43 protein-coding genes (1 of these 43 running past the window's edge) are annotated in these 57671 nt (G+C 71.3%); 28 read left to right on the top strand and 15 right to left on the bottom strand.

Annotation, left to right across the window (positions count from 1 at the left end; genetic code table 11):
• The 3 genes from hemC to ligA all read left to right on the top strand — a co-directional run.
• On the top strand, nt 1-807 hold the 3' portion of the coding sequence (gene hemC / locus ACFWV8_RS08720) for a hydroxymethylbilane synthase (protein ID WP_384199022.1). Its footprint begins 129 nt before the window's first position; the window shows 807 of its 936 coding nt (coding positions 130-936); the start codon falls outside the window, past its left edge; it ends in the stop codon at nt 805-807.
• 110 nt (nt 808-917) lie between these two features.
• The gene (locus ACFWV8_RS08715) at nt 918-1841 is read left to right on the top strand and encodes an LLM class F420-dependent oxidoreductase (RefSeq protein ID WP_384199021.1); all 924 of its coding nucleotides are present in this window, start codon (nt 918-920) and stop codon (nt 1839-1841) included.
• Nucleotides 1842-1931: 90 nt separating this feature from the next.
• Nucleotides 1932-4091: an NAD-dependent DNA ligase LigA gene (gene ligA, locus ACFWV8_RS08710; RefSeq protein ID WP_384199020.1), complete on the top strand. Its 2160-nt coding sequence runs from the start codon at nt 1932-1934 to the stop codon at nt 4089-4091.
• Between the two features lie 11 nt (nt 4092-4102).
• On the opposite strand, the gene ACFWV8_RS08705 is transcribed toward ligA, so the two are convergent.
• Nucleotides 4103-5104 carry a GlxA family transcriptional regulator gene (locus ACFWV8_RS08705; protein ID WP_384199019.1) on the bottom strand — a complete coding sequence of 334 codons (1002 nt, stop codon included), beginning with the start codon at nt 5102-5104 and terminating at the stop codon, nt 4103-4105.
• A 52-nt stretch (nt 5105-5156) separates the two neighbouring features.
• Between ACFWV8_RS08705 and ACFWV8_RS08700 the strand changes: the two genes are divergently transcribed.
• Nucleotides 5157-5561, top strand: coding sequence for a cupin domain-containing protein (locus ACFWV8_RS08700; RefSeq protein WP_384199018.1), 405 nt, complete (start codon nt 5157-5159; stop codon nt 5559-5561).
• A gap of 69 nt (nt 5562-5630) precedes the next feature.
• On the opposite strand, the gene ACFWV8_RS08695 is transcribed toward ACFWV8_RS08700, so the two are convergent.
• A complete protein-coding gene (locus tag ACFWV8_RS08695) occupies nt 5631-6125 on the bottom strand; it encodes a hypothetical protein (protein ID WP_329377781.1) in 495 nt (164 codons plus the stop codon).
• Nucleotides 6126-6337: 212 nt separating this feature from the next.
• The gene (locus ACFWV8_RS08690) at nt 6338-6652 is read right to left on the bottom strand and encodes a nuclear transport factor 2 family protein (protein WP_384199017.1); all 315 of its coding nucleotides are present in this window, start codon (nt 6650-6652) and stop codon (nt 6338-6340) included.
• Between the two features lie 228 nt (nt 6653-6880).
• On the opposite strand from ACFWV8_RS08690, the gene ACFWV8_RS08685 reads away from it, so the two are divergent.
• The gene (locus ACFWV8_RS08685) at nt 6881-9238 is read left to right on the top strand and encodes an AbfB domain-containing protein (protein WP_384199016.1); all 2358 of its coding nucleotides are present in this window, start codon (nt 6881-6883) and stop codon (nt 9236-9238) included.
• A gap of 180 nt (nt 9239-9418) precedes the next feature.
• On the opposite strand, the gene ACFWV8_RS08680 is transcribed toward ACFWV8_RS08685, so the two are convergent.
• Nucleotides 9419-10462, bottom strand: a complete 1044-nt coding sequence (locus ACFWV8_RS08680; RefSeq protein ID WP_384199015.1) for a serine hydrolase domain-containing protein — start codon at nt 10460-10462, stop codon at nt 9419-9421.
• 526 nt (nt 10463-10988) lie between these two features.
• Between ACFWV8_RS08680 and ACFWV8_RS08675 the strand changes: the two genes are divergently transcribed.
• Entirely contained in the window at nt 10989-13868 is a 2880-nt protein-coding gene (locus ACFWV8_RS08675; RefSeq protein WP_384199014.1) for a carbohydrate-binding protein, read from the top strand.
• A 20-nt stretch (nt 13869-13888) separates the two neighbouring features.
• Nucleotides 13889-15616 (top strand): ThuA domain-containing protein, encoded by a 1728-nt coding sequence (locus ACFWV8_RS08670; protein ID WP_384199013.1) that lies wholly within the window; start codon nt 13889-13891, stop codon nt 15614-15616.
• A 92-nt stretch (nt 15617-15708) separates the two neighbouring features.
• Here the strand turns inward: ACFWV8_RS08670 and ACFWV8_RS08665 are convergent, their stop codons facing one another.
• Nucleotides 15709-17415, bottom strand: coding sequence for an alpha-glucosidase (locus tag ACFWV8_RS08665; RefSeq protein WP_384199012.1), 1707 nt, complete (start codon nt 17413-17415; stop codon nt 15709-15711).
• A gap of 38 nt (nt 17416-17453) precedes the next feature.
• Nucleotides 17454-19622, bottom strand: coding sequence for an alpha-galactosidase (locus ACFWV8_RS08660; protein WP_384199011.1), 2169 nt, complete (start codon nt 19620-19622; stop codon nt 17454-17456).
• 245 nt (nt 19623-19867) lie between these two features.
• On the opposite strand from ACFWV8_RS08660, the gene ACFWV8_RS08655 reads away from it, so the two are divergent.
• The gene (locus ACFWV8_RS08655; protein WP_384199010.1) at nt 19868-21031 is read left to right on the top strand and encodes an ROK family protein; all 1164 of its coding nucleotides are present in this window, start codon (nt 19868-19870) and stop codon (nt 21029-21031) included.
• Between the two features lie 106 nt (nt 21032-21137).
• On the opposite strand, the gene cynS is transcribed toward ACFWV8_RS08655, so the two are convergent.
• Together cynS and ACFWV8_RS08645 are read right to left on the bottom strand one after the other, a co-directional pair.
• Complete coding sequence (gene cynS, locus ACFWV8_RS08650; protein WP_384199009.1) at nt 21138-21581, bottom strand: cyanase; 444 nt, start codon at nt 21579-21581, stop codon at nt 21138-21140.
• A gap of 109 nt (nt 21582-21690) precedes the next feature.
• Nucleotides 21691-22524, bottom strand: a complete 834-nt coding sequence (locus ACFWV8_RS08645) for an alpha/beta fold hydrolase (protein ID WP_384199008.1) — start codon at nt 22522-22524, stop codon at nt 21691-21693.
• Nucleotides 22525-22687: 163 nt separating this feature from the next.
• Between ACFWV8_RS08645 and ACFWV8_RS08640 the strand changes: the two genes are divergently transcribed.
• Nucleotides 22688-24016, top strand: a complete 1329-nt coding sequence (locus tag ACFWV8_RS08640; protein ID WP_384199007.1) for a PLP-dependent aminotransferase family protein — start codon at nt 22688-22690, stop codon at nt 24014-24016.
• A 51-nt stretch (nt 24017-24067) separates the two neighbouring features.
• Here ACFWV8_RS08640 and ACFWV8_RS08635 read toward each other — a convergent pair whose 3' ends face one another.
• On the bottom strand, nt 24068-25039 hold the full coding sequence (locus ACFWV8_RS08635; protein WP_384199006.1) for an acetylxylan esterase: 972 nt from the start codon (nt 25037-25039) through the stop codon (nt 24068-24070).
• 217 nt (nt 25040-25256) lie between these two features.
• Between ACFWV8_RS08635 and ACFWV8_RS08630 the strand changes: the two genes are divergently transcribed.
• The 19 genes from ACFWV8_RS08630 (at nt 25257) to ACFWV8_RS08540 (ending at nt 46947) form a co-directional block, all read left to right on the top strand.
• On the top strand, nt 25257-26357 hold the full coding sequence (locus ACFWV8_RS08630) for a LacI family DNA-binding transcriptional regulator (RefSeq protein WP_384199005.1): 1101 nt from the start codon (nt 25257-25259) through the stop codon (nt 26355-26357).
• A gap of 75 nt (nt 26358-26432) precedes the next feature.
• Nucleotides 26433-28046, top strand: coding sequence for an FAD-dependent oxidoreductase (locus tag ACFWV8_RS08625; protein WP_384199004.1), 1614 nt, complete (start codon nt 26433-26435; stop codon nt 28044-28046).
• A 135-nt stretch (nt 28047-28181) separates the two neighbouring features.
• A complete protein-coding gene (locus ACFWV8_RS08620; RefSeq protein WP_384199003.1) occupies nt 28182-30311 on the top strand; it encodes a hydantoinase/oxoprolinase family protein in 2130 nt (709 codons plus the stop codon).
• Entirely contained in the window at nt 30308-30928 is a 621-nt protein-coding gene (locus tag ACFWV8_RS08615; RefSeq protein ID WP_384199002.1) for a hypothetical protein, read from the top strand. The genes ACFWV8_RS08620 and ACFWV8_RS08615 overlap by 4 nt, the downstream gene beginning before the upstream one ends.
• A 4-nt stretch (nt 30929-30932) precedes the next feature.
• Complete coding sequence (locus ACFWV8_RS08610; RefSeq protein ID WP_384199001.1) at nt 30933-32213, top strand: TRAP transporter large permease subunit; 1281 nt, start codon at nt 30933-30935, stop codon at nt 32211-32213.
• Between the two features lie 28 nt (nt 32214-32241).
• On the top strand, nt 32242-33324 hold the full coding sequence (locus ACFWV8_RS08605; protein WP_384199000.1) for a hypothetical protein: 1083 nt from the start codon (nt 32242-32244) through the stop codon (nt 33322-33324).
• 117 nt (nt 33325-33441) lie between these two features.
• Nucleotides 33442-34740: an alpha/beta fold hydrolase gene (locus tag ACFWV8_RS08600; RefSeq protein ID WP_384198999.1), complete on the top strand. Its 1299-nt coding sequence runs from the start codon at nt 33442-33444 to the stop codon at nt 34738-34740.
• Between the two features lie 151 nt (nt 34741-34891).
• Nucleotides 34892-36013 carry a PP2C family protein-serine/threonine phosphatase gene (locus ACFWV8_RS08595; protein WP_384198998.1) on the top strand — a complete coding sequence of 374 codons (1122 nt, stop codon included), beginning with the start codon at nt 34892-34894 and terminating at the stop codon, nt 36011-36013.
• A gap of 103 nt (nt 36014-36116) precedes the next feature.
• Nucleotides 36117-37097, top strand: coding sequence for an NADPH:quinone oxidoreductase family protein (locus ACFWV8_RS08590; protein WP_384198997.1), 981 nt, complete (start codon nt 36117-36119; stop codon nt 37095-37097).
• Entirely contained in the window at nt 37094-38305 is a 1212-nt protein-coding gene (locus ACFWV8_RS08585) for an acyl-CoA dehydrogenase family protein (RefSeq protein ID WP_384198996.1), read from the top strand. Before ACFWV8_RS08590 ends, ACFWV8_RS08585 begins: the two co-directional genes overlap by 4 nt.
• Nucleotides 38302-39435: an acyl-CoA dehydrogenase family protein gene (locus ACFWV8_RS08580; protein ID WP_384198995.1), complete on the top strand. Its 1134-nt coding sequence runs from the start codon at nt 38302-38304 to the stop codon at nt 39433-39435. Before ACFWV8_RS08585 ends, ACFWV8_RS08580 begins: the two co-directional genes overlap by 4 nt.
• A 111-nt stretch (nt 39436-39546) precedes the next feature.
• Nucleotides 39547-41142: an ABC transporter substrate-binding protein gene (locus ACFWV8_RS08575; protein WP_384198994.1), complete on the top strand. Its 1596-nt coding sequence runs from the start codon at nt 39547-39549 to the stop codon at nt 41140-41142.
• A 23-nt stretch (nt 41143-41165) separates the two neighbouring features.
• Nucleotides 41166-42131 (top strand): ABC transporter permease, encoded by a 966-nt coding sequence (locus ACFWV8_RS08570; protein ID WP_384198993.1) that lies wholly within the window; start codon nt 41166-41168, stop codon nt 42129-42131.
• Nucleotides 42124-43026, top strand: coding sequence for an ABC transporter permease (locus ACFWV8_RS08565; RefSeq protein WP_384198992.1), 903 nt, complete (start codon nt 42124-42126; stop codon nt 43024-43026). The genes ACFWV8_RS08570 and ACFWV8_RS08565 overlap by 8 nt, the downstream gene beginning before the upstream one ends.
• 68 nt (nt 43027-43094) lie before the next feature.
• Entirely contained in the window at nt 43095-44024 is a 930-nt protein-coding gene (locus ACFWV8_RS08560) for an ABC transporter ATP-binding protein (RefSeq protein WP_384199112.1), read from the top strand.
• Nucleotides 44017-44679, top strand: coding sequence for an ABC transporter ATP-binding protein (locus tag ACFWV8_RS08555; protein WP_384198991.1), 663 nt, complete (start codon nt 44017-44019; stop codon nt 44677-44679). The genes ACFWV8_RS08560 and ACFWV8_RS08555 overlap by 8 nt, the downstream gene beginning before the upstream one ends.
• Before the next feature lie 158 nt (nt 44680-44837).
• A complete protein-coding gene (locus ACFWV8_RS08550) occupies nt 44838-45695 on the top strand; it encodes a phosphatidylinositol-specific phospholipase C/glycerophosphodiester phosphodiesterase family protein (protein WP_384198990.1) in 858 nt (285 codons plus the stop codon).
• A gap of 144 nt (nt 45696-45839) precedes the next feature.
• Nucleotides 45840-46034, top strand: coding sequence for a hypothetical protein (locus ACFWV8_RS08545; RefSeq protein ID WP_329377723.1), 195 nt, complete (start codon nt 45840-45842; stop codon nt 46032-46034).
• A 76-nt stretch (nt 46035-46110) separates the two neighbouring features.
• A complete protein-coding gene (locus tag ACFWV8_RS08540) occupies nt 46111-46947 on the top strand; it encodes an SGNH/GDSL hydrolase family protein (RefSeq protein ID WP_384198989.1) in 837 nt (278 codons plus the stop codon).
• A 72-nt stretch (nt 46948-47019) separates the two neighbouring features.
• Here ACFWV8_RS08540 and ACFWV8_RS08535 read toward each other — a convergent pair whose 3' ends face one another.
• From ACFWV8_RS08535 to ACFWV8_RS08510, 6 genes are all read right to left on the bottom strand, one after another.
• The gene (locus tag ACFWV8_RS08535; protein ID WP_384198988.1) at nt 47020-48924 is read right to left on the bottom strand and encodes an ABC transporter ATP-binding protein; all 1905 of its coding nucleotides are present in this window, start codon (nt 48922-48924) and stop codon (nt 47020-47022) included.
• A gap of 31 nt (nt 48925-48955) precedes the next feature.
• Nucleotides 48956-50155, bottom strand: a complete 1200-nt coding sequence (locus ACFWV8_RS08530) for a glycosyltransferase (protein ID WP_384198987.1) — start codon at nt 50153-50155, stop codon at nt 48956-48958.
• Nucleotides 50152-50964 (bottom strand): alpha/beta fold hydrolase, encoded by an 813-nt coding sequence (locus ACFWV8_RS08525; protein ID WP_384198986.1) that lies wholly within the window; start codon nt 50962-50964, stop codon nt 50152-50154. The genes ACFWV8_RS08530 and ACFWV8_RS08525 overlap by 4 nt, the downstream gene beginning before the upstream one ends.
• Nucleotides 50965-50968: 4 nt before the next feature.
• The gene (locus ACFWV8_RS08520; RefSeq protein WP_329377713.1) at nt 50969-51280 is read right to left on the bottom strand and encodes a phosphopantetheine-binding protein; all 312 of its coding nucleotides are present in this window, start codon (nt 51278-51280) and stop codon (nt 50969-50971) included.
• A complete protein-coding gene (locus tag ACFWV8_RS08515; RefSeq protein ID WP_384198985.1) occupies nt 51277-55884 on the bottom strand; it encodes a beta-ketoacyl synthase N-terminal-like domain-containing protein in 4608 nt (1535 codons plus the stop codon). Before ACFWV8_RS08515 ends, ACFWV8_RS08520 begins: the two co-directional genes overlap by 4 nt.
• The coding region (locus ACFWV8_RS08510; RefSeq protein WP_384198984.1) for an SDR family NAD(P)-dependent oxidoreductase at nt 55881-57671 on the bottom strand (1791 nt) is incomplete at its 5' end. The genes ACFWV8_RS08510 and ACFWV8_RS08515, both read right to left, overlap by 4 nt.

Below are 57671 nucleotides of genomic sequence, written 5' to 3'. Positions count from 1 at the left end.
ACCACCGGCGACAAGTGGATGGGCGACCTCTCGCTGGTGGAAGGGAAGGGCGCCTTCACCAAGGAGGTCGACGCCGCCCTCCTCGCCGGACAGGCCGACCTCGCGGTGCACTGCGTCAAGGACGTCCCCGCCGACCGGCCGCTGCCCGCCTGGACCGTCTTCGCCGCCTTCCTGAAGAGGGACGACATCCGCGACGCCCTCGTCCACCCCGGCGGACACACCCTCGACGAGCTGCCCGCGGGCACCAGGATCGGTACGTCGTCCGTCCGGCGCGTCGCCCAGCTCGCCGCCTCCCACCCGCACCTCATCTGCGTACCGATGCGCGGCAACGCCAACCGCCGGCTGGAGAAGCTCGCGGCCGGTGAGGCCGACGCCCTGCTGCTGGCCGTCGCCGGCCTGGAGCGGATCGGGCGCACCGACGTCATCACCGAAGCCCTGCCGGTGGACCTCATGTGCCCGCCCATCGGCGCCGGGATCCTCGCCCTCCAGTGCCGCGAGGACGACACCGACACCATCGACGCCGTCTCCGGGCTCGGCGACCCGGACACGTACAGGGAAGCCTCCGCCGAGCGGATGTTCCTCCATGTCCTCCAGGGACACTGCAACAGCCCGATCGCCGGATTCGCGCACGCGGAGCGCAGCGGCGGTCTCTCCCTGCGCGCCCGGGTCTTCACCCCGGACGGCAAGACGGTCCTCAACGCGCACGAGTGGGCGGGCCCGCTCGACCCGGCGACCCTCGGCACGTCGGTGGCCGTGGCCCTGCTCCGGCAGGGGGCGCGCGAGCTGATCGACTCCATCGCGCACTGAGGGTCCTTCTCACGCATCGGCGGCCAAGACCGGTTCGCCCACGGCGAGATGACACACAGCCGTCACACAACAGCGGAATGTGAGACCGGCGGGCGCGGGTTCTCGCAGACATGACTGTGGGAGTAGCACTCAACACGACGGATCCCGACAACCAGATCGACGCCACCGTACGGCTCGCCGAGGAGGCCGCGGCGGCGGGACTGCGCTCCGCCTGGTTCGGCCAGACCTTCGGCGCCGACTCGCCGCAACTCGCGGCGATCGTGGGACGTGAGGTACCGGCCCTCCAGGTGGGTACGTCCGCGATACCCGTATTCGGACGGCACCCGCTGACCGTCTCCAGCCAGGCACTCACCGCGCAGGCGGCCACGCACGGCCGCTACCATCTCGGCCTCGCTCTTGGCACCAAGCTCCTCACCGAGGGCGGCTTCGGCATCCCGTTCGAACGCCCCGTCGCGCGGCTGCGTGAATTCCTCACCATCCTCAGGCAGTTGACCGAGACCGGAAACGCCGACTTCGACGGCGAACTGCTCAACGCACACGCCCTCGTCCCGGCGCGGGTACCGGGAGCCGACTCCGGGGTACCGATCCTGGTCGCCGCGATGGGCCCGCAGGCTCTTCGTGCCAGCGGTGAACTGGCGGACGGGATCCTGCCGTACCTCGCCGGGCCGCGCGCGCTGGCCGAGCACATCGTGCCGGCCGTCACCGCGGCGGCGGAGGCCGCCGGCCGTCCCGCGCCCCGGATCGTGGCCCTCGTGCACGGTGTGGTCACCGACGACGTCGACGCCGTACGCGAGAGGGCCACCGAAGCGCTCGCGTTCTACGAGCAGATCCCGTCCTACGCGCGCGTCATCGAACTCTCCGGCGCCAAGCGTGCCGTCGACGTCGCGGTGATCGGTGACGAGCGGACGGTGGCCGCGGAGGTGCGCCGCTACCGGGACGCCGGTGCGACGGAGGTGGTGTTCTCGGGCACGGAGATCGCGGGGGACGCCGACCGGCGCCGTACCTGGGACCTCCTCGGCGAACTGGCCGGCTGACCGGGCACTCAGCGCGCGTCACTGACAAAGCCCCTGGTCAGGCCCCTGTCAGCGGCTCAGGCGGGGGCATTGTCAGTGGTGGGCGGCAAGATGAGGGACATGACGACACCCGCAGCCGTACTTGTCGACGCAGCCGCCTACGCCGTCGCGGTCGAGACCGCGACGAAGGCCGCCGCCGCTTACTACGCGACGGGCGAGAGCGCCCTCGACGACGACGCCTACGACCGTCTGGCGCGGGGCATAGCCGCCTACGAGGAGGCTCACCCGGGCGAGATCTCCGCCGACTCGCCCAGCGGGAAGGTGGCGGGCGGCGCCGTCGTCGGGGACGTACCGCACACGGTGCCGATGCTGTCGCTGGACAATGTTTTCGGCGGTGCCGAATTCACCGTATGGGCCGCGTCGGTGGAGCGGCGGATCGGGCGCCCGGTCGAGCGCTGGAGTGTCGAGCCGAAGCTGGACGGCCTGGCCGTCGCCGCCAGGTACGAGGAGGGCCGGCTGGCCCGGCTCATCACGCGCGGGGACGGGCTTGCGGGCGAGGACGTCTCGCACGCGATCGGGATGATCACGGGCCTGCCCGACCGGCTCGGGAGGCCGGTCACGCTCGAAGTGCGGGGCGAGGTCCTGATGACCACCGACCAGTTCGAGCGGGCCAACACCCTGCGCACGAGCCACGGCGGGACGCCGTTCGCCAACCCGCGCAGCGCAGCGGCCGGGAGCGTCCGGGCCAAGGACCGTCCGTACCAGGTGGAGATGACGTTCTTCGCGTACGCGGCCCTGCCCCTCGCCGGGACCGGTGACGACCTGGCCGCCTCGTTCGTGGAGCTGCCGCACAGCGAGGTGCTCACGTACGTGGGGGGATTGGGTGTGCATACGACGGGCGGCACCACCGTCCCGCCCAGGACGGTGACCGACGCCGAGGCCGTGCGCCTGCGGGTGGAGGAGATCGCGGCGCTCCGGCCCGAGCTGCCTTTCGGAATCGACGGCATCGTCATCAAGGCCGACCGCGCCGCGGACCAGCTGGCCGCCGGATCGGGCTCCCGCGCGCCCCGCTGGGCCATCGCCTGGAAGCTGCCGGCGGTCGAGAAGGTGACCCGGCTGCTGGACGTGGAGTGGAACGTCGGCCGGACCGGCACCATCGCACCCCGCGCCGTCCTGGAACCGGTCGAGATAGACGGATCGACCGTCACCTACGCCACCCTCCACAACCCGAACGACATCACCCGGCGGGACCTGCGGATCGGCGACCACGTGATGGTCTACAAGGCGGGCGACATCATCCCCCGGGTCGAGGCGCCCGTGGCGCACCTGCGTACCGGCGACGAGAAGGCCATCGGCTTCCCCGAGGTGTGCCCCCAGTGCGGCTCGGAGATCGACACCTCGGAGCAGCGGTGGCGCTGTGCCCGGGGCCGTAACTGCCATGTCGTCGCCTCCATCTCGTACGCCGCCGGACGCGACCAGTTCGACATCGAGGGCCTGGGCGCGACCCGCGTCGTCCAACTCGTCGACTCCGGTCTCATCGCCGACATCGGCGACCTGTTCACCCTCACCCGTGAGCAGATCCTCGGGCTCGACCGGATGGGCGAGACCAGCACGGACAATCTCCTCGCCGCGATCGAGCGGGCCAAGGGGCAGCCGCTGTCCCGCGTCCTGGCCGCCCTCGGCGTACGTGGCACCGGCCGCTCCATGTCGCGCCGGATCGCACGGCACTTCGCGTCCATGGACGTGTTGTGTGCCGCCGACGAGGAGGCGATGCAGCGTGTCGACGGGATCGGCGTCGAGAAGGCCCCGACGATCGTGGCGGAGCTGGCCGAGCTGGCGGAGCTCATCGAGAAGCTGCGTGCCGCCGGGGTCAACATGACCGAGCCCGGTGCGACGCCTCCGTCCGACGATCCGGTGGCCTCGGAGGATGGCGAAGTCGCGGCGCGCAGCGGTCCGTTGGACGGGATGACCGTCGTCGTCACGGGCGCGATGACGGGTCCCCTGGAGAAACTCTCCCGCAACCAGATGAACGAACTGATCGAGCGGGCGGGCGGCAAGTCCTCCTCCAGCGTCTCCAAGCGCACGTCGTTGCTGGTCGCGGGGGAGAACGCCGGATCCAAGCGGGAGAAGGCCGAGCTGCTCGGGACGCGCATAGCATCGCCGGACGAGTTCGCGGAGCTGATCGCGGAGCTTCTCGTCGGCGATGGGGATACCGATGGCGACGGTCAGGAGGTCGCCGACGCTGCGGATGGCGCGGGCGTGGCGGCGTGAACCGGCCGGCGTCAGGCCGGTCCTGGGCCGAACCGGCGCTGGTAGGCCGACGGTGTCAGGCCGGTCTCGCGGCGGATGAGTGTCCGCAGATTCGTGGCCGTACCGAGGCCGCTGCGGCGCGCCACCCACTCGAAGCGTGACTCGCCCCGTTCGATCAACCGGCAGGCGAGGGCGACCCGTTCACCGGTGAGCCAGGCCAGCGGCGTGGTGCCCAGTTGCGCCTGGAAGCGGCGGTGCAGCGTCGCGGCGCTGACCGAGGCGCGTGCCGCGAGGTCCGCGACCGCGAGCGGGGCGTCCAGCCGCTCCTGCGCCCAGGCCAGCACGGGCGCCAGCGACTCGTCCGGTACATCGGGCACCGGACGCTCCACGAACTGCCGCTGCCCGCCGTCCCGGTGCGCCGCGAAGACCAGCCGCCGGCTCACCGAGTTGGCGACCTCGGCGCCGTGGTCGCGGCGGACCACATGCAGCCCGAGGTCGAGCGCGGCGGCGCTCCCCGCCGCCGTGAGGATGTCGCCGTCGTCCACGAACAGCACGTCCGATTCGAGCTGTACGGAGGGGAAGCGGGCCCGGAAGGAGTCGGCCCACTGCCAGTGCGCCGTGGCCCGGCGCCCGTCCAGGACCCCCGCCTCGGCGAGGGTGAAGGCGCCGCTGCAGAAGCCGACCAGGCGCGCGCCGCGTGCGTGGGCCCGCCGTACGGCGTCGAGCACGGCCGTGCGGCGGGGCACCTCGACGTCGGGCCGGTTGGGGACGATCAAGGTGTCCGCCGTGTCCGCCACCGACAGCTCGGCGACGCCCGTGAGCGTGAAGAATCCGTCCCGCATCAGGGTGTTGGGCTCGGGGGAGCAGAGGCGGAAGTCGTAGAGGTCGCGGCCGATCTCGGGCCTGCGCAGGCCGAAGATCTCGGTCGCGCAGCCGAGCTCGAACGGGTTCGAGTTCTCGTCCACGATCACCACGACGCGGTGGATGCGCCCAGAGGCACCCCGGCGCGGGCGCTGCGAGGATTCTTGCGTCATATGCAATTCCTAGCACTCACGTCGGCGGCGCGGAACGGGCGAGCATGGCCGCATGAGCGATGAAACCGACCTGCCCATCTCCCTCGACAAGGCGCTGACCTCCTTCGACGACCTGTGGAGCCCTCGTATCGTGACGCGTGTCAACGACTACGACGTACGCGTCGCCAAGGTCGAGGGCGAGCATGTCTGGCATGTCCACGAGGACACCGACGAGTTCTTTCTGGTCCTCGAAGGGGAGCTTCAGATCTCGTTGCGCGAGCCTGGGGGCGAGCGCACGGTCACGCTGCCGCGAGGAGCGGTGTTCACGGTCCCCCGTGGCACGGAGCACAAGCCGTACGCCGCCTCCCGCACGGCGATCATGATGTTCGAACCCTCCGGCACGTCGACGGTCGGCGACCGCCACGACGAGATCCCCGCCCATGTCGACGCGACGACGGGCCACCAACTCGGCGCGTGACGCCGTCGGGGCGAGTCCGGAAGGTGGCGTCCGGCTCGCGGCGCGCTGCCGGGGAGACGTCGGCGTCGGCTACGCCGGTCCGTCCGGCGACGGCGGGCGGACGCCGGGGCGGACGTACGTCACGTCGAAGTCGGTCGCCCAGAACTCGCCGTCCTCCGAGCGCTCCCAGCCGCCCCTTATCGTGTCGCCGGCCTCGTTGAAGGTCGCGCTGAAGCGCTGGTGGAAGCCGGCCGCCGCGCGCCACTGCTTCCAGACGCCGGCGCCCAGGCTCGTACGGTAGACGCGTGCGACGCCCCGGCCGTCGGCGTACAGCGTGGTGAACTCGTCGGACGTGTCGTCGTAGCCGGTGATCGTGCTCGTCGGGAAGGGCGCGTTCTCTCCCCACTCCGGCGGAAGCACAGTCGAGGGCCCCAGGTCCGCGCGCTGGACCAGATAAGCGCCGCCCTCCAGCCACGCGAACTCGGTCCGGACCGGCCCCGCCCGGTGTCCGGCCGCCCACATGTCCCACTCGCCCACGAGAGCGTCCAGGCGGCTCAGCGCGGGGTGGGGTGTCGGATGGCGCATCGGTTTCTCCTCTTCGCGGTTCGTCGGCAGTCCTGCCCTCTGCCGGTAGTGACCCGGAATTCCTCGCGGACTCATCGCTGTGGCAGACCGACGTCAGCGAGGACGGGGCCCGGGTGCGGGTGCTGAGCGCGTACGAGGACGCCGGGGGCAGTGGGAGCCTGCGGTTCCGTCCCTTCCGGGGACTGGTCCATCCCGGATCCGCCGGACAGACTCTAGGCCTGGCCCGTTTCGAAGTGGCTGATACGGCCGTCGGAGACGGTGAAGGCCCAGCGCGTCCGCATGGTGCCGTACGTCGCGTTCGTGAACGTCGCCTTCAGGGCGCGGCCCCCGTCGGAGACGGTCTCGACGTCCATCCGGCCGTCGGCGGAGAAGATCTCCTTGTCCACCCAGGCCGTGAGGTCCCGTTCGCTGCCGTCGTCGGACATCGTGGCGTCCGGGGTGAGAAGGGCGAACAGGGCGTCGCGGTCGCCGCCGTTGATCGCCGAGACGAACGCGGCGACCGTCTGGTCTTCGGGGGTGACGCTCATGAGTGGTCCTCCTGGTGACTGGGTTCGTCGCGCGTACGCCGACAGCGCTGCCCGCCGCACGGACGGTGCCCCGGGCAGTGCCATCATCACGCCTGCCGCCGGGCCCCGCAGCCCGGCGGCAACCGGCCGTGCGGCGAGGGTGTACAGCCCCCTTCCAACGATGTAAGAGATGCCTACGGGCCGCATCAGCACCGTCCTCGCCCGTATGACCGAGGAGGGCAATCGACCATGCACGCCTCGTACGACCCGTACGCCTCGCTGCCGCGCCGCGCGAGCGCCTGGCTCGGCGCACTGCTCCTCCTCTGCGCGAGCCTGGTGATGACCGCCGGCCCCGCCGAGGCGAAGTCCGCCGCCTGGCAGCCCAAACCGTCCCCGATGACCACCCCGTGGACCAATCAGGTCCCGGTCGACAACCCGCTGCCGGAGTATCCGCGCCCCCAGCTCACCCGCCCCGACTGGGTCAACCTCAACGGCATCTGGGACTTCGCGCTCACCGGCGCGAACGCCGGGCAGCCCGCCACCTTCCCCGAGCAGATCAGGGTCCCGTTCGTCGCCGAGTCGGCCCTCTCCGGGATCCAGCGCAAGATCACCCAGAGCGACAAGCTCTGGTACAAGCGGAACTTCACCGTGCCGGCGGACTGGAACGGCCGCCGTGTCCAGCTCAACTTCGGGGCCAGTGACTGGCAGACCACGGTCTGGGTCAACGGCCGGCAGGCCGGCGCGGCCCACAGCGGCGGCTTCGACGCGTTCACCTACGACATCACGCCGCTGCTGACGCCGGGCGGCACCAACACCGTCGTCGTCTCCGTCTTCGACCCTTCCCAGACCGGCGGTCAGGCCGTCGGCAAGCAGCGGATCAACGACGTCACCCCGCATCCCGGCGGCGGCATCTTCTACACGGCGGCGTCCGGCATCTGGCAGACCGTCTGGCTGGAGCCCACCGCCTCCGCCCACATCACCGGCCTCGACATGGTGCCCAGCCTCTCCGACAGCACGCTGAAGGTGACCGTCCGAGGCGCCGGCGCCGCGGGCCGGACGGCCAGGGTGACGGTCTCCTCCGGCGGTACGACCGTGGCCACCGCCACCGGCCCCGTGAACAGCCAGCTCTCGGTGGCGATCCCGAACCCGCGTCTGTGGACCCCCGAGGATCCGTTCCTGTACGACGTGCGGGCCGATCTGCTGCCGGGCACGGGCGGCGGCACGACCCTCGACTCGGTCGGCAGTTACGCCGGGATGCGCTCCATCTCCGTCGGCAAGATCGGTGGGGTCCAACGCCCGCTCCTCAACGGCGAGTTCGTCTTCCAGACCGGCACGCTCGACCAGGGCTACTGGCCGGACGGCATCTACACCGCGCCCAGTGACGAGGCGCTGCGGTACGACCTCCAGAAGCACAAGGACCTCGGCTTCAACATGGTCCGCAAGCACATCAAGGTGGAGCCGCAGCGCTGGTTCTACTGGGCGGACCGGCTCGGTCTGCTGGTGTGGCAGGACATGCCCGCCATGGACACCCGGACCCCCGACAGCGCCGCGCGTGTGCAGTGGGAGGCCGAGTACGACCGGATCATCGACCAGCACCGCAGCTCGCCTTCACTGGTCATGTGGGTCAATCAGAACGAGGGCTGGGGACAGTACGACCAGGCCAGGATCGCGAACGAGGTCAAGGCGTACGATCCCTCCCGCCTCGTCAACAACATGAGCGGCGTCAACTGCTGCGGCTCCGTGGACGGTGGCAACGGCGACGTCATCGACAACCATGTCTACGTCGGTCCCGGCACCACGACACCGACCGCCACCCGGGCGGCCGTCCTCGGTGAGTTCGGCGGGCTGGGCTGGAAGGTGCCCGGACACGAGTGGTACCCCGGCGGCGGTTTCAGCTACGAGGACCAGGCGAGCGTCGCCGCGCTCGACAACCGCCTTGTCGGCCTCATCGACACCATCCGGGAGAATCAGATGCCCAGCGGACTGTCCGCGTCCGTCTACACCGAGATCACCGATGTGGAGAACGAGGCCAACGGCCTGCTGACGTACGACCGGCAGGTGGTCAAGGTCGACGCGGCCCGGCTCCGGGCCGCCAACCTCGCCCTCGTCCAAGCCTCGCGCAACCCGCCGCCACCCGTCACGCTGCCCACCGGCCAGCACAAGTCGCTGCGGGTGACCACGCCCGGTCACACCGGCAAGTACCTCCGCCATCAGGACGGGCTCGCCTTCACCGCGCCCGTCGACGCGAACAGCGACGCCCTGCTGAAGAACGACGCCACCTGGAAGATCGTCCCCGGGCTCGCGGGCAGCGGCTGCTACTCCTTCGAGTCCCGCAACTATCCCGGGCAGTATCTGCGGCACCGCGACTTCCGCGTCTACAAGGAGGCGGGCGACGGATCGGCGCTCTTCCGGGCCGATGCCACGTTCTGCGCGCTGCCCGCCGCCGGGGGAGTGCGGCTGGCTTCGTACAACATGGCCGGCACCTATCTGCGGCACATCAACTCGGAGGTGTGGATGGCGACTCGGGGCGGTGCGCGGGCCTGGGACAATCCGGCCTCGTTCACGGAGGACACGATCTGGTCCGTCGACAACCCCTGGGTGGGCTGAACAAGGGGCCCTCGGAGGGATGACCCAGGCGGATGTCCGGCGGTGCCGCTCCCGCTCAGGAGCGGCACCGCTCGACCCGAAACACAGCCCGACCCGAAGCATCACCCGACCCGGAACACCGCCCGCCCCGAAGCATCGCCCGCCCCGAAGTATCGCTTGCCCCGAACGACGACAACGGCGCTACTGAGACACGCCCTTGCGCCCCGAGCGCAGTGCCGCGTCCACGGTCCCCCGTAAGCCGCTCAGCGGGATGCTCGCAACCCCGTACCCGTAACGGCTGCCCCGCGGATAGACGTCCCGCCCGCCGACGTCCGTCGTGTCGTTCGTCATCTGCCGCACAGCCCAGCCGGGCAGCAGCCGGCCATCGAAGAGCCCCTCCCAGAAGGCGTTGAGGTCACTCTGGGTGGACACCAGGCCGCCGGAGGGCCCGGACAGGCCGTGCGGGGTCGGCTCGCCGCGTGCCGGCCAGTACGTGTCCTTGAGGCCGAGGGGGCCCAGCACGGTCCGTTCGATGTGGTCGCGGTGGTTCTCGCCCGACGTGTTGTCGATGAGGAGGCCCAGGACCAGATAGTTGGTGTTGGAGTACGCCCAGTCGGCGCCCGGTTCGAAGTCCTGGTCCGCGGCCAGCGCGAGCGCGAGGCGGTCCTCGTCCGTGTACGGGCCGCCGCTCCAGTCGATCAGGCCGGTGTACTCGGGCAGTCCGCTCCGCTGCTTCAGCAACTCCCGTACGGTGACGGGGTTTTCCCCCAGCTGCGGGACATAGCGCCGGGCGGGCGAGTCGAGCCGTACCTTGCCGTCGGCCACGAGCCCCATCACCGCGGCCGCGGTGAACGCCTTGGTGTCGCCGGCCAGTCGGAAGCGCGCGTCGGTGTCGACAGCCGGCCGCCCTGTCCCGGCCTGTGCCGTCCCCGCCGTGTACGTCCGGCCGTTGACATACGCGAGGGCGCCCGGCGCCCCGTCCCGCTCAACCAGCACGTCGAGTTGGTGCTGTACGCCGCCGGTCCTCGCCTCCCGCGCGGTGGCGGCGGGGGCGGCCGTGGCGAGGAGCGCTGGCGCCAGCAGCGCGGCGACCACCACACGGCGGCCGTGCCTGCCCGCGCCGGTGATGCCCGTACCGGCACCGGTCCGCGGCCAGGTCAGGGTCGCGGTCTTGGTCCCGTTGTCGGTCCTGTTGTCGGTCCTGGTCTCGGTCTCCGTGGCTGCGGCGGTCATCTCGCGGCTCATGGTGAATCCCTCCTTGTACGTGGCCCCCCGGCAACGTCCCGGCCGATGAGACGAGCTTGATCCCTCGGGGCCGTGAGATCAGGGGGGCTGGACGCCACATCGGGGGGTGTAGCCACCTCCACCGTGCCGTTGCGGCTGTCCGCAGGGTCTGCCGTCATGACGCCCCGTCATCTCCCGTGACCGCGGCATTTGTTCAGTGTGCGAACGCAATCCCAGGTGGGTGTCGGTAGCCGCGATTCCTCCACCGGACCGCCCCTCGCGGCCCCCTGACACGACGACGGTCCACGGCAATTTGGATGGACCCTTGACAAATTATGGTCCCGTTGCCAGCATGCGAAACTCTCGCGGGTTTCCCGCGAATGTTCGGTGCCGCATCACATGCCCCTGCACGGATCAGTACGGCTGCTTTCCGGGTGACGGGACATCACCCGGACGGCAGGTTCCTCCCTGAGTGAGACACGGTGGCGCGCTCGCCCGCGCTTCCGCCTGCCTCACCCCCCCATGATCAGGTAAGGAAGGAAGCTCGATGTCAGGACTCTCAGGACGGCCGCGCCCGAGACAGAAGTGGCTGAGGTGGCTCGCGGTACTGGGTCTGGTGGTGGGTGGCGGCGCGATCAGCGTCCCCACCGCCGCCGCCCACCCGGGCCACCCCGGCCACGAGGCAGCACCCGCAGCACCCGCCGCCATTCCGGCCGGCGACTATCAGCAGGTACAACTCGCGCTCGGTTCTGCCGAGTTGGGCGAGGCGATGTCACTCGCCGTACTGCCCGACCGTGCCGTCGTGCACACGGCGAGGGACGGAACGGTCCGCTACACCGACGCCGCGGGCAACACGAAGTCGGCGGGCAAGCTCGACGTCTACACCCATGACGAGGAAGGCCTCCAGGGGATAGCCGCCGACCCGAACTTCCAGAGCAACCGGTATCTGTATCTGTACTACTCGCCCAAGCTCAGCACCCCTGGCGGGGACGCGCCGGTCACCGGCAACGCCGCGGCGTTCGAGCCGTGGAAGGGCCACCTCAACCTCTCGCGCTTCACGCTCAAGGCCGACAACACACTCGACCTGGCCAGCGAGAAGGTCGTGCTCGAAGTCCCCAACGACCGTGGCCAGTGCTGCCATGTCGGCGGTGACATCGACTTCGACGCGGCCGGGAATCTGTACCTGACGACGGGCGACGACACGAACCCGTTCGAATCGTCGGGCTATTCGCCGATAGACGAACGAAGCGACCGCAACCCGCAGTTCGACGCCCAGCGCTCCTCGGGCAACACCAACGACCTGCGTGGCAAGGTCCTGCGGATCAAGCCGACCGCGGCCGGCGGCTACACCGTGCCCTCCGGCAACCTCTTCGCGCCCGGTACGGCCAGGACCCGTCCCGAGATCTACGCGATGGGCTTCCGCAACCCGTTCCGGATGTCCGTCGACAAGGCCACCGGCATCGTCTACCTCGGCGACTACGGCCCCGACGCCGGTGTCACCAACGCGAGCCGCGGTCCCAGCGGCCAGGTCGAGTTCAACCGCATCACCGCACCGGGCAACTACGGCTGGCCGTACTGCACCGGCACGAACACGGCCAACGAGACGTACAGCGAGTACACCTTCCCCAGCGGCCCCTCCGCCGCCAAGTACAACTGCGCCGCGCCCGCGAACAACTCGTTCCGCAACACCGGCCTGCCGACCCTGCCCGCCGCCAAGTCGAGCTGGATCAAGTACGGCGGCGACGCGGGCAGCCCGCCCGAGTTCGGCGGCGGCTCCGAGTCGCCCATGGGCGGCCCCGTCTACCGCTACGACGCCAACCTCAACTCGAACGTGAAGTTCCCGCAGTCGCTCGACGGCCGCTTCTTCGGCGGTGAGTACGGCCGCAAGTGGATCAAGGCGATCGAGGTCAAGGCCGACGGCACCCCCGGCGTCATCGAGGCCTTCCCGTGGACCGGTACGCAGGTCATGGACCAGGCCTTCGGCCCCGACGGCGCGCTGTACGTCCTCGACTACGGCACCGGCGGCAACAACCAGGCCCTGTACCGCGTCGAGTACGTCGGCGCCGCCAACCGCAACCCGGTCGCCAAGGCAGCGGCCGACAAGGTGTCCGGACCCACCCCGCTGACCGTCGCGTTCTCCTCGGCCGGCAGCTCCGACCCCGAGGGCAAGGCCCTCACGTACTCGTGGAACTTCGGTGACGGCACCACGTCCACGGCCGCCAACCCGAGCCACACGTACACCGCCAACGGCACCTTCCGGCCCACGCTCACGGTGCGCGACCCCGAAGGGCTGACCGGCACCGCGAGTCTGGTCGTCACGGCGGGCAACACCGCGCCGACCGTGACCCTCCAGACCCCCAAGGACGGCCAGCTGTTCTCCTTCGGTGACACCGTGCCCTTCCAGGTCACCGTCAGCGACCCGGAGGACGGGACCATCGACTGCTCCAAGGTCAAGGTCACCTATCTGCTCGGCCACGACGAGCACCGGCACCAGATCACCCAGACCACCGGCTGCTCCGGCAACCTCAGCGTGCCCGCCGACGGTGAGCACGACAGCGCGGCCAATATCTACGGGGTCTTCGACGCCGAGTACACCGACGGCGCCGGGCTGACCACGCACAGCGCCCGTATCCTCCAGCCCCGGCACCGGCAGGCGGAGCACTTCGGCGCCCAGTCCGGCATCGAGATCGCGGCCCACGGCAACGCCGAGGGCGGCAGCACCGTCGGCTTCACCGACAACAACGACTGGGTCTCCTTCAAGCCGTACAACGTGGCCAACGCCAACAGGTTCACCGCCCGGGTCGCCTCCGGCGGCGTCGGCGGCACCCTGGAGGTACGGGCCGGGTCCGCGACCGGCACGCTGCTCGGCTCGGTGGCCGTGGCACCCACCGGCGGCTGGGAGAACTTCGTCGACGTGTCGGGGAACATCGCCAACGCCCCGGCCGCGACAACGGAGTTGTTCCTCGTCTTCAAGGGCGTGACCGGCCAGGGCAATCTCTTCGACGTCGACGCCTTCACCTTCGCCACCGGCACCGGCGGCTCCAGCCAGACCGTCGAGGGCGAGTCGTACAGCTCGGGGCAGGGCGTCCAGGTGGCCGACCACGCCCCGGCGAGCGGCGGCAAGACGCTCGGGCACATCGAGAACGGTGACTGGGCGGGGTACGCCTCCGTCCCGACGGCCGGGACCAAGACCTTCTCCGCGAAGATCTCCTCGGCAGGCGCCGGCGGCACCGTCACCATCCGGTCGGGTTCGGCAACCGGCGCCGTCCTCGGCAGCGTCGCCGTCCCCAACACCGGCGGCTGGGAGACGTTCCGAGACGTCTCCACCGCGCTGACCGGCACTGGATCGTCCGGGGCGCTCTTCCTCACCTTCAGCGGTGGGGCGGGCTCGCTCTTCGACATCGACACCCTCACACTCACCAAGTGACGCGAGTCAAGGAGACAGTGATGCTCCGTCAGCTCCGCACCCTGCCGAAGACCGCGGCCGCGGCCTTCGCCCTCACTCTCGGCCTCGCCGCGTCACTTCTGGCACCGGCCACCGCGGCCCAGGCCGCCGACCCCGCTTACCGGGTCCTCGTCTTCTCCAAGACGGCGGGCTTCCGGCACGACTCCATCCCGGTCGGTACACAGACCATCCGCGACCTCGGCGCGGCCAACAACTTCACCGTCACCGCCACCGAGGACAGCAACGCCTTCACCGCGTCGAACCTGGCCAACTTCAAGGCCGTCGTCTTCCTCTCCACCACCGGTGACGTGCTGAACACCAGCCAGCAGTCGGCGCTCCAGGGGTATGTGGACGGTGGCGGCGGCTACTTCGGCATCCACGCGGCGGCCGACACCGAGTACGAGTGGCCGCAGTACCAGCAGCTCGTCGGCGCCTGGTTCAAGAGCCACCCGGCGATCCAGCGGGCCACGGTGAAGAACGAGGACCGGTCGCACGCGGCCACCTCGCACCTGGGCCAGACCTGGTCACGTACCGACGAGTGGTACAACTACCGCACCAATCCCCGCCCGCAGGTCCGGGTCCTCCAGAGCCTGGACGAATCCACCTACAGCGGCGGGGAGATGAGCGGCGACCACCCGATCACCTGGTGCCACCCGCAGGGCGACGGCCGGTCCTTCTACACGGGGCTCGGCCACACCCAGGAGTCGTACGCCGACCCCGCGTTCCGGTCGCTGCTGCTCGGCGGCATCCGGTACGCGGCGGGCTTCGCCAAGGCCGACTGCCGCGCGGAGACCGGCTACACCCCGCTCTACAACGGCTCGACCACCGGCTGGTCCCAGGCCGGACCCGGCAGCTTCACCAACACCGACGCCACGCTGAACTCGCAGGGTGGCATGGGTCTGTACTGGTACCGGGTGAAGGAGTACGCCTCGTACTCCCTCAAGCTGGACTGGCGCATGGCCGGGGACGACAACTCCGGTGTGTTCGTGGGCTTCCCGGCCTCGGACGACGTCAACACCTCGGTGAACCAGGGCTACGAGATCCAGATCGACTCCACCGACGCGGCCGACCGGACCACCGGGTCCGTCTACGGCTTCAAGGCGGCGGACATCGCGGCCCGGGACAACGCCCTGAATCCGCCGGGGAGTTGGAACACGTACGAGATCCGGGTGGAGGGGGAGCGGCTTCAGGTCTTCCTCAACGGCGTACGGATCAACGACTTCACCAACACCGACCCGGTGCGCTCGCTCCAGCAGGGGCACATCGGGATCCAGAACCACGGCACCGGTGACGACGTGTCCTTCCGCAACATCAGGATCAAGGAACTGGGCGGCACCAACCCGCCCCAGACCACCACCTACGAAGGGGAGTCCTACACCTCCAGCCAGGGCGTCCAGCCCGCCGACCACGCTCCGGCGAGCGGCGGCAGGACGCTCGGCCACATCGAGAACGGCGACTGGGCGGGCTACTCCCAGGCGTCGCTCACCGGGGCGAAGACCTTCGCGGCGAGGGTCTCGTCGGCCGGCGCGGGAGGCACCGTCCAGATCCGCTCGGGCTCGGCGAACGGACCGGTCGCCGGCTCGGTCGCGGTGCCGAACACCGGTGGCTGGGAGACGTTCCGAGATGTGTCCACCACCCTGACGGGCACCCCGACCGGCCCGCTGTTCCTCACCTTCACCGGTGGCGGCGGCGCCCTGTTCGACATCGACACCTTCACGATCGGCCGATAGCCGACCGGTAGGCGCCGCCGTACCCATGGCGCCGCCGAGTTGGCCCCGGGGGATTCATCCCTCGGGGCCAACTCATTGTCAGGCGACATCGATCAGACCGGGCGGTGGCGGCGGTGGACCCTCGCCTCCCAGGGCGCGAGCGTCACCGTCGTGCCCAGCGGCTCGGGGTCCGGGACATTGCCGATCAGCAGGTCGGCATCGCGCCAGCCGTCGTCCGGCAGGGTGGCCTCGGCCGTGTCGCCGGTGAAGTTGCCGAGGACCAGCAGCTCGGTCGCGGTACCGTCCGCCCCCACCAGCCGCCGGGTGTACGCGTACACCCGCGGATCGTCAGGCAGCAGCATCGTGAAGTCACCGTGCGCCACCACCGGTTCGGAGTGCCTCAGTGCGATCAGTCTGCGGTAGTGGTGGAAGACGGACGACGGATCGGCGTACACCGCTTCCGCGTTGACCTCGGTGTGATTCGGGTTGACCGGGATCCACGGGGTGCCGGTGGTGAATCCGGCGTGCGGGGAGGCGTCCCACTGCATCGGCGTACGGGCGTTGTCACGCCCCATCGCCCGCAGCCCCGCCAGCACACGCACCGGGTCGGTGCCCGCGTCGACCGCCTCCGCGTAGTGGTTGAGCGACTCGATGTCGCGGAAGTCGGCGATGGAGGTGAACGGGGCGTTGGTCATGCCCAGTTCCTCGCCCTGGTAGATGTACGGGGTGCCCCGGTGCAGATGCAGGACGGTGGCCAGCATCGTCGCGGACCTGACCCGGTGGCCTGGCCCGTCGTCGCCGAAGCGGGAGACGACGCGCGGCTGGTCGTGGTTGTTCCAGTAGAGGCTGTTCCAGCCGGTCCCGCTGAGGCCGTCCTGCCAGCGGCCGAGGGACGCCTTGAGGTCGAGCAGGTTCAGCGGCCGTACATCGAACTTGCCGTCGCCGTGGTCGAGTCCGACATGCTCGAACTGGAAGACCATGTCCACCTCGGCGCGCGCCGGATCGGTGAAGAGCCTCGCCTCGTCTACGGTCACGCCGGGCATCTCGCCCACGGTGAGCAGCCGTTCGGGGCGCCCGGCGAAGACCTCGCGGTGCATCTCCTGGAGGAACTCATGGATCCGGGGCCCCGCGCCGTGCTGCGTGCGGTCGGCGAGCGCCGGGTCCTTCGAGATGAGGTTGATGACATCCATCCGGAAGCCGTCCACGCCCCGGTCGAGCCACCAGTTCATCATCCGGTGGACGGCCGCGCGGACCTCGGGATTCTCCCAGTTGAGGTCGGGCTGTTTGCGGGAGAAGAGATGCAGGTAGTAGGCGTCACCCGGCTCGTCGTAATCCCAGGCCGAACCGGAGAAGAACGAGCGCCAGTTGTTGGGCTCGGCGCCCGGAGTGCCGGGGGCCGAGCCCTCCCGGGCCGGCCGCCACCAGTACCAGTCGCGCTTGGGGCTGTCCGGTCCGCGCCGGGACTCGGTGAACCACGGGTGCTCGTCGGAGGTGTGGTTGACGACGAGGTCCATGACCAGCTTCATGGAGCGCGCGTGGACGGCGGCGAGCAGATCGTCGAAGTCCGCCAGTGTGCCGAAGGACGGATCGATGTCCTGGTAGTCGCTGATGTCGTAGCCGTTGTCGTCCTGCGGCGACCGATACACCGGCGACAACCACAGGACGTCCACGCCGAGTTCGGCGAGATGGTCCAGCCGGGAGATGATGCCGCGCAGGTCCCCCACGCCGTCGCCGTCGGAGTCGGCGAAGCTGCGCGGATATATCTGGTAGACGACCGCGGACTTCCACCAGGGCCCGGGGGAGGGGGAGTCGGTGCTCATGTGCCTGAACCTCACTTGCCTTTTCACGTCGGTCGCGGTCAGAGTCCGCGTGCCTCCACGAGCACGAGACGTTCCGGGAAGAGCGTCGGTGCCCGCACCCCGGCGACGGCCAGCGTCCGCCCGGTCAGCTCCACCCCGTCGGCCTGCCCCCACCAGAGCGGGTCGGGCCGGCGCGGTCCCTCGGCGCGGTCGCCGGGCCGGTACGGCCGTACCCGGTAGCGCGCGTCCGCGTCGAGACCCGGCAGTCTGACCTGGCCGGCCGGAGACATCACACTGGTCGCCGTCTGGACCAGGGCATACAGCGCGCGCGAGCGGTCGGGCGACACCACTCCGTGCACCCAGAGCGCCGGATCGGGATGGTCGCCGTGGACGACCGTGCCGGTGTGCAGCAGCGGCCGGAGCTCCTTGTACGCGGCGACCCACTCGGCGAGCCGGGCGCGCTCGGCGGGGTCGGCGGCGGTGAGATCCCACTCGACCCCGAAGTGACCGAAGAGGGCGGTCCCGGCCCGGAAGTCGAGCGTATGGGCCCGGCCGGTGGTGTGCGCGACGGGCGAGCCGACATGGGCGCCGAGGAGTTCGGGCGGCAGCAACAGCCCCGTCCAGCGCTGGATCTGCTGCCGTTCGAGTGCGTCGATGCAGTCGCTGGTCCAGACGCGGTCGGTGCGCTCCAGGATGCCGAGGTCGATCCTGCCGCCACCGGAGGAACAGGACTCGATCTCCAACTCCGGGTGCCGGGCCCGCAGTTCGTCCAGGAGCCGGTACGTGGCGTAGGTCTGTGCGTGAACCCCGGCGGCGCCCGTCGGACTGTGTCCGGCTTCCACGAGATCCCGGTTGTGATCCCATTTGAGGTAGTCGATGTCGTACTCGGTGACCAGCGCGTCAAGGCGTTCCAGCAGATAGTCGTATGCCCCGGCGTGGCCGAGGTCGAGCACCTGCTGCTGCCGTGACTCCGGCGGGAGCCGCCCGCCCGTCGCGAGGATCCACTCGGGGTGCGCGCGGGCGAGGTCGGAGTCGGGATTGACCATCTCGGGCTCGACCCACAGCCCGAACTCCAGCCCCAGGGACCGGACATGGTCCACCAGTGGACGCAGCCCTCCGGGCCAGACGCTTTCGTCCACGTACCAGTCGCCGAGCCCGGCGCGGTCGTGCCGACGGCCCTTGAACCATCCGTCGTCCAGGACGAACCGTTCGGCGCCCACCTCGGCGGCGGCGTCCGCCAGTGCCGTGAGCCTGCCGAGGTCCTGCTGGAAGTAGACGGCCTCCCAGGTGTTGAGCGTGACCGGCCGGGGCCGCCTCGGGTGGTACGTCCGGGCGCGCAGCTGCTGGTGGAAGCGCCCGGCCACCTCGTCCAGCCCATGGCCGTACGACCCGATGATCCAGGGACTCGTGTACGACTCGCCCCCCGCCAGCAGGACTTCGCCCGGGAGCAGGGTCTCGCCGCCGCCGAGCAGGGACACCCCGGCGGGGGTGCGTTCGGCCAGGGTGCGGTGGTTGCCGCTCCACGCCACATGCAGACCCCAGACCTGACCCGTACGGAATCCGAAGCCGCGCTCGCCCGCGAGATGCAGCAGCGTCGCGTCCGTGCCCGTGCGGCCCCGCCGGTTCTCGCGGAGATGCGTGCCGAGCGTGAACTCGTGCCGTTGCGGGCTGCGTTCGCGCACATGCCGGCCGGTGAGGTCGAGGAGTTCGGTGGCGTGGGCGGGCACGGGGAGGGTGAGCAGCAGACCGTCGAGGACGTACGGGCGCTCGCCGGTGTCGCGATTCGTGACGGTGGCACGCTGCCGTACGAGCCCGGAAGGGGTCAGCTCGATCTCCAGCACGAGACCGAGCCGGGCGTGCTCGTCCACGGCGTCGACGGTGAGGGCGTACGCATCCGGAAGGTCAGGCGTGCGGACGGAACGAATCGAGCGGACCGTGAAGGCGGTGGAGAAGTCGGCCCCGTCGCGGTGCCCGGTGAGGCCCGGCGTACCGAGCCAGCCGGCCGATTGCTCAGGCAGGAGCGAGAGCGGTACGGGCAGATCGAGGGTGTTGGACATCTGCCGGGCGGCGCTCGCCATGGCCAGCTCGGCGAGTCCCGCCGCCGCGATGTCACCGAGATCGTCGCCCCAGTGGAGCACGCGGGGCAGCCGGTCGCCGGTGCAGTCCAGGACCAGGCTCGTACCCGGCGCGCGGAGGTGGAGATGGCCACGGGCGGGACCGGTCTGCATACGACTCCTCGGGTTGTCCGTCGTCCATCGGCCACCGGGCGGCCCGTGCCTGAACTCGTAAGCCTCTTTAGTTTCGGGGTGGAAGTTTTCGTCCGTCAAGAGCCGGGTGCTGTGGGTTCCATGTGGCGGAAACAGATCCCTGGAGGAATGTTTACTTCTGGTGTGGAAGTAAATGGGAGCGCCTGGCAGGATGGGCGCACCACTCGACCGGCGTCGCAACGCCGCGGAAGGCCCCTCCCTTGTACGTGACTCCAGCGCCGTGGACCCCGCTCTCGGGCGCCACTCACGCCGTCGCCCTGGAAGTGCTGCTGCGCGGCCCGCTGTCCCGCAGCGAACTCGCCCGCCGGCTCGACCTGTCCGCGGGCAGCCTCACCCGGCTGGCGAAACCGCTCCTGGACAGCGGACTGCTCGTCGAGTCGGGTACCAGCCACGAACCGCGTGCCGGGCGCCCCACCCGGCCGCTCGACATCGTCGCCGACGCGCACCACTTCATCGGCGCCAAGATCACCCACGAGTCCGTGCACGCCGTACTGACCACGCTCCGCGCCGAGGTCGTCGCCTCCGCGCGGGCGGACCTGCCGGGCCGCGACCCGGCCTCGGTCGTCACCGTCCTGCACTCGCTCGCGGCCGAACTCGCCGCCCAACTCCCCCCGGGGACAACGCACATCACCGCCGCTGGTGTCAGCCTGGGCGGCTGTGTGGCCGACCATGCGACGGTCACCCAAGCGCCCTTCCTGGGGTGGGAGGACGATGTACCGCTCGGCGCCCTGCTCTCCGACGCCCTCGGGGTGCCCATCGCCGTCGACAACGACCTGCTCGCGCTCACCCGCGCCGAACACTGGTTCGGCGCCGCACGCGGTCACGACCGATTCGCCGTCCTCACCGTCGGAGCGGGCATCGGTTACGGCCTCGTCGTCCACGACCGCGTCGTGGACAGCCCCGACGCCGGGGTCGGCCTCCTCGGACACTTCCCGCTGGACCCCCTGGGACCGCTCTGTCCGCGCGGGCACCGCGGCTGTGCGACCGCCATGCTCTCGATGGCCTCCCTCCGCGCCGCCGCCTCCGTCGGCCTGCGGCGCGACGTCCCGTACGACGAGTGCCTCGAACTGGCGGCGGCCGGCGACCCGGTGGCCGGGCCACTGGTCATGGCCTCGGGACGGGCCCTCGGGCGCCTGATCGCCGCCGTCGCGAACCTCACCCTCACCACGGAGATCGTCCTGACGGGTGAGGGGGCACGGCTGGCGGAGGTGGCGGCCGATGCGCTGCGCGACGGCCTCGCGTACGACCGGGATCCGCGGGCGGCGGCCGTCTCGCTCGACGTACGGCCCCTGGACTTCGGCCTCTGGGCACGCGGCGCGGCGGTGACCGCCATCCAGGCGTACGTACTGGGGCGTGCGCCACGGAGTTGAGTCTCCCGCCGGGGGAGACACGAGAGTTGCCCCGGAGAGCCTGGCCCCCGCGCTGGACTGGTTCGCGCGTGCCCTGAGCGTTCGCACGCCGGTGTAGACAGACCCGTCACCACTGGTACGGGAGGTACTTGCCGTCGAGCGTGATCACCACGCGGTCACCGGCGGGGTCCGGCACGCGCCGGACGTCCAGCCGGAAGTTGATGGCGCTCATGATGCCGTCGCCGCACTGTTCGTGGATCAGTTCCTTGATCGTCGGACCGTAGACCTGGACGACCTCGTACAGCCGGTAGATCGTCGGATCGACCGGCACCGCCGCGTCCAACGCCCCGCGCGACGGCTGGAGTTGGAAGGCGAGCGCGGCGTCCTCGCCCAGTTCCAGGAGCGCCGCCGCCCTGTTGGCGTCGTCCTTCTCCATCGGATGCTGGCCAAGGAGCGCGGCCGTGGTCCAGGCGAGCGGTTTGCCGACGGTTTCGGCGAGTTGGGCCCAGGTGATCCCCGTCCTCACCTTGGCCTCGCGGACGGCTTCGGCGGCTTCATGCTTGCTCAGCATGTGCGTCTCCCTTCCGGACTGCGGCCCTGGTGGCGCGCGGCCAAAGCATAGGAGAGACGGGACCGGAGGGGTACGGTCCTTCGGGGCGCGACGGTGCGGGCACTCGCGGTCAGCCGCGAGGAGCAATGGGCGGCAGGGAGTCGAGGAATGCACCGAGCGCCGCGTCGAACTCCGCCCGCCGCTCCAGGTTGGGCAGATGCCCGGCTCCCTCGATGACCGCGAGCCTCGCGCCGGGTATCCCCTCGCTCAGCACGCGCGCGTCGGCGACCGGCGTGTACTCGTCCTCGCCGCCGACCACGACGAGCGCCGGCACCGTGACACGCCCCAACATGGCGACGTAGTCCGGCCGTTCGGCCCGCCCGCGCAGAGCCGCCGCGGCTCCCTCGGGCGGCGCGCCCCGCATCATGTCCCGTACGTGCCCGGCCACTTCGGGCAGCGCGTCGACGTTGCGGGGCGCCACCATCTTGGTCAGCACCTCGTCCGCGTACGGCCCCATCCCCTCCCGCAGAAGCCGGTCGGCCATCGCGTTGCGCGCCACCTTGCCCGCCGCCGTCTCGGCGGCGGCGAAGGTGTCGGCCAGCACCAGGGCCCGGACCCGCTCCGGGAAGAGCCGGTAGAACTCCAGGACGATCTGGCCGCCCATGGAAAGGCCGCCCAGCACGGGACGGTCCACGCCCAGCCGGTCGAGGAGTGCGGCGATGTCCCACGCGAAGGTGGTGAGTGTCGTCGTGCCGGGCATGACGGTGCTTCCGCCGTAGCCGCGCAGATCGGCGGCGATCACCCGCCGCCGGGGGCCGGCGAAAGTCTCGATCTGGGGCCGCCACATGGAGCGGTCGAACGGATGCCCGTGTACGAGGACCAGGACATCGGCGCCACCCTCATCCCCGTCCCCACCCGCGTCGTCGTACGCGAGGGTGATGTCGTGAAGCGTCGTGGTGCTCATGTCCGTGTCCTTCGCTCGGCGCCGGCCCGTGAGGCGTCCGGCTTGCGTCTCGATGCTAAGTGGTGCAATATCTCGATGCAATGATGAGATTGATCTCGGTGCAATCTTCGGACAGTAATCCGTCATCCGTCATCCGTCATCCGCACTCCGGGGAGGGGCCGTCATGGAGGACTACCGCCTGATCGCCGACCAACTGGCCGCCGACATCCGGGCCGGGCGTCTGCGCCCGGGGGAGCGGCTGCCCCCGCAGCGGCCGTTCGCCCGGAGCCGTAAGATCGCCAACTCCACGGCGGCCAGGGTCTACGGCGAGCTGATCCGGCGCGGACTGGCCGTCGGGGAAGTGGGCCGCGGGACCTTCGTGCGCGCCGCGCCGCCCGGTCCGCAGCCGACGCTCACGGAGCCCAGCGAGGCCAGGGTCGACCTGGAGGTCAACTTCCCCGTACTGCCCGAGCAGGCCGAACTCCTCGCCGCCGGTATGGCACGCATACAGCGCCCCGACGTACTCGCGGCAAGCCTTCGCCCACTCGGCGGCTCCGGATCCGCCGCCGCCCGCGAGGCCGCCGCGCCGCTCCTGGCACGCGCCGGCTGGACACCCGACCCGGAGCGGATCCTCTTCGCGGGCAACGGCCGCCAGGCGATCGCGGCTGCCCTCGCTGCCTGCGTCCCGGCCGGGGAACGGCTGGGCGTGGAGGAGTTCACCTATCCCGTCGTCAAGGGCATCGCCGCCCGCCTCGGGATCACCCTCGTCCCGCTCGCCATGGACGAGGGCGGACTCCTGCCGGAGGCATTGGCCGCCGCGCCGCCGCTACGGGCCGTCTATCTTCAGCCCACGCTGCACAACCCGCTCGGCATGACGGCGACGCCCGACCGCAGGGCTCAACTCGTCGAAACGATGCGGGCGTTGGATGTGTACGTCATCGAGGACGCGATCTACGGATTCCTCCGCGACGACGTCTCCCCGCTCGCCGCCCTCGCCCCCGAACGCACCATCGTGCTCGACAGCATGTCCAAGCGGCTCGCGCCCGGTCTGACGCTCGGTTACGCCGTGGCACCCCCCGGCTTCGAGCAGCGCCTGGCCTCGGCCCTGCGGTCGGGAGCCTGGTCGGCGGGCCGGTTCGCCCTCGACGCCGCGACGCAGTGGACGACCGACGGCACGGCCGCCGCGATCGGCCGCGCCAAGCGTGCCGATGCCGTGGAGCGCCAGCGGATCAGGGCCGAGAGCCTGGCGGGCTTCACCGTCCACGCCGACTCCCGTGCCTACCACTGCTGGTGGGAGCTGCCCGACCACTGGCGCGCCGAGACGTTCGTGGCCGCCGCGGGCCGTCACGGCATCGCCATCGCGCCCGGCGCCGCGTTCACCGTCGGCACCGGACGCGCCCCGAACGCCGTGCGGCTGGCCCTGGGCACCCCCTCCCACCGCACGCTCACCGACGCCCTGGACCTCCTCGCCACGCTCGCGCGCGGCACACCGGAGGACGCCGCGCCCGAATGACCGCGCGCCGCGACGCGACGACCGGCGAGAAGCGGGGAAAGGAGAGAACTGTCAGGCCGTCAGGCGGGCCGGCAGCCAGCCCAGTTGGGCCTCCTCCTGATACTGCTCGCCGCCCTCGTGGTCGTTGAACTCGTACACCTCTATGGTCCGGTCCTCGTGCGGATAGGCGTTGAACGCCGCGAACACCGTCGACGGCGGGCAGGTCTGATCCTCCAGGGCCGCCGAGAACATCGCGGGCGCCCGGCCGCGCGCCGCGAAGTGGACCCCGTCGAAGTAGCTGAGCGTCCGCCGGACCAACTCGCCCCGGCGGCGGTAGGTGTTGAGGTACTTGCCCACCTCCCGGTACGGGTGCCTGTCGGTGAGTGTCGTCGCACGGGGGAAGTCGCAGAGGAACGGCACATCGGGCGCGATCGCCACCAGGTCCGGCACCAGGCCGGACACCGCCAGCGTGATCCCGCCGCCCTGGCTGCGGCCGATCGCGGCCGTGCGGGAGGCGTCGGCGAGCGGATGGGAGCGCGCGGCCTCCACCGCGCGGACCGCGTCGGTGAAGACCCGGCGGTAGTAGTACTCGTGCGGGTCCTCGATGCCCCGGGTCATAAAGCCGGGGAACGCGGACGCGCTGCCCACCGGGTCCGGGGTGTCGCTGCCGCCCCAGCCGGCGCCCTGGCCCCGGGTGTCCATCACGAAGTACGCGAAGCCTGCCGATGGCCAGAGCAGCCGCGCGTGCGGCAGCCCGCGCCCGCCGCCGTAGCCGACGAACTCGACCACCAGGGGCAGTGGTTCACGGGTCCCCGCAGGCAGGACGAACCAGCCCTTGACCGGGTGGCCGCCGAAGCCGGCGAAGGTCGCGTCGTACACATCGACGGTCGACAGACCCGTCTCGACGGGCTTGAAGACCGGGTCCAGATCGTGGGTGCGGGCCTCGGCGAGAGTCGTCGCCCAGAAGTCGTCGAAGTCGGCCGGTTCCACGGAGCGGCTCCGGTAGCTCCGTAGCTCGTCGAGGGGCAGATCGAACAGGGCCATGTGCGGTATCACCTCGGGTTTCGCGGGCGGACGAGCACACCGTACGTCCCGCGTGCCCGTCGCAGAAGTGCCCCGGGAGAGACGAGGCGGGACCGCCCAGGACTCGCAGGGGTGTGCGAAAGAAGTTTTGGCGATCTCTTGACCGGTGCCGCCCCGGGGGTCCACAGTACTCGTCAATGCGCATTACTAATACGCATTAACGATCCGGAGGAACACGGTGGAGGAACCCAGGAAGCGGGCCCGGCCGGGCCGGACCCCCGCACCCACGGGCCGTACGGCGCGCCCCCGCCAGGCCGAGGTCGCCAGGCTCGCCGGGGTCTCACAGGCCACGGTCTCGCTGGTGCTCGGGGCCCGGAAGCAGGGCGCGACGATCTCCGAGGAGACCCGGCGCAAGGTGCTCGACGCCGTACGGATCCTCGGCTACGTCCCCGACCCGGCGGCCAGCCGGCTCGCCGCCGCCAGGAACAATCTGCTCGGGGTCTTCAGCTTCACGTCCACCTTCCCGACCGACGTGCAGCACTCGTACTACCCGTTCCTTGTCGGCGTCGAGCAGGAGGCCGCCGCACGCGGCTACGACCTGGTGCTCTTCACCGGCTCCAGCACCGGCGGCGCGGGGGCCGCCGGACCGCAGGCGCTCAACCGGGTACGGCTCGCCGACGGCTGTCTCTTCCTCGGCCGCCACGCGCCGGCCGACGAGCTGCTGCGCCTGGTCGACGACGGCTTCCCCGTCGTCCACCTCGGCCGCAGGGACGAGCTGGAGGGTCTGGCGTGGGTCGGCGCCGACTACGTCAGCGCCAGCAAGGAGGTCGTCACGCATCTCGCCGGGCTCGGCCACCGGCGGATCGTGCTGGTACGGGAGGACGACGAGGCCGCCGCGTCCACCGACCGTGAGCACGGCTTCCTCAAGGGTCTTGAGGAGGCCGGGCTGCCCGGCGGCCCGGCCGCGGTATTCCGCTCGGCCGACCCGGAGCACGACCTCACCGCCGAACGGCTGCGCGGCTGGCTCGACGACGGCGTCACCGCGTTCGTCGCCGAGGAGACCGACACCGGGGACGCCTGGCGCGCGCTGCACGGCGCCGCGCACTTCGTGGGCATCGACTGCCCGCGCGACGCGTCGCTCGCGCTGCTCGGCAGCCCGCCGCCGGACCTGTCCGACGGGCCGACGCCCACCGGATTCGACATCCCCCGGCCGCAGTTGGGCGCCGCCGCCGTGCGGATGCTCGCCGCGCTGGTGGCCGGGGAGCAGGCCACGGAACCGCTGGTGGCCTGTGCCTTCCGGCCCGGTACGACGGCGGGTCCGCCACCCGCCCATCTCTGAACCCGACCGACGCCCGGCGCGCCGAACCCCCCGCACACCAAGCACCAAGCACCACAAGGCACTTCAAGGAGATCCGTGATATCCGCACCCGACATCCTCATCGTGGGCTCCGGGCTCGGCGGCGTGGCCGCCGCCCTCGCCGCCTGCCGTGCCGGACGCACCGTCGTCCTCACCGAGGAGACGGACTGGATCGGCGGCCAGCTCACCTCCCAGGCCGTCCCGCCGGACGAGCACCCGTGGGTCGAGCAGTTCGGCACCACCGCCTCGTACCGCAGACTGCGCGAGTCCATCAGGGATTACTACCGCCAGTGGTACCCGCTGCGCTCCGAGGCGCTGGCGCTCACCGATCTCAACCCCGGCGCCGGCCGGGTCAGCAAGCTCTGCCACGAGCCGCGCGTCGCCCTCGCCGTCCTTGAGGCCATGCTCGCGCCGCACCGCTCGTCGGGCCGGCTCACCCTGCTGACCGAACACCGCCCCGTCGCCGCCGACGCGGGCGACGACGACACCGTACGGTCGGTCACGCTCACCGACCTGCGGGACGGCAGCCGCCGTACGATCAGTGCCCGTTACGTCATCGACGCGACCGAGACCGGCGAACTCCTAGAACTGGCCGGTGTGGAGCACGCGATCGGCGCCGAGGCGCGGAGCGAGTTCGAGGAGCCGCACGCCCCCGAGGAGGCCCAGCCCCTCAACCAGCAGGGCATCACCGTGTGTTTCGCGCTCTCCCACCACGAGGGCGAGGACCACACCATCGAGCGCCCGGCCGACTACGACTTCTGGCGCACGTACCAGCCGGACTTCTGGCCCGGACCGCTGCTCGGCTTCCTCGCGCCCGACCCCCGCACGCTGGAGGCCGTACCGCGCACCTTCGTGCCCAACCCGGACCTCGACCCGCTCGACGTCACCGCCGACCAGTCGGCCGACGCCGGCGACAAGGAACTGTTCGGCTTCCGCCGGATCCTCGCCCGCAAGCTGCACCGGCCCGGCGCGTTCGACTCCGACATCACGCTCGTCAACTGGCCCCTGAACGACTACTGGCTGAAGCCCCTGATCGGCGCCGGCGAGGAGACGTCGGCCGCCGCGCTCGCCGAGGCGCGCCAGCTGTCGCTGTCGGTCCTGTACTGGCTCCAGACCGAGGCGCCGCGCGCCGACGGCGGCACGGGATTCCCCGGCCTGCGCCCGCGTCCCGACATCACCGGCACGCCCGACGGGCTCGCCAAGGCGCCGTACGTACGCGAGTCGCGCCGTATCAAGGCCGTCACCACCGTCACCGAGCACGACGTCGCGATCGACATCGTCGGCCCCCACGGCGGCACCCGCTACCGGGACTCCGTCGGCGTCGGCAACTACCGCATCGACCTGCACCCCTCGACCGGCGGCGACAACTACATCGACATCGGCTCCGTGCCGTTCGAGATCCCCCTCGGCGCGCTCGTACCGCGCCGGGTCCGCAATCTGCTGCCCGCCGGAAAGAACATCGGCACCACCCACATCACCAACGGCTGCTACCGGCTCCACCCGGTGGAATGGAACATCGGCGAGGTCGCGGGCGCGCTGGCCGCACACTGCGTCGCCGAGGGCGTCGAACCGCACCAGGTCCAGGTCGAGGACAAGCGGTTCGACCGATTCGCCCGGCTGCTCGACCGCGAGGGAGTTCAGCGCCACTGGCCCGACGTACGCGGCTACTGACGACACCCGGCGACACGGGGACGGAACAGCCGGGCAGGAGCAGCTCCACCTGCCCCGCCCGGCCCAGGGCCTGTCCTGTGGATCAGGCCCCACCGCCCGCGCCATGCCAACTGTGCACAAGGAGGTGCCCAAGCCATGAACACCCACCGCATCCGCGTCGGCATCGACGTGGGCGGAACCTTCACCGACGCCGTGGCCGTAGACGCCACGACCCTGGAACTCCTGGGGCAGGTGAAGGTACCCACCAGCCACCATCACCAGGACGGCGTCGCCCACGGCATCGTGGAAGCTCTCGACCGTCTGCTGGAACAGACCGGACACGCCCCGAAGGACGTGGCCTTCCTGGCCCACGGCACCACACAGGCTACCAATGCCCTGCTGGAGGGCGACGTCGCCACGGTCGGTCTGATCGGTCTCGGCACCGGTCCGAGCGCCGGGTTCACCCGCAGGCTCGCCGCCTTCCGGAAGCTCGAACTCACCCCGGGCAAGCGGCTTCCGCTCGCCTACGCCCATGTCGCCGATCCGGACGACGGGCCCGCCGTGCGCGCCGCCGTCGAGGCGGTCGTCCAGGAGGGCGCCCAAGTCGTCGTCGCCAGCCAGCCGTTCAGCGTCGACCGCCCCGAGGGCGAGGACACGGTCGTCGCCGCGGCCAGGGAGCGCGGACTGCCGACGACCGCCGCGCACGAGATCACCTCGCTGTACGGGCTCCACAAGCGGACCAGGACCGCCGTCGTGAACGCCGCGATCCTGCCGCGCATGCTCGCCACCGCCGATTTGGTCGACGCGTCCATCACCAAGGCGGGCGTGAGCGCGCCGCTGATGGTGATGCGCTGCGACGGGGGAGTGATGTCACTGGACGAGATGCGGCGCAGGCCGCTGCTCACCGTGCTGTCAGGACCGGCGGCGGGCGTCGCGGGCGCGCTCATGCAGGAGCGCGTCAGCGAGGGCCTGTTCCTGGAGACCGGCGGCACGTCCACCGACATCAGCGTCGTACGGCGGGGCAAGGTCGCCGTCCGGCACGCCACCATCCTCGGCAAGGCGTCGTACCTCTCGGCGCTCGACGTCAGGACCGTCGGCGTCGGCGGCGGCTCCATGGCCCGTATCGGCGGTGGCAAGGTCACCGGCGCCGGGCCGCGCAGCGCGCACATCGCGGGGCTGCCGTACGCCTGCTTCGCGACCCTCGACGACCTGCGGGACGCGAAGGTCACCACGATCCGGCCGATGGAGGACGACCCGGCCGACTACGCGGTCCTCGACGCCGCCGGCGGACGCTTCGCGATCACCATGACCTGCGCGGCCAACGCGCTGGGCCGGGTCCCCGAAGGCGACTTCGCGCACTGCGACCCGGCCGTGGCGAACGCCGCGATGGCCCCCCTGGCCGCCGCGCTCGGCACGGACGTCGCCACGGCGGCGGCCCGGGTCCTGGACGCGGGCACCGACCAGGTGAAGTCCGTGGTCGACGCGATGATCCGGGACTACCGCCTGGACAAGGACACCGCCGTGCTCGTCGGCGGTGGCGGCGGCGCGGCCTCCGTCACCCCGCATCTCGCGGCCGTCACCGGCCAGGAGGGCAGGATCGCCCGCCACAACGAGGTCATCAGCCCCATCGGCGTCGCCCTCGCCCTCATCCGTGAGCAGGTCGAACGGATCATCCCCGGCGCCGGCCAGGAACAGATCCTCGCCGTACGGGCCGAGGCCGAGGCCGCGGTCGTCGCCCAGGGCGCGGCGGCGGACGGCGTCGAGGTGGAGGTCACCGTCGACCCGCAGACCAGCACCGTGCGGGCCGTCGCGACCGGCGCCACCGAGCTGCGTACGCAGGACCGCGCCCACCGGGCGGACGACACCGACCGGCTGCGCGCAGCCGCCGACAGCCTCAAGACCGACCCGGCGTCGGTGCGTGTGCTCGCGGGCACCCCCGCGCACACCGTGTACGGCACCGACGTGCACCGCCGCTTCCGCGCGGACCGCCACCCGGTACGCGTCGTGGACGCCGACGGGGTCGTACGGCTCCACGCACCGGACGCCCGCGTCGAGACCACCACCGTCGGCCGGGCGCCCGAAGTACTCGCCGGGCTGGTGCGGGAGACCACCTCGTACGGCGACGGCGGTGTCCGCGCCCCCGCCCTGCGGCTGCTCATCGGCTCCCGGATAGCCGACCTCTCCGGTGTGCTCGACCCGCAGCCGCTGCTCGCACTCGCCCGCAGCGAACTGCGGGCACGCGCCGCCGACGAGCCGGTCATCGCCGTCCTGGAGGTGCGCTCATGACGGCCGCGCTGCTCGACCGCGCCACGCTCGCGGAGATCGGAGCACTCGAAGCGACGGACGACATCGAGTTCGGCGTCCGGCTGCTCGCGAACACCCCCACACATGAGAGCCGCGACCACGACCGCTTGCGCCAATGGGCGCGTACCGCCGACGAGTTCGGCGCCGCGCTCGCCCATGTCGCCCCCACGGCACGGGTCGTGGAGAGCGGCGACGGTCTGGCGAAGGGCCTCCTCGCCCGCTACACCTCCCGGCCGGTGCCGACGGTCGAGCTGTTCACCGACACCCTGGCCCTCGCCGAGGAGTTGATCGACCGGCTCGGCTGGCGCCACTGGTATCCGGCCGGATCGGTACGGGAAGCGGCGATCGCCCACGAGGCCGTGCACGAACAGCTCCACCACGGGCCGGCGAAGAGCGCCCTGAAGCGGTCACTCGACCACGTCGTGCTGCGCGCGGGACGTCACCGCCTGTACGGCCATGTCGCGGGCGCCGACGAGATCGCCGCCCACGCCTACGCCCGCACCGTCTGCGGTCTCGGCCGCAGCCCGCTCCTGCTGACGGCCGCCCTGGCCACCGTGGCCGACCCGCAGCAAGGCTCCCCGCACGGAAGAGAGAAGTAACGCCATGGGCGTCGTCATCCTTCTTGTCATGGCGGTCGGTGTCGCCGCGATGCTCACGCGCAGGCTTCCCACCGCCTTCGCCCTCACCCTCCTGGCCATTGTCATCGCCTTCCTCGCGGGCGCCCCGCTGACCGGCGAGAACAGCGTCCTGGACACAGTGATCCAGGAGGGCGCACCGGCTCTCGCGGCCACGATGATCGCGATCCTGCTGGGCTCCTGGCTCGGCAAGCTCCTCGACGAGACCGGTATCGCCGGCACCCTCGTCCGTAAGATCGTCGAGTTCGGCGGCGACCGGCCGGTCGTGGTCGCCCTCGGTGTCCTCGCCGTCTCCACCCTCGTCGGTACGGTCACGGGCTCGGCGCCCGCCGCGATGCTCGCCGGCATCATCGGCATCCCCGCCATGATCGCCGTCGGCATTCCCAAGGTCACCGCGGCCGGCACGATCCTGATGGGCATCGCCGCCGGTATGCCCTTCGAGCTGCCCATCTGGCAGTTCTTCTCCACCGCGCTCGAACTGCCCGTGGACACCGTGCGCGGCTTCATGCTGAAGCTGTTCCCGTTCGCGCTGGCCGCCGCGATCCTCTTCGTCCTCATCGAGACGCGGCGACGCGGCGTCGAACACGCCTGGTCGCTCAAGTCCGCGTCCGCGAAGCCCGCTTCGCGCCGTAAGCAGCTCGGTGACGCCCCGTGGTACGCGCTGCTCACCCCGCTCGTACCGCTGGTCCTCGCCCTCGGCCTCGACGTGGCGATCCTGCCGTCGATGCTGGCCGGTGTCCTCTACGCGCTGGTCACCACCACCCGGCCGGGCGAGATGAACAAGCGGCTGCTGCGCACCCTGTACGGCGGCTTCGAGATCGCGGCGGCGCCGATCGTGCTGTTCATCGCGATCGGCATCCTGCTCGCCGCGGTGAAGCTGCCCGGCGCCGTCGAGGCGCTGGAGCCCCTGATCAAGGCGGTCAGCCCGCAGAACCCGGTGCTGTTCGTCGTGGTCTTCACCCTGCTCGTACCGCTCTGCCTCTACCGCGGGCCCCTGAACGTCTACGGCCTCGGCGCGGGCATCGCCGGTGTCCTCATCGCCGCCGGCATCTACCCGGCCGTCGCGGTGCTCGGCATCGCCACCTCGTACAACCAGGTCTTCGGTGTGTCGGACCCGACAAGCACCCAGACCGTGTGGAGCGCTCAGTACGCGGGGGTCACACCGCAGCAGGTGATGCTGCGGACCCTCCCGTACGTCTGGGCTGTCGCCCTCGGCGGATTCTGCGTCACCGCCGCCACCTATCTGTGATCTCTCAACTCCCCTGGAGGAGCACGACATGACACAGCACGACAGCAACGAGCACGTGAGCGAGTCGTACCAGCCGGAGAACCCCGGCCGGCGGATCTTCCTGCGCGCGGCGGCGGCGACCGCGGCCGTGGCATCCGGCGTGGTCGCCACCGGAGCGGCGGCGGGCAGCGCCGCCGCGGCATCCACCGCCTCCACCGCCCCCGCCCTGGCGGCGGCGCCCGGCGGATTTCCGGACTACAAGTATCTGAAGACGCTTCTGAAGCCGTCCCAGCTCAAGTACAACCCCACCGGGGAGATCATCTTCCCGTGCATCCGCGGCGTCTACGACAAGCTGGCGAACCCGCTGGGCCGTTACTACCTCTACTACGGCCCGCACGACGCGCCCGGCGGTATCTGCCTGGCCTACGGCGACTCGCTGGAGGGGCCGTTCACCGAGTACACCGCGAACCCGATCGTCTCCAACAACTGGCAGCCGCACTACAAGGTCAGCCATGTCGCGTCCCCGCACGTCCTGTGGCGGGAGGACCTCAAGGAGCTGTGGCTCTACTTCCACGGTGAGAACGGCACCACCCGCCTCGCCCGTTCCAAGAACGGCATCACCTTCACGTACGACAAGGTGGTGCTCACCAAGGACATGATGCCCGCGGGCACCAACGAGACCTCGTACGCCCGCGTATTCCAGCACGAACTGCCCTCGCGCGGCGCGCACTACGTGATGCTCTTCATGCTCAACAACCAGTCCAACCGCCGGGACATCGGCTGGGGTTGGTCGGCGGACGGCCGCAACTGGACGTTCGCCCAGACGCCGCTCATCCGCCACTCCGACGTCGGGGTGAACAACATCTCAGGCCCGCACTTGCTGAGCAGGAACGGCAGCTCGTACGTCGTGTACCACACCGACAAGGAGCACGGCGGCAATCTGCTGATCACCGAGGTCGGCAACGACTTCAGCCGCCGCAACCATCTCGGTCTCTTCTACGACTCGGCCAACACCGCCCCGGACAACGGACGCAGTGCCGCCCCGAGCTTCGGGACCGACCGGGGTGTGCCCTACATGGTCTACGAGGCGGGTGAGCGGCTCCAGGGTTCCATCGCGGTGGCACGCGGCTGACCCACCGCCGCCGGACGGGCCGCTCCACGGGCCCGTCCGGCGTGGGGCACCGGGCCGTCGTACCGTCTGGGGAGGACCGGCCGAGGTGACCGGACCCGCACCGAATCAGGAGCACCCTTGACCAGTTACCGACAGCCCGGCGTCGTCCTCACGGACCACCGTTTCTCCGTCCCGCTCGACCACGCGAACCCGTCGGGGGAGCGGATCGAGCTGTACGGGCGCGAGGCCGTCGCCGCGTCCGAAGTCGACGCCGACCTGCCCTGGCTGGTCTATCTGGAAGGCGGCCCCGGATTCGGCGCCCGCCGTTTCATCGGCAAGCAGGCCTGGCTCGGCCGGGCACTCGAAGAGTTCCGGGTGCTCCACCTCGACCAGCGCGGCACCGGGTTCTCCACCCCCCTCAACCGGCAGACCCTCCCGGCGCTCGGCGGCCCGCAGCAACAGGCCGACCATCTCGCCCTCTTCAGGTCCGACAACATCGTGCGCGACTGCGAGGCGATCCGCCCGCAGCTGACCGGCGGCGCCCCCTGGACCGTACTCGGCCAGAGCTTCGGCGGCTTCTGCGCCGTCCGCTACCTGTCCACCGCGCCCGAGGGCCTGCGCACCGTACTGATCACCGGCGGTCTGCCCTCGCTCGACGCGGGACCCGACGACGTCTACCGCGCCGCCTACCCGCGCATCGAGCGCAAGGTCGCCGCGCACTACGCCCGTTATCCGCAGGACGTCGAGCGGGCCCGCCGGATCGTCGCCCATATCGCCGAGCACCGTCCCGTCCTGCCGAACGGCTACACGCTGACACCCGAGGCGTTCCAGTCGCTCGGCATCCTCCTCGGCACCGGCGACGGCACCCATCTGCTGCACCAGCTGCTGGACAACGCGTTCGTGAGGACAGCGGCCGGACACGAACTGTCCGACGCCTTCCAGGAGAAGGTGGCCGCCGAACTCTCCTTCGCCGGGCACCCCCTGTACGCGCTGGTCCACGAGGCGATCTACGCCCAGGACGACCGCCCCACCGCATGGTCGGCCGAGCGGGTCCGCGCGGAGTTCCCCCGCTTCGACGCGGAGCGGGCACTCGCCGGGGACACCCCGCTGCTCTTCACCGGCGAGACGATCCACCCCTGGCACTTCACCAGCGACCCCGCGCTGCGCCCGCTGCGCGAGACCGCCGAACTGCTGGCCGCGCGCACGGACTGGCCCGCGCTGTACGACACCGGCCGGCTGGCAGCCAACGAGGTTCCGGTCGCCGCCGCCGTCTACCACGACGACATGTACGTCGACACCGGCCACGCGCTGGAGACGGCGCGCGCCGTCCGGGGGCTGCGCACCTGGGTCACCGACGAGTACGAGCACGACGGCGTCCGGGTCTCGGGCCCACGGGTGCTCGACCGGCTGCTCGGCCTGACGCGCGGAGAGAACTGACGCGCGCTTCGGCGGTCGGCCGGCGGTGGCGTTCGAGGTCTTCGGCCGCTGACACGGCCTCGCCGGGGCCGCGCGAGTGCCTTCTTCCCGTGACTTCCTGTGATGTGGTGGCTGAACGGAGAGACGGGCTCGGCAGACAAGGACCGGTGTCATGGACGAGGGGCTGTCACGGATCCAGCGGATCCAGCGGTACCACTGGCTGCCCCCGCTGCTCCTGATCGCGGCCGTCGTCCTCGAACTGATCACTCCCAGGGTCGTCAGCGGCGCCGCGCTCATCGGCGTGGCGGCCACGGCGGCGGCCATCACCAGCACCTTTCGCTACACGCTGCTCGTCGTGGCCGTCGCCATCGTGGTCACCGGGATCTCCGCACTCCAGGCCAGCCATGGCTTCGTCGCGGAGTTCTTGCAGGTCATGGAAGTGCTGATCGCCTCCGCCTTCGCGCTGGCGCTGCGCCGCATGCTCGACAAGCAGAGCGCGCAGTTCTCGGTGGTCAGATCCACCGCGGAGACACTTCAACGGGCACTGCTGCCACCACTTCCCAAGATCGTCGGCCCGATCACCGTCGCGTGCCGATACGAGGCGGCGTACGCCGAGGCCCGGATCGGAGGCGATCTCTACGCCGTCGAGGAGACCCCCTTCGGTCTGCGGCTGCTCATCGCGGACGTGCGCGGCAAGGGACTGAGCGCGGTCTCCGCCGTCTCCGTGATCGTCGGCGCGTTCCGTGAACGCGCCGAGTCCGAGGTCGATCTGGTAGGGCTGGCCGATCGGCTCGACCGTGCCGTCACCCGGTCCGTCGAGGAGCATTCGGAGCCGCTCTCGGTGGAAGCGGCCGAGGCGTTCGCGACCGCGCTTCTGGTCGAGATCAACCGGCGCGGCACCATCCTTCGGCTGGTGAACTGCGGTCATCCCCCTCCGTATCTAATGAGGAACGGCGAGCTGGTCCCTCTCGACACCGGCGAGGCGTCGCCGCCCCTGGGGATGCGGGATCTCGCCCCCGGTGTCGGCGGCGAGATCCACTCGTACGAGTTCCCCCTCGGTGCGACCCTGCTCTGCGTCACGGACGGAGTGACGGAGGCGCGGAACGAGACCGGAACCTTCTACGACCCCTCCAGCGAGCTGAAGGAGCCCCCGGACCGGGATCCGGAGCGGTTGATCGGTGCCCTGTTCACCTCGATCGGCCGGTGGACCAAGGGTGAACGGGACGACGACATGGCGGTCGTCGCCGTCGCGCGGCACGGCGCCGAGGGGACGGAGGCAGCGGGCAGGGGGTGACGGCGCCGGGGGGTGCGGTGCTCGCAGGGCTGTTCCCAGTAGGCAAGCGACCGCTTAGTATGTGGATGAGCGCGTACCGACCCTCATCTGTGGAGGCCCCCGCATGCAGGCATGGCGAGTGCACCGGAACGGCGAGCCGGGCGAGGTGATGCGCCTGGACGAGGTGGATCCACCGGCACCGGGGGACGGGCAGCTCCTGCTGAAGGTCCTGGCCGCCGACATCAACTTCCCGGACGCCCTGCTCTGCCGGGGCCAGTACCAGATCCGTCCGCCGCTGCCCTTCACGCCCGGCGTCGAGGTCTGCGCCGAGACCGGGTACGGGCGGCGCGTCATCGCGACCCCGGCCCTGCCGCACGGCGGACTCGCCGAGTACGTCGTCGCCGACGAGTCGGCCGTACTCCCCGCGCCCGACGCCCTCGACGACGCCGAGGCGGCGGCCCTGCACATCGCCTACCAGACAGGGTGGTTCGGGCTGCACCGCAGAGCGCACCTCCAGGCGGGCGAGACGCTGCTCGTGCACGCCGCCGCCGGAGGCGTCGGCAGCGCGGCCGTCCAGCTCGGCAAGGCCGCGGGCGCCACCGTCATCGGCGTCGTGGGCGGTGCGGAAAAGGCCCGTGTGGCACGAGAGTTGGGCTGCGACCAGGTCATCGACCGGCGCACCGAGGACATTGTCGCGACCGTCAAGGAACTCACCGGCGGGCGCGGCGTGGACGTCGTGTACGACCCGGTCGGCGGCGACGCGTACGCCCAGTCCGCCAAGTGCGCCGCCTTCGAGGGCCGCATCCTTGTCATCGGCTTCGCGAGCGGCACGATCCCGAGCCCCGCGCTCAACCACGCGCTCGTGAAGAACTACTCGATCGTCGGTCTGCACTGGGGCCTCTACAGGGAGAAGGACCCCGCCGCGATCCTCCGCTGTCATCAGGAGCTGACCGAACTCGCCGCCAAGGGCGTCGTCAAGCCGCTCATCAGCGAGCGCCTCCCGATGGCGGAGGCCGCGTCAGCCGTCCAGCGCGTCGCCGACGGTACGACCACCGGCCGCCTCGTCGTACTCCCCGGCATCGGATCGGGGGCGGGCGAGCGATGAACGCGACCGACGCGGCCGAACTGCGCCGCCGTACAAGGGACTTGCTCGCCGCCCACCCGCCGGCCGACACGGAACCGGCCGACTTCCTGAAGGCCCGCTTCGACGCCGGGCTCGCCTGGGTGCACTTCCCGGCCGGTCTCGGCGGACTCGACGCCCCCCGTTCCCTCCAGTCGGTCGTCGACGCCGAACTGGCCGCGGCGGGCGCGCCCGACAACGACCCGCGCCGGATCGGTATCGGCCTGGGGATGGCCGGGCCGACCATCCTCGGGTTCGGCACCGACGAGCAGAAGCGCCGGTTCCTGCGGCCCCTGTGGGTCGGTGACGAAGTCTGGTGCCAGCTCTTCAGCGAGCCGGGCGCCGGGTCGGACCTCGCCGCGCTCGGCACCCGCGCCGTACGCGAGGACAGCGGCGGTGCGAACGGTGAAGGGGGTGACTGGATCGTCAACGGGCAGAAGGTGTGGACCTCCAGCGCCCATCTCGCGCGCTGGGCCATCCTCATAGCGCGGACCGATCCCGCCCTGCCCAAGCACCGGGGCATCACCTACTTCATCTGCGACATGACCGCCCCCGGAGTCGACGTCCGGCCGCTGCGCCAGATAACCGGCGAGGCCGAGTTCAACGAGGTCTTCCTCACCGACGTCCGCATTCCCGACGCCCACCGGCTCGGCGCGGTCGGCGACGGCTGGAAGGTCGCCCGCACCACCCTGATGAACGAACGCGTCTCGATCGGCGGCGCCCGGCTCCCGCGCGAGGGCGGCATGATCGGCCCGGTCTCCCGGACCTGGCGCGAACGCCCCGAACTGCGCACCCATGAGCTGCACCAGCGTCTTCTCGCGCTCTGGGTGGACGCCGAAGTGGCGCGCCTCACCGGCGAACGGCTGCGTCAGCAGCTCGCCGTGGGCCGGCCGGGCCCCGAAGGCTCGGGCCTCAAGCTCTCCTTCGCCAGGCTCAACCAGGAGATCAGCGGGCTCGAAGTCGAACTCCTCGGTGACGAGGGCCTGTTGTACGACGACTGGACGATGCGCCGCCCGGAACTCGTCGACTTCACCGGCCGCGAGGCCGGCTACCGCTATCTGCGCTCGAAGGGCAACTCCATCGAGGGCGGCACGAGTGAGGTACTGCTCAACATCGTCGCCGAACGCGTCCTCGGCCTGCCCGCCGAGCCGCGCGACGACAAGGACGTCGCATGGAAGGACCTCGCCCGATGAGCACCCTGGATGACGCGCCCGACCTGCTGTACTCCGAGACGGAGGACGACCTGCGCGCCGCCGTACGGTCGCTGCTTACCGGTCGCGGTGACGTTCCCGCCGCGCTCGACCGCGCCGAGTCCGGCGCCCCGTACGACACCGCGCTCTGGACGTCGCTCGCCGCCGGGATCGGCGCGGCCGGGCTGCTCGTCCCGGAGTCGCTCGGCGGCCAGGGCGCGAGCCACCGTGAGGCGGCGGTGGTGCTGGAGGAGCTGGGCCGGGCGGTCACGCCCGCGCCGTACCTGACCAGTTCGGTGATCGCGACCCAGGCGCTGCTCGCCTGCGGCACCGGTGACGATGGGGCCGTCGCCAAGCTGCTCGGCGCGCTGGCCGAGGGTCGTACGGTCGCCGTTCTCGCCGTCCCGCTCTCCACCGGACCGGACGCCCCGCTCCCCAACACGGCGCCGGGGGCAGCGATCAGGGCCGTCGCCGACGCCGCGTTCGCCGATGTCCTGCTCGTCATCGGCCACGACGGGCTGTACGCGGTCGAGACGGCGGCACCCGGGGTCACCGTCCGCGCGCAGACCCCGCTCGACCTCACGCGTCCGCTCTCCACCGTCACCGTGGACGCCGCCGCGCTCACCGCGGGGACCCGGCTCGCCGACGCGGGCACGGCGGATGCGGCCGTACGCAGCGGACTGCTGACCGGTGCGGGACTGCTCGCGTCCGAGCAACTCGGCCTCGCCGAATGGTGCTTGGAGGAGACCGTGCGGCACACCCGCGAACGGCACCAGTTCAACCGCCCCGTGGGCTCGTTCCAGGCGCTCAAGCACCGAATGGCCCAGCTTTGGCTGGAGGTCGTCTCGGCCCGCGCCGCCGCCCGCAACGCCGCGGACGCGCTGGCCACCGACAGCCCCGGCGCACCGCTCGCCGTGGCGGTCGCCCAGGCCTACTGCGGCCGGGTCGCCGTCCACGCGGCCGAGGAGTGTGTCCAGCTCCACGGCGGCATCGGCATGACCTGGGAGCACCCCGCGCATCTGTATCTCAAGCGGGCCAAGTCCGCCGAGATCGCGCTGGGTTCGACCGGATCGCACCGCGAGAAGCTCGCGGCGCTGACCGCTCTGCCCGCTCCCGGAGGGCCGACCGCGTAACGCTGTTCATCGGTTCGACCCTCACACCACCTGGACACGCACCCCTTTACATACTGTTTAATTGCGAGTCGTTCGCAATAACGGTTGATCTTCAGTAGGGGTGTGGAATCCATGACGGCCCGTTCCATACGTGGCACGGTCGCGGCGGCGCTGGCCGGCTCGCTGGCCTTCACCGCCGTGGCCTGCTCGAACCCGGACAGCGGCTCCGACGGCGGCGGGGAGCAGGAGTCCGCCGTCGTCGGGATCGCCTACGAGCCGGACAGCCTCAGCCCGTTGCTCGGCTACGGCAAGGACGGCAACTCCAAGATCTTCGACGGACTCCTGACCGTCGGCGGCGACATGAATCTGAAGCCCGCCCTCGCCTCCGCGCTCCCCGAGGTCGCCCCGGACGGCATGACCTACACCTACCGGCTGCGCGACGACGTGAAGTTCAGCGACGGCAAGCCCTTCAGCGCGGCGGACGTCGTCTTCACCTACCGGACCATCCTGGACGCGAAGACCAACAACCCGTCCAAGACCGAGCTGGCGGCCGTCAAGGACGTCACGGCCAAGGGCGAGAGCACCGTCGTCTTCACCCTGAAGTACCCCTACGCGCCCTTCGCCCAGCGGACCGTGCTCCCCATCGCGCCGGAGCATGCGGCGGGCAGGCAGGACGTCAACTCGGGTCCGTTCACCAGCAAGCCCGTGGGCACGGGGCCGTATCTCCTCACCAACTGGTCCAAGGGCGAGAAGATCAGCTTCAAGGCCAATCCAGAGTACTGGGGCGGCGAGCCCAAGGTGAAGAAGTTCACCATGGCGATCATCAAGGACGACGACGTACGCGCCACCCGGCTCCGGGCCGGTGACCTCGACGGCGCGATCCTGCCGCCCAATCTCGCCAAGGGCTTCAAGAACGACAAGGACAAGCGGACGTACGCGGCCACGACGTACGACTACCGCACCGTCACCCTGCCGACCCACAACAAGGTCACGGGCGACACCGCCGTACGCCGTGCGCTCGACATCGCCGTCGACCGCGACACCATGGTCGACAAGATCCTCGACGGCGCGGGCAAGGCCGCCTACGGCCCCGTCCCCACCGACAGCGAGTGGTTCACCCGGGGCACCGAGCGACCGCACGACCTCGCGGGGGCCAAGCGCGTACTCGACGAGGCGGGCTGGCGGACCGGCCCCGACGGCATCCGTACGAAGGACGGCGTACGCGCGAGCTTCCCGCTCTGGTATCTCACCGGCGACAAGCTCCGCCAGGACCACGCCCTCGCCTACGCGTCCGACGCCAAGAAGGCCGGCATCGACATCAAGACCCAGGCCGGTACGTGGGAGGTCATCGAGCCGCGGATGAAGGCGGACGCCGTCCTCGCGGGCGGCGGAGCGCCCGGGGACCCGGACTTCGACCAGTTCAGCCTCCTCAGCTCCGGCCTCGCCGGGGACGGCTTCAACAACATGGCCTGGTACGACAATCCGGCCGTCGACAAGGCCCTGGACACCGGTCGCGAGAGCGGCGGGAAGTCCGCGCGGAAGGCCGCGTACGACACCGTCCAGCGCGAACTTGTGAAGGACCCCGGCTACACCTTCCTGACCCATATCGACCACATCTATGTCGTGGACGACACCTGGGGCACCCTCACCACCCAGGTCGAACCGCACGACCACGGCCTCGCGTCCGGCCCCTGGTGGAACGTCGAGCAGTGGGCCCGCACGCCGTGAGCCGCCGCCTCCCGTGGGGGGCGATGGCCCGGATGACGGGGCGGCGGCTGCTGTTCGCCGCCCCGGTCCTGCTGGTCGTCACCTTCGGCGTCTTCGCCGTCGCCGCCGCCTCCCCTTTCGATCCCGTCAAGGCGTACGCCGGCACCGCCGGTCTCACCGCCTCGCAGGAGACCCTCGACCAACTGCGCGCCAACCTCGGCGTGGACCAGGCCCTCGTCCCGCGCTGGTGGGGGTGGCTGACGTCGGCCGTCACCGGCGACCTCGGCGACTCCAGCGTCATGCGCCGGCCCGTCGCCGAGGTGATCACCGAACGCCTCGGCTGGTCCGTGCTCCTGGCCACCACCGCGTTTCTCATCGCGATCCTGCTCGGTACGGCGCTGGGCGTGGCCGCCGCCCGCCGCCCCGGCGGCCTCCTGGACCGCTGCGTCAGCACGGCCGCGTACACCCTCGAAGCCGCGCCGGTGTTCTGGCTCGGGCTGCTCGCCATCTGGTTCTTCGCGCTGCGGCTCGACGTCCTGCCGGCCGGTGGTCTCACCGACTCGGGGAGCGACCTCGTCACCTTCGGCCAGGTCACCTCGCATCTGGTGCTGCCCGCGGCCGTTCTCGGTGTCTCGCAGATGCCCTGGTTCTACCTCTACGTACGGCAGGGGGTCGCGGACGCGCTGGCGGAGGATCCCGTACGCGGGGCGCGCGCCAGGGGACTGGGCGAGCGGACCGTGCTGCTCGGGCACGCGTGGCGCTCCGGGATGCTGCCGATGCTCACCCTCATCGGCTCGCGTGTCCCCGAACTCATCACCGGCGCGCTCCTGATCGAGACGGTCTTCAGCTGGCCGGGGATCGCGGCCGCCACCGTCGAGGCGGCGACCTCCGTGGACTTCCCGCTGCTGGCAGCGCTCACCGTGCTCGCCACGGCGGCCGTACTCCTCGGCAATCTCCTCTCCGACCTGCTGTACGGACTCGCCGACCCGAGGGTGGGCTTCGATGGCTGACACCGAGCGGCCGACCGCACCGAAGGCGGCGGGCGATGTGCGCCGGCGCTCACGCGGACGCAGCCGCCGCTCGACCCGGACGATCCGTGCCGTCACCTCGGCCGTCATCGTTGCCGCCGTGGCGCTGGCAGTCCTGGTCGTCCCGCCGGTCGTCCAACTCGACCAGCAGGCGGTCGATCTCGCGCTCAAACTCCAACCACCCTCCCTCGCCCACCCGTTCGGCACCGATGACGTCGGCCGCGATCTGCTCCTGCGCTGTGTCTACGGGCTCCGCGTCTCGCTCCTCGTCGGACTGGTCGCCGCCCTCGTGGCCACCGTCATCGGCACGGCCGTGGGCGCCGCCGCCGCGGCCTTCGGCGGCTGGACCGACCGGATCGTCATGCGGCTCGTCGACACCTTCTCGTCGGTGCCGCATCTGCTCCTCGGCATCTTCATCGTCGCGATGTTCCGGCCCGGCGTCTGGCCGGTGATCGTGTCGGTCGCGCTGACGCACTGGCTCTCCACCGCCCGGATCGTCCGCTCCGAGGTCCTGTCGCTGCGCTCGCGCCCGTACGTGGACGCAGCGGTCTCCGGCGGCTCGTCGCGGTGGCGGATCACGGTGCGCCATCTGCTGCCGGGGGTTCTGCCGCAGGCGGGGCTCGCCGCCGTACTGATGGTGCCGCACGCCATGTGGCACGAGTCGGCGCTCTCCTTCCTCGGTCTCGGCCTGCCCAGCCACCAGGCGAGTCTCGGCAATCTGGTGCAGACGGCGCGCGGTTCGCTGCTGGCGGGCGACTGGTGGCCGACGCTGTTCCCCGGACTGTTCCTGATCGTCCCCACGCTCGCCATCGCCGGGCTCGCCGGGGTGTGGCGGGAACGGATCAATCCGCGCCGCCGATCGGAGCTGATGCTGTGACCACGCCCGAGTCCTCGCCGGTCACTCCGCCCGTGCTGTCGGTGCGCGGCCTCGGCGTCCGCTTCCGGATGCGCGGCGGACGGCACATCGCGGCCGTCACCGACGCCACCTTCGACCTGGCCGCGGGGGAGTGCCTGGCGCTCGTCGGCGAGAGCGGCTGCGGCAAGTCGGTGCTGGCGTCGGCGCTGCTCGGGCTGCTGCCGGGCAACGCCCGGACCACCGGGTCCGCCTTGTTGGCGGCGCATGGGCCGGCCGGGGCTGTCGACCTGCTCGCCGCCGACGAGCGCACCCTGGCCCGCACCGTACGGGGCCGGCGCGTCGGTCTCGTACCGCAGAGCCCGGCGGCGCACCTCACCCCCGTACGCACCGTGCGCTCCCAACTGGCGGAGGTGGTACGCGAGTTGCGGGGTGCCCGGGGACCGGCGCTCGCGAAGGCGGTCGAGGCGGCGGCCGAACGCGCGGCCTACCCCGCCGGCCATCTCGACCGCTATCCGCACGAACTCTCCGGTGGTCTCGCGCAGCGCGCCGCGACCGCCCTCGCGCTGATCGGAGACGCCCCGCTGCTGCTGGCCGACGAACCGACCACCGGACTCGACCGCGAGCTGGTCGACCGTACGGCCGACGAACTGCGACGCCACACCGACGACGGCCGCGCCCTGCTGTTGATCACCCATGATCTGGCGGCGGCCCAGCGGATCGCCGACCGGGTCGCCGTCATGTACGCGGGCCGCATCGTCGAACTCGCCGACGCGGGAAGCTTCTTCGGCGGCGACGGGCCACGCCACCCGTACGCGCGCGGGCTCCTCGACGCCCTGCCCGAGCGGGGGTTCACGCCCATCCCCGGAATGCCGCCGGAACTGGGCGACCTCCCCGACGGCTGCGCCTTCGCCGCCCGCTGCCCGCGCGCCACCGGCATCTGCGCCACGCCGCCCGCCCTGACACCGGGGCCCGGCTCGTCCGTCGCCTGCCATCACGCCGAGGAGCGCGTCGATGCTTGAACTCCTCGATATCACCGCCGGTTACGAGCCCGGCGCCCCCGTCTTCAAGGGCGCGTCCGTCACCGTGGCCCCCGGCGAGTCGGTGGGGCTCCTCGGCCCCAGCGGCTGCGGTAAGTCCACCCTCGCCCGGGTCGCGGCGCTCCTGCACCGGCCCGACGCGGGGACCGTCACCATCGACGGCGAACGGGTCACCGGCTGGCGCCACCGCGCCCCGAAGGCACGGCGCACGGCGATCGGGATGGTCTTCCAGCAGCCCCGGCTGGCGGCCGATCCCCGGCTCCGGCTGGCTGATCTGATCGCCGAGCCGCTGCGCGCCAACGGCCGGCGCGGCGAAGTGGCGGGCCGTGTCGGCGAGTTGGCTCGGACCGTCGGTCTCACGGACGACCTGCTCGGCCGCAGGCCGCACGAGGTCAGCGACGGCCAGCTCCAACGCGCCTGTCTCGCACGCGCGCTGGTGCTGAGCCCGCGCTGGCTCGTCTGCGACGAGATGACCGCGATGCTCGACGCGTCGACCACGGCAGCGCTGGTGACGGTGGTCGAGGAGTACCGGCACGCGGAGGGCGCCGGACTGCTGGCCGTGGGCCACGACCGGGTACTGCTGGAGCGCTGGTGCGACCGTACGGTGCGCTGGCCGGAGATCGCCGGGACCGTCTGAATCACAGCCGTCGGGTGGCCGAACTCTTCGTGAGCCCCTGCCCTTTGAGGCAGGTCACGGCGGATACTCGGCTTGGTCCTGTCCGGTCGAACTTACCGGGCCCGCGCTGATCGAACGGAGAGGGCCCCGTCCCCGCCCCACAGATCTCGGAGGCATCCATGGCCCTCACGACCCGACGCAGAGCGGTGACCACCTTCGCCGCCGCGTTCGCCGGAGCAGTCGCCGTCCCCTCGTACGCGCAGGCGGCGGGGCACGGCAACGGCCCCCGGCCGCTGCGCCGCGCCCACGCGCACAACGACTATCTGCACGAACGCCCCCTCCACGACGCGCTGTCGCACGGCTTCACCAGCGTCGAGGCCGATGTCTTCCTGGTCGGCGGCGAACTGCTGGTCGCCCACGAGCCCGAGACGCTCGACCCCACACGCACGCTCCGCTCGCTCTACCTCGACCCGCTGCGCGACCGCGTCAGGGCCAACGGCGGCGCCGTGTACCGGGGTTACCGCAGGCCCGTGCAGCTGCTCATCGACATCAAGACGGACGGCGCCGCCGCCTATCTGGAGCTGCACAACCAACTGCGCCCCTACCGCTCCATGCTGAGCACCTTCTCGCACGGCGGGGTACGGCCCGGAGCCGTCACCCCGGTGATTTCCGGCGACCGCGCCGCCCGCGTCCCGATGGAGGCGCAGCGGACCCGTTACGCCTTCTACGACGGCCGGCTCGAAGACCTCGGCAGCACGGCGCGCGCCTCGTTCATCCCGCTCATCAGCAGCAACTGGACAACGAGCTTCACCTGGCTCGGAGTCGGCGCCTTCCCCGCCGCCGAACGGACCGAACTGCACCGCATCGTCCAGACCGCCCACCGCCGTGGCCAGCGGGTCCGGTTCTGGGCGACTCCCGAGGTCGCCGGGCCCGCCCGCGAAGCGGTCTGGACCGAGCTGCTCGACGCGGGCGTCGACCACATCAACACCGACGACCTCGCGGGCCTGGAAAGCTTCCTCGCCAAGAACGACCGGTAGGCCGGGCGGCCGTTCCCCGGCCGACCGGCAAGTCGACCGGTAGTCAACCCGTACGGCCTACACGCCAGTTGCTCGAACAGCCCCTCCGCTCCGCCAGACTGACGGCCGAATGCCGCAATTCCGGCGCGGCGGAGGAGGTTGGCGATGGCCATTTCGATCTCACTGGTGCTACTGCTGCTGGTGCTCACCGTTCTCTTCGTCCGCAACAGCGGACTCAAGCTGGGGCACGCGATCATCTGCGTACTGCTCGGCTTCTTCCTCGCGGGCACCAGCATGGCACCGACCATCCAGGACGGTATCGACTCCACAGCGAACGTGGTGAGCAGTCTCCAGCCGTAGTCCATGAATTGCCATCAGATATTTTATGGACCGGTATACCGCGGGGCATCAAGTGGTGCTATTTATATAGGAGTCCATGACCCCACTCATCGGAGAAACTTTCGTGCGCTCAAAAAGACCACTCATCGCCGCTGTTCTGGCAATGGTCGTAGCCGCGACGGTCGCCCCCACAGCGACCGCGGCACCGAAGGCGGACGGTAAGTACGTGGCCATCGGCGACTCCTACGCGGTCGCCCCCGGTACGCGTACCTACGACAATCCCGACGACCCGTGCCGGCGCGGTCCGCTGACCTACCCCCGGCTCTGGGCCGCCCAGCACCCCTCCGTCGGTTTCGTCGAGGCCTCGTGCTCCGGCGCGACCACGACCGACGTCGTCAGCACCCAGATACCGCAGCTGACCGCGGACACCACCCTGGTGACGGTGCAGGTCGGAGGCAACGACGTCGGTTTCGTCGATGTCCTGACGAACTGCATCCTCACCATCGACGACCAGGACTGCATCAACGGCGTCGAGCTCGCCAAGCAGGCCGCCACCGGTGCGCTGTCCCCCGCGCTCGCCCAGACCTACGGCGCGGTGCGGGCCGCCGCGCCGTCGGCCAAGGTCGTCGTCGTGGGTTACCCGCGGCTCTACAAGATCGGCGGTTCCTGCGGGATCTTCGGTCTGAGCGACGCGGAGCGTTCGGCCATGAATTCAGCGGCCGACGTGCTGAACGACATCATGGCGAGCCGCGCGGCGGAGGCCGGATTCACCTTCCTGGACCCCCGTCCCGCGTTCGACCCGCATGCCCTCTGCTCGGGTGGCACGGAATGGGTGACGAGCCTGGAATGGGACAAGATCAATGAGTCCTACCACCCGAATGTGGAAGGCCACAGGGACGGTTATCTGGCAGCCCTGAATTCCATTACGGGCTGACGGGCCGAATTCATCGAAAACTGAGATCGGGTGAGGGCATTCCGCGAACGAGCGGAATGCCCCCATCGCTTTTCACCGGTTCACCGGCACCGGCTCCCCGGCGGGTCCGCCGACACCGGCCGTGCCCTCTCCGCCGTCTCCGTCGCCTTCGTCGCCGACCAGCATCTGGGAGGCGGCCAGTTCGCGGTACAGCACGTCGCCCTCGACCAGTTCCCGGTGCGTCCCCGTGCCCCGTACCCGGCCGTGTTCCAGCACCACGATCTGATCCGCCTGCGTCACCGTGGAGAGCCGGTGCGCGATCAGCAGCACGGTGCAGCGCCGCGCCGCCTGCTCGACCGCCTCGCGCAGCGCCCGCTCGTTGTTCGCGTCGAGCTGCGCCGTCGCCTCGTCGAGCAGCAGCACCTCGGGACCACGCAGCAGAGCGCGCGCGATGGCCAGCCGCTGCCGCTCACCTCCCGACAGCGCGAGACCCCGTGTGCCGACCTCCGTACGGAGTCCGTCCGGCAGCCGCTCGATCAGCGAGTCGAGCCGCGTCAGCCGCAGGACCTCGGCGACCTCCTCGTCCGACACGTCCGACGCCGCGTACGTGAGGTTGTCCTCGATCGTGCCCGCCATGACGGGCGACTCCTGCTCGACATAGGCGATCCGGCGCCGCACCTCGGCGCGGGGCAGGGTGGAAATGTCCACGCCGCCGATCAGGACGCGGCCGGCCACCGGCTCGTAGAACCGCTGGAGCAGCGCGAACATCGTGGTCTTTCCCGCACCCGAGAGACCCACCAGGGCGCTCTGCGTGCCGCCGCGCACTGTGAAGGAGATCCCCCGCAGCGCGGGGGACCGGTCCGGGTAGGCGAAGTGCACGTCCCGGAACTCGACCGCCGGTGCGTCCGTCCCCTCCCAACGGCCCTTGCTCGCAAGCCCGTTGACCCCAGCGCCCGCGCCGTCGACGTCGTCCTCGATCGGCATCCGCCCGACCTGCTCGATACGCCCCACGGCGCCGAGCCCCTGCTGGAGCATTCCCAGCCCCGCGACGAGCGAGCCGATCGGGCTCGCCAGGTAGAACACGTACAGCAGGAAAGCGATCAGCGCCGACGCCTCAAGACCGCCCGAGGCGACCAGCGCGCCGCCCACCCCGAGCACCGCGAGGAACGCGGCCTGGATGGAGACGCCGGACAGCACCTTCACCATCGCCACGTACCGGGCGCCGACCAGCCCCGCGCGGTAGGCGCCGTCGACAGCCTGGTCCGCGAGGGCCGTCTCCCGGCCCTCGGCACCGTTGGCCTTCACCGTCCTGGCCGCGCCCAGCGCCCGGTCGAGGGCAGCGCCGACGGAGCCGATCGACTCCTGCGAGCGGGCGACCGCCTCACGGATCCGGGGCAGGATGAGCACCATCACCAGCGTGACGCCGAGCAGCACCGCCACGGTCACCCCGAGCAGTCCCAGATGCACCAGCCCCATCAGGACCATGGCCCCCAGGATGCTGAGCACCCCGTTGGCGACCATCACCAGGCCCTCGGTCGCGGCGTTCTGGACGAGGGTGCTGTCGGACGTGACGCGGGAGATGAGATCGCCCGGCGCCCTTCGGTCGAGTTCCGGCACCCGCAGCCGGATCAGCCGGAACACCAGATCCCGCCGGATCTGCCGCACCACCCGCTCCGAGGTGCGCTGCTGCCACCACGACTGGAGTCCGGTGAGCACAGCCCCCACGACGACGAGGGCGGCCAGGAGCAGTACGGGTCCCATGACGCCCGTGCCGGCACCGAGCCCGTCCAGCACATATTGCGCCACCAGCGGCTGTACGAGACCGGCCCCGCTCGCCGCCAGGAGCAGCAGCAGCGAGGCGAACAGGACGAGACGGTGCGGCCTGGCGTAACCGAGCAGGACGCGCAGCGGAGCCGTATCCGGCCGGTCGTCAGTCGCATGTGATGGAGCGGGTGGTGGTGCGGTGCGGGGGTTGGGGGGAGCGTCAGCCGAAGTCATGGGGGGTCCCGTGGTAGCGGTCGGGGAGAGGTCAGCGAAGCGGGGGTCGGCCGGACGCGGGGACGGGGGCATGCCGTGCCGCGATCCGTTCCAGATGGTCGGCGGCGGCGGACCGGCCACCGGCCGCGCGCAGCGACCGGCCGATGGACTCGGCGGCCGTGCGGTGGCCGCCCGTGTCGTCCAGCACGGTTTCGATCGCAGCGCCGAGCCGGGCGGCGTCCACGCGGCGGAACCGGACCCGCACACCGGCACCGGCGTCGACCACCTGTCCCGCGACGATGGGCTGATCGTCCCGGATCGGCGCGAGCACCAGCGGAAGGCCGTGCCACAGCGACTCGCACACCGTGTTGTGGCCGGCGTGGCAGACGACGGCGTCGGCCCGTGCCAGCAGGCCGAGTTGGGGCACATGCGGGCGCACGATCACCCCGGGCGGTACGGCTCCGAGGGTGCGGCCGGGATCGACCACGACCCCCTGCACCCGGTCCCCGAGCGCGTCGAGCGCGGTCACCGCCTCGGTGAGGAAACGGCCTCCGGTGTCCGCGTTGGCCGTGCCGAGCGAGACCAGGACCAACCGGCGTGCCGGGTCCAGGAGTTCCCACGGAAAGTCCGAACTCCCGGCGCGCGGTGCCACGGCGGGGCCGACCAGATGGACGTTCTCGCTCGGCAGCGCCTTGTCGCCGACCAACTCACGCCCTGTGAAGGCGATCACGCCGTGCCGCGAGAAACGCGGATCGCCGTGCCCGGAGGGATCACCGATCCGTGCCCGCAGACCGCCGAGCAGTTCGGCCAGCCAGGCACCCACCTTGGGCAACTCCGCCAGCGGGTCGACGAGTTCGGCCGACGTGCTCGCGGACGTGACATGCACGACCCCGCGCCGCTCGGCGACCAGCGCGCCCGCGACGGCGTGCTGGTCGGTGAACACGGCGTCGGGACGGAACGCGTCGATCGCCGCTTCGACACCCGGCGCCATCAGATCGGCGAGCGGGACGAAGAACTTCTCCCACAGGTGCTGGAAGGCGGCCGGCCCCGCCAGACCGGGCGGGCGGCTCAGCCCGTTGTCCGGCATGGCGCACTCGAACACCCGGGCCCCGGGCCCCGCGAGCGCGCGGATCTGGTCGCCGTAGCCGGCCCACGCCACCTCATGGCCCCGGCCGGTCAGTTCGCCGGCGACGGCGGCCGGCGGGTTGGTGTGCCCGACCAGAGGGGGGGCGACGAGGAGAAACCGGGTCACCGCACCGCCTCTGCCAGGGTGTGCTCCCACACCCAGCGAAGGATCAGGTCCTGCGTCTCCTCGGTGCGCTCGACCAGCACCGAATGGCCCTGGTCCGCGAGGACCACCGTGCGGCACGAGGCCAACGAGGCTTCCAGTCCCGGAACTTGGGCGCTCAGCCCCGACTCGTCGCCGAAGATCGCGAACAGCGGGCAGCCTTCGAGCGCGTCGAGGCTGTCGTCGATGACACGACCGGCCGGGATGTCATCGGCCAGAGTGGTCGCGGCCAGGATGCGGCTCGCACCCCGGGAGAGCCGGGCGGTGTGCGCGCCGTGGTTCGCCGAGATCCAGCCGATGACCTCCTCGCGGGCGAGCTGGTTCTTGGCGTCCGCCAGCCCGTCGGCCATGTGGCGGGTCCACTCGGCCACCGGAGGCTCGGACTCGATCATGGTGACGGTCGCGACCCGGTCGGGGTGCCAGGCGGCGAACGCGGTCGCGATCGTGCCCCCGAAGGAGTTGCCGACCACATGGACCCTGCGGGTCTCGCCGAGCGCGTCGAGCACACCCACGAGATCGCCGACGAACGATTCGAGCCGGTACCCCGTGGGCGGGCGGTCGCTGCGGCCGTGGCCCCGCAGGTCGTACATGATCACGTCGATGCCCGCCGCCGCGAACGCCGGGCCCAGGGTGAAGTAGTAGCTGGCCAGGCTGTCCGTGAGCAGACCGTGGACGAACACCACGACCGGCGGTTCGCCCCCGTCGGCGGGCGGGTTCGCCGCAGGCAGCCGCTGGACATGGGTCGTGATCTCCCCAGTGCGTATCTTCGCCATCGGATCAGACCTGCCCGGCGCGGTGCAGGGAGGCGGCGACATAGTCGACCAGCTCACCGACCGTGAGCGCGATGATCTCGTGGAGTTCGAGATCGGCGATGAACAGGGCGAGATTGACCTGGTCGCCGTAGTGCTCGCGCAGCGAACCGGCCAGCGTCACCAGATCGATGCTCTCCAGTTCCAGATCGTCGTGGAAGGTGGTCCCCCGGGTGATCTCGGCGTCGTCGAGACCGTCTTCCTCCAGCATGGTCCGCAGCATCGCGGTGATGTCCCGCTCCACGGCCGCCGCCACGGTCGCGTCGATTTCGGTGGTCATTCCGAATCTCCTGTCTGATCTTTCCGGTCGTCGTTCTCTGTCGTCGTCCAGGCGACGACGTACTGCCGCTCCGGCAGCCCCGGCGGAGCGGCCGTCTCTTCCAGGCGCACCTCGTAGCGCCGTTCCCCGGTCACCACACGGACGCGGTTCTCGTCGGCGGCCACCACGCGGTACTCGGCGGGGCGGCCACGCAGACCGGTGCCGCGCGCCTTCGCGACGGCTTCCTTGGCGGTCCAGAAACGGGTGAACCACAGCGCGCCGCTGCCCGGCGACCGCGCCACCAGCGCGTCGAGCAGGGCGAGTTCGGCTCTGTCGCACGAGGTCTCGACCGTGGCGCGCGGCCGGTCGGTGACCTCCTCGATGTCGATACCGCAGCCGCCGCGTGCCGCGACCGCCACCCCCGTCTCACGGCGGTGCGCGATCGAGACCGTCAGCTCGCCGAGCGCGCGTCCGTGCACGCCCTCGACGAGCGGGCGCCCCGACTCGTCGTTGCGTACGGCGATCTCGGCCGGGTAGATCTCGCCCGCGCCCTCCTGCCACAGCAGCCGGCGCACCGCGTCCTTGGCCGCGATACGTCCAAGGAGCCACTGGCGCCTGCGCACCGGAGGCAGCTCGTCGTAACGGGCCCGTTCGGCGCCGCCGAGCATGTTGCGCATGATCAGCTCACGCGTCGCCAGGTCGGGCCAGCGCTCGTGGACGATCGACCAGCCGCCCGGCCGCGCCGTGGACAGCGTGTTCTCGCCCGGGAAGCGGTCCACCGCGCGGATGTTGGGGTCGGTGTCGAAACGCCGGTCCTGCCAGCCGGTGAACTCCGCCCAGACAAGGCCGTTGGGACCGATCAGCTGCATGTCGGCGGTGAGCGTGAGGTCGGTGACCTCGGTGACACGGATCAGACAGGTCAGGCGCTCGCCCGGCCGTGGATGCGGACCATGGAAGCGGATGCCCTCCATACGCACCGGGAACACGGTGGTCCGTTCGGTGAGCGTCGCCATGATCCAGTAGCCGAGCAGCTGGCCGACGTTGTCCAGCAGCGCGCCGGGCGCCTCAGGGGTGGTCAGGACCCCGCGTACCCACCGGTCGCCGATGGCCGTCAGCTCGCTGACGCCCTGGAAACGCGGGCCGTGGAACATCCAGCGCTCGTCGTAGAGCTGCTCGGCACGCAGCCCGGGGACCCGTTCGGCGGCGGTGTCGACGGGCCACGGCGCGGGCGGTTCGGGGTGGGCGGGCGCGAGTTCGACCAGCGCGCGCGAGTAGCCGGTGAGGCTTACCTCGACCCGGTCCGGTGCCAACTGCCGTACCTCCACCGGCACATCGACGGCCGGCAGCGCCTCGATCCACTTCAGCAGGCGTACGTCGTGGACCGCGACCGCCCGCGCGCCGGGTACGACGCGTTCGGCGATCTCCATGAGATGGCCGATGACGGTGGTGGCCGGGACGATCGGCCAGCGGTCGGCATCGTCGGGCCAGCCGGGGCGCTGCCGGAAGAAGCAGTGGTCGAGGAGGTAGGGCATTTCGGCGACGTCCACGCGCAGCGCGGCGGGAACGGCCGGGACGGAGGGGACGGGCTGGGGCTCCGGTGGTGGCGCGAGAACGGGCGGGGTGGCTGTGGCCGTGGCCGTGGTCGCCGGAGCCGTCGACCGGTGCGCGGCCCGAGCCGAGATCAGTTCGTCCGCGACGACCGCCGTGTCGTTGATCAGCGCCGACAACTCGGCGGCGACCGGGAACCCGGCACCGCTCCGGCCGAGGGCCGCCAGCCGGTCGAGCGCGTTGCCGTCCCCGACGGGCCGCCCGGCCGGGGGATGGCCGATGCTGTCGGCGAGGAGCTTCCTGGCCTGCTCCGGCAGGGACACCAGCGCCCCGCCGAGATCGAGCCGTACGCCGCGCCGCGCGCCGCGCGTGCCCGTCGCGGCAGCCGCGGCAGCCGCGACCGGCGCGGACCCGAGCAGCGGACCGGCGTCCGGCGCCGCGCCCTCCACCCACAGCGCGGTCACGACCCGGCGCAGCTGCGCCAGACTGTCCCGTGCCGAGGAGTGCGCCGACACGACCAGCCGGTCCTTGCCCGCCAGGGTGTCGTCGATCAGCGAACCGAGCTGACCGGCGCCGAGCTGGATGAAGGCACGGTGTCCCGCGTTGTGCATCGTGGTGATCAACTGCCGGAACCGCACCGGTTCGAGCAGATGCCGGACGAACAACTCCCGTACCGCCGAAGGATCGTGGGGATAGCGGGCGGCGGTCGTCGCCGACCAGACCGGAGTTGACTGCGGGTGCAGCGTGTAGGTCTCGGCGGCACGTCTGATCGGATCGAGATACGGGGCGAGCATCGGCGTGTGGAATCCCGACCGGAACGGCAGCACCTGCCCGATCACGCCCCGCGTCCGGAAACGGTGGACGAGTTCGCCGACGGCCTCCTCCGGGCCGCAGATCATGGACTGGTTCGGCGCGTTGTCGTGCGACAGCACGACGTCGTCCCGGCCCGCCAGTTCATCGAGCACCCGGTCGGCGGGCATCCCGAGCACGGCGAACGCCGCGCCGGGCACGCGCAGCGCGTCAGGGTCGAAGCCCGCGAGGAACGTGTCGACCTCGTCGGCGGCGTGAATCCCGCCGCAGGCCATGGCCGTCCACTCGCCGACGCTGTGCCCGGCGACCGCGTCCGGCACAACGGACAGCCTGCGCAGCGCCGTGTCGAGCAGCCGCCCGAGCTGGAAGACCGCCGCGCCGTGCCGTCCCACGTCACCGACCCTGGCGTCGTGCCCCGGCGACCACGTCAGCCCGAACCGCTCGGCCAGCGAGTCCACTTGGGCCTCGAACTCCGCTTCGAGTCCGGGGAAGACGAACGCGGTCGTGCCACCGCCCGGCCCGAGCAGCGGACGCGGGCTGAACCACACGTCGCTGCGCCCACGCCAGGCGGCGCCCTTCGTGACCGCCTTCCGGGCCAGCTTCAGCCGGCGCGCCGTCGGGTCGACGATGCCCAGCCGTACGGGGCCGGCGGCGGGCGCGCGCTCGTCGAGACCGGCGGCCAGCACCGTCGAGTCGTCGGCGTCCAACAGCGCGGCGAGCGTCGCCCGGTCGGGTGCCGCGAGCCGCAGCACCCGCTCCGGTTCGGTGACGGTGACGGTGACGGTCCTCGTTCTTGTCCCCATCCCCGCCGCCGTGGCCGTCGCCCGAGCCGTACGCCCTCCGGAAACCGCCCCCGACACCGCCTGTTCCAGCACGACATGGGCGTTGATGCCACCGAAACCGAAGGCGTTGACCCCCGCCCGTCTCGGTGCGCCGGTCGCGGGGCTCTCCCACGGCGCGGACCGCGCGAGCGGGGCGAATCGCGTCGCCTCCAGCGCCGGATGCGGATCCTCGCAGTGCAGCGTCGGCGGCAGCACACCGTGATGGATCGCGAGCGCCGCCTTGATCAGCCCCGCGATACCGGCCGCCGGCATCGTGTGACCGATCATCGACTTCACCGACCCGATCGCCGCACGGGACCCAATGGCGGGACCGAACACCTCGGCGAGCGTGGTCAGTTCGGCGCGGTCACCGGCGGGGGTCGCCGTACCGTGCGCCTCCAGCAGCCCGATCGCGTCGGCCGCGCGCGGGTCGAGCCCCGCCGCGTCCCACGCCTGCCGTACGGCGCGGACCTGCCCACCCGGATCGGGGTTGAACAGACTGGCCGACCGGCCGTCGCTCGCCACACCGGTGCCGGAGACCACCGCGTACACCCGGTCACCGTCGCGCTCCGCGTCGGCCAGCCGCTTCAGCACCACGATGCCGGTGCCCTCGCCGATGAGCACACCGTCCGCGCCTTGGTGCAGCGGACGGATCCGCTCACTCGGCGACAGCGCGCCGAGCTGGCTGAACACGCTCCACAGCGTGATGTCGTGGCAGTGATGCACCCCGCCCGCGAGCATCACATCGCAGCGGCCACCGGCCAGTTCGCGTACGGCGTGGTCGACAGCCACCAGCGACGAGGCGCAGGCGGCGTCCACCGTGTACGCGGGACCGCGCAGGTCCAGCCGGTTGGCGACCCTGGACGCGGCCAGGTTCGGCACCAGTCCGATCGCCGACTCCGGCTGTTCGGGGCCGAGTTGACCGGCGAACGCCGAGCGGACCTCCTCCAGCCGGTCGGCACCGAGCTCCGGCGCCAGCTCGCGCAGAGTGCGCACCAACTGGTTGGCCGTACGCACCCGTTGATCCAGCCTCACCAGCCCCGGCGTCAGATAGCCGCCCCTGCCGAGCACGATCCCCACCCGCTGCCGGTCGACCGGCAGCACCGGCTCACCACCGGCATCGGTGATCGACCGGTGCGCCACGTCCAGCGCGATCAGCTGGTCCGGCTCCGTCCCCGCGACCGAGGCCGGCATGATGCCGAACCGCGTCATGTCGAACTCGGCCGCCGGGTCCACGAATCCGCCGCGCCGGCAGTACACCCGGTCGCTGCGCGGGGGCCCGCCGGGCGCGTAGAACTCCTCGTCCCAGCGGCCCGCGGGCACCTCGGTGATCGAGTCGACGCCGTTGACGATGTTGTGCCAGTAGCTCTCCAGCGTGTTGGCGCCCGGGAAGTACACGGCCATGCCGACGACGGCGACCGGTGTGCGGGAGTCCACGGAAGTCACCAGCCCGACGCGGTGTAGACGGCCGCGTGAACCTGGGGCGCGCCCCAGGCGAGTTCACGCAGCAGGCTCAGCGGCCCCTCATCGGGGTCGATGAGCTTGATCCCCCGTGCGGCGTACGAGCGCATCAGCGCCGGGGTGACCATGCCGCCGTTGGTCTCGGCGGCGGCCCACGGACCCCAGTGCACGGTCAGACCGCGTCGCTCGCCGGTCGACCAGCGGCGGCCCAGCTCCTCCAGCGCGTCGTTGGCCGCCGCGTAGTCGCACTGGCCGCGGTTGCCGAGCGCGGCGGCGATGCTGCCGAACAGCACGGCGAACTTCGGGCCGCGGGGCAGTACGTCCACAGCGTCGAGCACGGCACGGGCGCCGTCGACCTTGGTGGAGAACACCCGGCCGAAGGACTCCGCCGACTTCTCGGCCAGCAGCTTGTCCTCGATGACCCCGGCCGCGTAGACGACACCGTCGAGCCTGCCGTGCTCGGCGTAGATGTCCTTCACGGTGGCCCGTACGACCTCCGTGTCCAGGACGTCCACGCAGTGGTAGCGCACCTCGCTCCCCAGCGCCCGCAGCGCGTCGACCGTGGCCCGCACCTCGCGCTCGGCGAGCACCGCCGAGACCAGTCGCTCCACCTCGCCGGGGGAGGTCAGACCGGTGGCCAGGAACGCTGCCCGCAGCCCTTCGCGGTCACCGGCTCCCGCGGTGGCCGGGTCCTCCGTCGGAGCGGGTACCGGTGTCCTGCCCATGAGTTCGATACGGCACCGGCTCGCCGACGCGATCGTGCGGGCGAAGCGCGCGGTGATTCCGCGCGCGCCGCCGACCAGCAGCACGACCGACTCACGGTCGAGTCCCGCGGCCTCGGCCTCCGCCTGTCCCTCACCGGCGGGTCCGGCCCCGGTGGCGGCGAGCGCGCCGAGATCGGTGGGGGTCAGCCGCAGCGCGCGCCGCTTACCGCCGTCGTTCAGGACGACCGATTCCCGTTCGGTGGAGGCCAGTTCGGTGGCGAGGGCGTCCGCCACCGCGTCGGTGGCCGCGTCGGCCGCCACCTCGACGAGGGTCGCCTTCAGGTCCGGGTACTCGCGGGCGACACTGCGGAAGAAGCCGCGCAGTCCGCTCGCCGCTCCCTCGGTCCTGCGCTCGACTGCGACGACCGCGCCCGGCGCGCCCGCGAGGGCAGCCTGGAAGAGCGGCAGGGCGTCGGGGAGCGGCGGCAGGTCCGCGTCGAGCGTGTCGAGGAGAACGACGGCGTCGGCGGTGGCCGTCGGCAGCTCACCGGCCGGTATGAGCGTGGGCGAGGCGCCCGCCGCGCGCAGTCGCTCGGCCAGGACCGGTGCCAAATCGCCGCCACCGATGAGCAGTACGGCGGCTCCGGCGGGGATCGTGCCGGTCACATCGGGGAGCGGCTGCTCGGTGAACTCCAGCCGCTGCGGCGCCAGGATCTCCGCCTCGGCCGTGGTCTCGGCCGCATCCGCCTGCGGCGCGGCGTCCTCGCCGGCCGGCGCCTCAGGGGTGCCGGTGAGCCGTTCGACGAGCAGCCCGGTGATCCCGGCCGCGGTACGCGCCGTGCTGAGACCGTCCAGCTCGCCGCTCGCGTCGAGGGGCAGGCCGAGGCGTACGGCGAGTTCACCGGCGATCTCGGCGCGCTTGATCGAGTCGACGCTCAGGTCGGCCTCCAGATCGAGCTCGGGCTCGATCATCTCGACCGGGTAGCCGGTGCGGTCCGCCACGACGGTCAGGACGGCGGCGAGCACCGACTCCGGGTCTGTCGCGGAGACCGGGCCTGTCAGGGAGGC

This window comes from Streptomyces sp. NPDC058665, assembly GCF_042714995.1.
Taxonomy (GTDB): domain Bacteria; phylum Actinomycetota; class Actinomycetes; order Streptomycetales; family Streptomycetaceae; genus Streptomyces.
The sequence above is the reverse complement of the archived record's forward strand: the minus strand, read 5'-3'. Positions and strand labels throughout refer to the sequence as shown.

What these genes read in the sequence shown, in the direction of transcription:
- ACFWV8_RS08705 (WP_384199019.1), bottom strand. Translation starts at nt 5,104, where the DNA reads ATGACGCAAGAATCCTCGCAGCGCCCGCGCCGGGGTGCCTCTGGGCGC.
- ACFWV8_RS08700 (WP_384199018.1), top strand. Translation starts at nt 5,157, where the DNA reads ATGAGCGATGAAACCGACCTGCCCATCTCCCTCGACAAGGCGCTGACC.
- ACFWV8_RS08615 (WP_384199002.1), top strand. Translation starts at nt 30,308, where the DNA reads ATGACGGCCGCGCTGCTCGACCGCGCCACGCTCGCGGAGATCGGAGCA.
- ACFWV8_RS08685 (WP_384199016.1), top strand. Translation starts at nt 6,881, where the DNA reads ATGCACGCCTCGTACGACCCGTACGCCTCGCTGCCGCGCCGCGCGAGC.
- ACFWV8_RS08535 (WP_384198988.1), bottom strand. Translation starts at nt 48,924, where the DNA reads ATGACTTCGGCTGACGCTCCCCCCAACCCCCGCACCGCACCACCACCC.
- ACFWV8_RS08550 (WP_384198990.1), top strand. Translation starts at nt 44,838, where the DNA reads ATGGCCCTCACGACCCGACGCAGAGCGGTGACCACCTTCGCCGCCGCG.
- ACFWV8_RS08640 (WP_384199007.1), top strand. Translation starts at nt 22,688, where the DNA reads ATGGAGGACTACCGCCTGATCGCCGACCAACTGGCCGCCGACATCCGG.
- ACFWV8_RS08525 (WP_384198986.1), bottom strand. Translation starts at nt 50,964, where the DNA reads ATGGCGAAGATACGCACTGGGGAGATCACGACCCATGTCCAGCGGCTG.
- ACFWV8_RS08570 (WP_384198993.1), top strand. Translation starts at nt 41,166, where the DNA reads ATGGCCCGGATGACGGGGCGGCGGCTGCTGTTCGCCGCCCCGGTCCTG.
- ACFWV8_RS08660 (WP_384199011.1), bottom strand. Translation starts at nt 19,622, where the DNA reads ATGCAGACCGGTCCCGCCCGTGGCCATCTCCACCTCCGCGCGCCGGGT.
- ACFWV8_RS08520 (WP_329377713.1), bottom strand. Translation starts at nt 51,280, where the DNA reads ATGACCACCGAAATCGACGCGACCGTGGCGGCGGCCGTGGAGCGGGAC.
- ACFWV8_RS08695 (WP_329377781.1), bottom strand. Translation starts at nt 6,125, where the DNA reads ATGCGCCATCCGACACCCCACCCCGCGCTGAGCCGCCTGGACGCTCTC.
- ACFWV8_RS08560 (WP_384199112.1), top strand. Translation starts at nt 43,095, where the DNA reads ATGCGCGGCGGACGGCACATCGCGGCCGTCACCGACGCCACCTTCGAC.
- ACFWV8_RS08620 (WP_384199003.1), top strand. Translation starts at nt 28,182, where the DNA reads ATGAACACCCACCGCATCCGCGTCGGCATCGACGTGGGCGGAACCTTC.
- ACFWV8_RS08545 (WP_329377723.1), top strand. Translation starts at nt 45,840, where the DNA reads ATGGCCATTTCGATCTCACTGGTGCTACTGCTGCTGGTGCTCACCGTT.
- ACFWV8_RS08670 (WP_384199013.1), top strand. Translation starts at nt 13,889, where the DNA reads ATGCTCCGTCAGCTCCGCACCCTGCCGAAGACCGCGGCCGCGGCCTTC.
- ACFWV8_RS08565 (WP_384198992.1), top strand. Translation starts at nt 42,124, where the DNA reads ATGGCTGACACCGAGCGGCCGACCGCACCGAAGGCGGCGGGCGATGTG.
- ACFWV8_RS08690 (WP_384199017.1), bottom strand. Translation starts at nt 6,652, where the DNA reads ATGAGCGTCACCCCCGAAGACCAGACGGTCGCCGCGTTCGTCTCGGCG.
- ACFWV8_RS08675 (WP_384199014.1), top strand. Translation starts at nt 10,989, where the DNA reads ATGTCAGGACTCTCAGGACGGCCGCGCCCGAGACAGAAGTGGCTGAGG.
- ACFWV8_RS08645 (WP_384199008.1), bottom strand. Translation starts at nt 22,524, where the DNA reads ATGAGCACCACGACGCTTCACGACATCACCCTCGCGTACGACGACGCG.
- ACFWV8_RS08680 (WP_384199015.1), bottom strand. Translation starts at nt 10,462, where the DNA reads ATGAGCCGCGAGATGACCGCCGCAGCCACGGAGACCGAGACCAGGACC.
- ACFWV8_RS08635 (WP_384199006.1), bottom strand. Translation starts at nt 25,039, where the DNA reads ATGGCCCTGTTCGATCTGCCCCTCGACGAGCTACGGAGCTACCGGAGC.
- ACFWV8_RS08555 (WP_384198991.1), top strand. Translation starts at nt 44,017, where the DNA reads ATGCTTGAACTCCTCGATATCACCGCCGGTTACGAGCCCGGCGCCCCC.
- ACFWV8_RS08715 (WP_384199021.1), top strand. Translation starts at nt 918, where the DNA reads ATGACTGTGGGAGTAGCACTCAACACGACGGATCCCGACAACCAGATC.
- ACFWV8_RS08585 (WP_384198996.1), top strand. Translation starts at nt 37,094, where the DNA reads ATGAACGCGACCGACGCGGCCGAACTGCGCCGCCGTACAAGGGACTTG.
- ACFWV8_RS08590 (WP_384198997.1), top strand. Translation starts at nt 36,117, where the DNA reads ATGCAGGCATGGCGAGTGCACCGGAACGGCGAGCCGGGCGAGGTGATG.
- ACFWV8_RS08575 (WP_384198994.1), top strand. Translation starts at nt 39,547, where the DNA reads ATGACGGCCCGTTCCATACGTGGCACGGTCGCGGCGGCGCTGGCCGGC.
- ACFWV8_RS08540 (WP_384198989.1), top strand. Translation starts at nt 46,111, where the DNA reads ATGACCCCACTCATCGGAGAAACTTTCGTGCGCTCAAAAAGACCACTC.
- cynS (WP_384199009.1), bottom strand. Translation starts at nt 21,581, where the DNA reads ATGCTGAGCAAGCATGAAGCCGCCGAAGCCGTCCGCGAGGCCAAGGTG.
- ACFWV8_RS08665 (WP_384199012.1), bottom strand. Translation starts at nt 17,415, where the DNA reads ATGAGCACCGACTCCCCCTCCCCCGGGCCCTGGTGGAAGTCCGCGGTC.
- ACFWV8_RS08580 (WP_384198995.1), top strand. Translation starts at nt 38,302, where the DNA reads ATGAGCACCCTGGATGACGCGCCCGACCTGCTGTACTCCGAGACGGAG.
- ACFWV8_RS08610 (WP_384199001.1), top strand. Translation starts at nt 30,933, where the DNA reads ATGGGCGTCGTCATCCTTCTTGTCATGGCGGTCGGTGTCGCCGCGATG.
- ligA (WP_384199020.1), top strand. Translation starts at nt 1,932, where the DNA reads ATGAGGGACATGACGACACCCGCAGCCGTACTTGTCGACGCAGCCGCC.
- ACFWV8_RS08605 (WP_384199000.1), top strand. Translation starts at nt 32,242, where the DNA reads ATGACACAGCACGACAGCAACGAGCACGTGAGCGAGTCGTACCAGCCG.
- ACFWV8_RS08595 (WP_384198998.1), top strand. Translation starts at nt 34,892, where the DNA reads ATGGACGAGGGGCTGTCACGGATCCAGCGGATCCAGCGGTACCACTGG.